Source organism: Pseudomonadota bacterium, from assembly GCA_027624955.1.
Lineage (GTDB): Bacteria > Pseudomonadota > Alphaproteobacteria > UBA828 > UBA828 > PTKB01.
Map to the genome: position 1 here is coordinate 57,672 of JAQBTG010000007.1, position 44,870 is coordinate 102,541.

Here is a 44,870-nt window from a genome sequence, read left to right on the forward strand (position 1 = left end):
GTTCACTTTTTCCGCCGGTGAAAACCGCGAGCTGCCGTTGATCGTCGGCCAGCTCCCGATTCTGCCAAAGAACTATTTCGACAGTCATGATTTCGAAAAAACTACGCTGGAGCCGATTCTCGGCAGTGGCCCCTACCGCGTCGATCTGGTGGAGGCGGGCCGCGCCATCTCTTACCGGCGCGTTGATGATTATTGGGGCGCCCACCTGCCGGTCAACCGTGGCCGAAATAATTTCGACACGCTGCGCATCGATTATTACCGCGACGATACAGTGGCGCTGGAGGCATTCAAAGCGCATGAATTCGATTGGCGCATAGAGAGCACGGCCAAAGTGTGGGCCAAGTCCTATGACGGGCCGGCTGTCGAGAACGGCCTGATCAAGAAAGTTGAGATAGCGCATGAGCAGCCGACCGGCCTCAGCGCGTTCGTGTTCAATACCCGCCGCGCACTCTTTGCCGATCAGCGCGTGCGCGAAGCATTGGGGTTTGCGTTCGATTATGAATGGGCCAACAAGAATCTTTTTTTCGGCACCTACACGCGGACCAGAAGTTATTTCTCAAACTCCGAGCTGGCCTCGGTAGGGTTGCCGAGCGAAGCGGAATATGCGCTGTTGGAGCCCTATCGCGAGCGCGTTCCGGATGAAGTGTTCCGCGGTGAATTCGTGCCGCCGGTAAGCGATGGCTCGGGCAAAATTCGCGGCAATTTACGCGCCGCCAATAAGCTGCTGCGCGCAGCCGGCTGGGCGATAACCGATGGCAAGCTGGTCCATAGCGAGAGCGGTGCGCCGTTTGAATTCGAGTTTCTGTTGCAAAGCGGCGGTGCGTTTGAACGCATTGTTCAGGCCTTTGCGCGCAATCTCGAATTGCTCGGCATTACCGTAAACCTTCGCCTGGTGGACCCGGCGCAATATCAAAATCGCATCCAGGAATTTGATTTTGACATGATGTGGGGCGGCTTCGGCCAGTCGCTCTCACCGGGCAACGAACAGCGCGATTTCTGGGGCAGTGCCGCCGCCAATGTGCCGGGCAGCCGCAATTTGATCGGCATCAACGACCCGGTGGTCGATGAGCTGATCGAGGCGGTCATCGCCGCACCGGATCGCGAAGGATTGATCGCGGCATCGCGGGCGCTCGACCGGGTCTTGCTGTGGAGCCATTATGTTGTGCCGTTGTGGCACCTGCGCTCTTATCGCCTGGCCTATTGGGACATCTTCGGCCGGCCCGAGGTAACGGCGCGTTACGATCATGGCTTTCCAAGCACGTGGTGGATCGATGCCGCGCGCCTGCAAGCCATTGAGCGCGGTGAGCAGAGCCTGGATCAATAGGGCCAAAAGGGCGGGTTCAACAGCCGATGTTCGCCTATTTCATTCGCCGTATATTGCTCATCATTCCGACGTTGTTCGGAATCATGGTGATCAACTTTTTCATCATCCAGGTTGCGCCGGGCGGGCCGGTCGAGCAGGTCATTGCCGAACTTAGCGGCACCGCTGTCGATGCCACCGCCCGCATATCAGGTTCACAACTGGGTGAGACCGGTGCAGTGGGCCAAACCGCCGGCGCCGCGCAAGGCGATATCTCCAGCAAATATCGCGGCGCGCGCGGTCTCGATCCACAGCTCATCAAAGATTTGGAAAAGCAGTTCGGCTTCGACAAACCGATTGGTGAGCGCTTTCTGTTGATGATGGAGCGCTATGTCCAATTCGATTTTGGCGACAGTTTCTTTCAGGACCGCAGCGTCATTTCGCTGGTCATGGACAAGCTGCCGGTATCGATTTCGCTTGGTCTTTGGACCACGCTGCTCGCCTATCTGATTTCGATTCCGCTCGGCATCGCCAAGGCGGTGCGCGACGGCTCGCGCTTTGACGTGTGGACCAGCGGCGCCATTTTCGTCGGCTATGCGATTCCGAGTTTTCTCTTTGCCGTGTTGCTGGTGGTGCTGTTTTCGGGCGGCAATTATTTCAGTTGGTTTCCTCTGCGCGGTCTTGTTTCCAACGATTGGGAAACCTACTCGCTCGGCGGCAAAATTCTCGATTATCTCTGGCACTTGGTCCTGCCGATTGTTGCTTTGATGATCGGTGGCTTTGCCACGCTGACCATGTTGACCAAGAATTCGTTTCTCGAGGAGATCAATAAACAATATGTCATCACTGCGCGCGCCAAGGGCCTGGGCCAGCGCCGGGTGCTGTATGGCCATGTTTTTCGCAACGCCATGTTGATCGTCGTGGCCGGTTTCCCCGCTGCCTTTGTCGGCATCCTCTTTACCGGCGCGCTGTTGATTGAGATTATTTTCTCACTCGATGGGCTCGGTCTGCTCGGCTATGAGGCGCTGGTCGGGCGGGATTATCCGATCATCTTCGGCACCCTGTTCGTTTTCACCCTGCTCGGGCTGGTGGTCAATTTGATCGGCGACATGATGTATGTGGTGATCGACCCGCGCATCGATTTCGAACGGCGCGAGGTTTAAGCGGTGGCGCTCCGCCTTTCACCTATGTCGCGGCGACGGCTGCGCAATTTCAAGGCCAACCGGCGGGGCTATATCTCGCTGTGGATTTTTCTCGCATTATTCATCGTGACTGCGCCAGCCGAGTTTATTGCCAACGACAGCCCGCTGATCGTCAAGTTTGACGGCGCGTATTATTTCCCAGTCGTTGCCAGCTATCCCGAAACCGAGTTTGGCGGTGAATTCGAAACTGAAGCCGATTACCGCGACCCCTTCGTGCGCGATCTGATCGCGGAGAAAGGCTGGATGCTGTGGCCGGCGGTGCCGTATGACCATCAAACGATCAATTACGACCTGCCGACGCCGGCACCCTCGCCGCCGTCTTCGGCCAATCCGCTCGGCACCGATGATCAAGGGCGCGATGTCCTGGCGCGGGTGATTTACGGCTTTCGCATATCGGTTCTGTTCGGCCTGATCCTCACCGTGGCGAGTTCCATCGTCGGCATCGCCTCTGGCGCTGTGCAGGGATATTTCGGCGGGTGGCTGGATCTAATATTTCAGCGCTTCATCGAGATTTGGTCCGGCTTGCCGACTCTGTTCATCCTGATCATCGTCGCCAGCATCATTGTGCCGAGTTTTTGGAGTCTGTTGGCGGTGCTGTTCATCTTTAGCTGGATGAGTCTGGTGGGAGTCGTGCGCGCGGAATTCCTGCGTGTGCGCAATTTTGAATATATCCGCGCGGCGCGTGCCCTCGGCGTCAACGACCGCACCATTATGTGGCGCCATGCGTTGCCCAATGCCATGGTCTCGGCGCTGACCTTCCTGCCGTTCATCCTGACGGGTTCGATCACCACCCTGACGGCGCTCGATTTTCTTGGCTATGGCTTGCCGCCGGGCTCGGCCTCGCTCGGTGAGCTATTGCAGCAAGGCAAGGCCAACCTGCATGCGCCGTGGCTCGGCTTCTCCGGCTTCGTCGTTATCGCGCTCATGCTGAGCCTGTTGATATTTGTCTTCGAAGCGGTGCGCGATGCGTTCGATCCGCGCAAGCTGGTGGCGTGATGGCGGGCGGGACTCTCCTTAAGGTGCGCGGCCTCGACGTCACGTTTAACTCAAGCGCCGGCGTGACTCATGCGGTCAAGGGCGCGTCCTTCGATATTCAGCGCGGCAAAACCCTGGCGCTGGTCGGCGAAAGCGGCTCGGGCAAATCGGTCACCGCGCTCTCTATTCTCCAACTGTTGCCCTATCCGGTGGCGTCGCATCCGAACGGCTCGATCCTGTTCGATGGTGAGGAAATGCTCGGCGCCTCCGATCGCCATTTGCGCAGCGTTCGCGGCAACCGCATCTCGATGATCTTTCAAGAGCCCGTCACCTCGCTCAATCCGCTCCATTCAATTGGCCGGCAGGTCGCCGAAGTGATCATGCTGCACCGCGCCCTGCCCAAGGCCCACGCCTATCGCCGCGCTGAGGAGCTGTTCGAATTGGTCGCGCTGGGCGAGACCGCCAAGCGGCTCAATGCCTATCCGCATGAATTTTCCGGCGGCCAGCGCCAGCGTGTGATGATCGCCATGGCGCTTGCCTGTGAGCCTGATCTGCTGATTGCTGATGAGCCGACCACGGCGCTCGACGTCACCGTGCAGGCTGAAATATTGCGGCTGCTCGACGATCTGCAAACCCGCCTCGGCATGGCGATGCTGATGATCACTCATGATTTGAACATCGTGCGCCATATGGCCGATGACGTCTGCGTCATGAATTCCGGTGAGATCGTTGAAGCCGGCGCGACCACGCAAATCTTTGAATCGCCGCAGCATCCCTATACCCAACATTTGCTCGCCGCCGAGCCCAAGGGCGATCCGTTGGAAATCGACACGGCGGCGGCTGAGGTTTTGGCCTGCGATGATCTAAAAGTGCATTTTCCGATCAAGTCCGGGGTGTTCCGTAGCACGCGCGGCTATGTCAAAGCGGTGGATGGGGTGAGCATCTCGGTGCGTGAAGGCCAGACCGTGGGTGTCGTCGGCGAAAGTGGCTCAGGCAAGACGACGCTCGGCATGGCGCTTCTCCGGCTTGAGCGCAGCGAGGGGTCGATCCGCTTTCAGGGTGCCGACATTCAAGGCCGGAACTTCAAACAGATGCTGCCGCTCCGCCAGAGCATGCAGGTGGTTTTTCAGGACCCGTACGGTTCGCTCAGCCCGCGGCTTTCGATCGGTCAGATCGTTGAAGAAGGGTTAAAAGTGCATGCACGGGAAAAAGGCCGCGCCGAACGGCGGGTTCTGATTGGCCAGGTGCTCGAAGAAGTCGGCCTCGATCCCGAGAGCCAAGATCGCTATCCGCATGAGTTTTCCGGCGGCCAACGCCAGCGCGTGTCGATCGCCCGGGCGCTGGTTCTCAAACCCCGCCTGATCGTGCTCGACGAGCCGACCTCGGCGCTCGATATGTCGGTGCAGGCGCAGATCATCGATCTGCTGCGCGATCTCCAGCGCCGGCACGGCCTGGCCTATCTATTCATCAGCCATGATCTCAAAGTGATCCGCGCCATCAGCCATGAAGTGGTGGTGCTGCGCGGCGGCAAGGTGATGGAGCAGGGCCCGGCGAAACAGATCTTCGATGCGCCGCGCCACGAATACACCCGCACCCTGATGGCCGCCGCCTTCGAACTTCGCACCGGTGCCGCGCATTAATTTTATTTAATACACGCTATGCGTGCAATCGCGTCGCCGTCTAAATCACACCTACTTTAGCAAAGTAGCGCCGCAAAATTATCTCATAAATTTCGGTCAACTCATCCAACGCCGCCACTTCAACATGCTCATCCGTCTGATGCATGGTACGCCCGATCAAGCCAAATTCGGCCACCGCGCAATAGTCCTTAATGAAGCGCGCATCGGACGTGCCGCCGGTCGTGCTGAGTTCTGGCACCCGTCCCGTCGCCGTCTCAACCGCGCCCGATATCAGCGCGCTCAACTCGCCGGGCGGCGTCAGAAAGGCTTCGCCGGTGACATGGATATCAAGCGAATAATCGCCACCCACCGCGTCGAACTGTTCGCGCAACCAGGCGATCAGGCTGTCGGAATTATGGCTGTCGTTGAAGCGGATGTTGAACGCCGCCTCGGCCTTCGCCGGGATAATGTTGCTCGCCGCATTGCCGACATCGATGCTGGTGATCTCGATATTACTCGGCTGGAAGTGGCCACTGCCTTGATCAAGGCGCGCTGCAGTCAGGCGCCCAAGCATGGCAATCATGCGCGGAAGGGGATTGTCAGCCAAATGCGGATAGGCCGCATGGCCTTGCGTGCCCAACACGGAGAGCCGCGCATTCAGGCTGCCGCGCCGGCCGATCTTGATCATATCGCCGAGGCGCTCCGGGTTGGTCGGCTCGCCGACCAGGCAGAGATCCATGCGCTCGTCGCGCGCATCCATCCACTCCAGTACCTTGCGCGTCCCGTTGATCGCCGGCCCTTCTTCATCACCGGTGATCAGCAAGCTGATCGAGCCGTCCCAGCCGTCTTGCGGGTCAGCCAGAAAGCAAGCTACGGCCGCAACGAAGGCGGCAATCGCGCCTTTCATGTCGCTGGCGCCGCGACCGTATAATTTCCCGTCCCGCACGTCGGCGGCGAATGGGTCTCCGTGCCAGCCAGCTCTGTCACCGACCGGCACGACGTCGCTGTGCCCGGCAAAGCAGAAATTGGGGGCCGCTGTGCCGAGGCGGGCATAAAGATTATCGATCGGCGCGCTTTCTGGCGCATCGCCGATCACGCGGTGGCAGGTAAAGCCAAGCTCTTCCAGTGCCGCCTGCAACACATCCAGCGCCCCGGCGTCGTCCGGCGTCACCGACGGGCAGCGGATCAGGGCGCGGGCCAACTCCAGTGGCTGATCAAGCCCCGGCATCGCGGATCAGCTGCGCAATAATTCGTTGATCGACGTCTTGCTGCGGGTCTGTGCGTCGACCCGTTTGACGATCACGGCGCAATAGAGGCTCGGCCCGGCCGAGCCGTCGGCGAGCGCCTGTCCCGCCATGCTGCCCGGAACCACCACCGAATAGGCTGGCACGCGGCCGTAATAAACCTCGCCACTATGACGGTCGATGATGCGCGTTGAAGCGCCGAGATAAACCCCCATGCTGAGCACCGAGCCCTGCTCGAGGATGACGCCTTCGGCGACTTCGCTACGCGCACCGACAAAACAATCATCCTCGATAATCACCGGATTGGCCTGCAACGGCTCCAACACGCCGCCGATGCCGGCGCCGCCCGAAATATGGCAATTTTTGCCGATCTGGGCGCAACTGCCGATCGTCGCCCAGGTATCGACCATCGTGCCCTCGCCGACATAAGCGCCGAGATTGACAAAACTCGGCATCAGAACCACGCCCGGCGCAATGTAAGCGGAACTGCGCACGATCGCCCCGGGCACGGCGCGGAAACCGGCCGCGCGAAAATGTTCTTCGCTCCAACCGGCAAATTTCGACGGCACTTTGTCGAACCACGGGGTTTCCTGGCCCGGCCCGCCGGCGATGGCCATCATGTCGTTGAGGCGAAAGGACAACAGCACCGCTTTCTTGAGCCATTGGTTGACCGTCCACACGCCGTCGTTCTTTTCACACACCCGAAGCATGCCGGAATCCAGCGCTTTTAGAGCAGCTTCCACCGCCTCGCGTTGCTCGCCGCCGGTCGCTGGCGACAGCGAGTCGCGCGCTTCCCAAGCCTGTTCGATGAGGTCCTTCATATGTTCCGTTTGCACGGCCTCGCCTCCAATTATTTTGCGCCTGACCTAGCGCTGCCTGTCATTGTTATCACTGCGATATCACTGCGATATCACCGCTGCCCGAGAGGCGTTCACGACGCGCCCAGGGCCGCTTCCAGCCACGCCACCAAGTCTGTGGTTTCATAGTCCGGTTTGGCGTCCTCGTTGCCTGGTAACACCCAATTGTCGTCACCGCGCACCCAAACGGTCGTCATGCCGAGGGCCGCCGCCGGCACGAGGTTGCGCGCAATATCCTCAAAAAATATCGCCGACGCCGGTTTGATCTCATGGCGTTCGATCAGGGTGTCATAGGCCGGTAGAAACGGTTTGGGCACGTAATTCGCGGCGGCGATATCGTACACATGCTCGAAATGATGGGCCACACCGAGGCAGGCTAATACTTTCCGAGAATAAGGCACATCGGCGTTGGTAAAGATCAGTTTGCGCCCCGGCAACGCAGCGAGTGCAGATTCCAGGTCGGCGTTCTGCTCGAGCGGCGAAAAATCGATATCATGCACATAATCGAGGAATTCCTCGGGCGCCATATCATGTTCGGTCATCAACCCGTTCAACGTGGTGCCATGCTCGCGAAAATAGGATTTCTGAATTCTGCGCGCTTCTTGGCTATCGACATTGAAGCGCTGCGCGATGAACTCCCCAATGCGCACATCAATCTGGTCGAACAGCCTGCTGGTGGACGGATAGAGCGTATTGTCCAGATCGAATATCCAAGTATCGACATGGGACAAATCGGCGCGGATCGGGCGGGCGGAATTGTTCATAGGAAGGGTTTATATTTCAGCACTCGCCTGGCCGCAAACTGTGCCTCCGGAAGAAAGAATTTATTAAACGTCCGGGGTATAGAATCAGCGCTTATTGAAAACCAGGAATTCGCACTGCAGGAGCCCATCCATGGTGACAAATAGTGACGTCACAAACGCCGCGCGCTTCACCGCCGGTCTGCCAGGCGTGCTCGATTTCGTCGGCGCAGATCTCGCGGCGCATTATCCAGGTGCGTTGATCCTGATAAATCCGCACGGCCACGCTGAGGCAATTAACAAGCAGGCCGAGGAGCTGTCCGAGGAGCTGAACGGCGCCCAGCAAAAATATCTCATCGCCTTGATCACGCGCGCGGCCGAGGCTCAGGCGACGCAAACCGATTTTCTCGTCATCGGCGATTCCAGAGCCAGTGTCACCATTGAGTTGACCGTCATTCCCTTGTTGGAGGTCGATAGCTTTCTACTATTAGGCAAGGACATCACACTCGAGAAAAATCTTCGTGGCGCCTTGGTCGAATCGCGTAGGCGCTACAAAGAGTTGATAGAGTGCTCTAGCGATTTCGTCTGGGAAACTGATGGCCATGGCCGATTCGTTTTCGTTACCGCGTTGGGCGCGCTAGGATATTCGGCCAATATGTTGGTCGGGCGGAGCGCCCGCTCGATGGTTGATCGGCGCAAACCCGTGCCGGAGCCGTTTCCGTTTGAATCGCGCCAGCCGGCCGACCGGGCGGAAGTTTGGATGCGCGATTCTTCCGGCGAGCCGGCATGTCTTCTGGTTTCTTCCGTTCCCATGACGTCCGAGGGTCGATTCCATGTGGGCGCACGTGGCGTGTGCCGAGATGTTACTGAGGCGCGCAAGCGGGACGATGCGCTGGCGAAGATACGCCTGCGCGAGGCGATGTTTGCGACAATGGTGCGCACCATCCGCGATGAGGTCGACCCCGATCGGATGCTGAATACTGCAGCGCGCGTGCTGGCCGAGGGCTTCGCCGCAGCGGCCTGCATGATCTTTCGCGTTGACGCCAAGCGTCACATTCGTGAATCCGCCAGCTTCGGAACCGCGCCGGAAGGGCCAGTAAAAGAACTCATGCGCGAGGTCGAAAACGGCGTTTCCGATCTCGAATTTACGCTCGGGTCGGATGAGGTCAGGGCATTGACCTGCCCGACGCGCTATCAGGGACGGCGCAACGGCGTGATTTTTATTTCGCGCTCTGACCGCCGCCGCTGGGCACCGGATGAACGCGCGCTCCTGGCCGACGTGGCGGAGCGCATCGGCATAGCCATTCAGCAGATCGATGCCAAGGACGAGCTGCTCCTGCTGTCGCGCATCGACGGCCTCACCGACCTCTTTAACCGGCGGGCCTTCGTGCTGGCCGTTGAACAAAGCATGGCCGCGCACGCAAGATCCGGTGATCGCGCGGCGCTCTTTTACGTAGATCTCAATAACTTCAAGGGCGTCAACGATCACTACGGCCATCACCAAGGCGATGCAGCGCTAAAAATGGCGGCGAAGATCATGACCTCCAGTGCTGAGCGCGATGACGTGGTGGCGCGCATCGGCGGCGACGAATTTGCTCTGTGGTTGAATGCCTGTGACGAAGCGGGAGCACTGGAGCGTGCCGCAAGTTTGGCGCAATCGGCAAAATGCCTGGCCGATTTTTCAGAAAACCTGCCGGCGCCGCTTGGAGTTTCGATTGGCATCGCTGTGTTCGACCCGGCCTCGAATGAAGCGGTCGATGACCTGTTGGTGCGCGCCGATCACGCAATGTACATGGCCAAGCGTGATCCAGGTCGGGAATTTTCCCTGGCGCTTGCGGCCGAAACGGTGCCGCCTCACGCGGCGCAACAGTTGAATGCGGAGCAGAACGATGACGCAATTCGGTGAACCTGCGGCTGGCGCCGACGAGTTGGCGCCGGAGTCCTCTAAGTCCGGTATCGATCCGCGTATGGAATATCGCGAGGCGAGGCGTGCCGCCGCTTCCGAAGATCGCGCGGTGCGGCTTGATCTCGCCAAGCGCACCGACCTGCAACCCGAGGTGCTTTACTATCTGGCCGAAGATGAGGAAGCAGGCGTGCGCCAGGCGGTGGCCGAGAACCAGTCGACGCCGCGCCAGGCTGACGCCATGCTGGTCGACGATGTCGATGACGATGTGCGGATATCCCTAGCCCGTAAGATTTCACGTCTCGCCCCCGGTTTGAACACCGAAGCGCAAAGCTGGTTGCACGAGTTGACGCTGAAAATCCTTGACGACCTGTCGCGCGATGAACTGCCGCGCGTGCGCCGCATTATCGCCGAGGAAATCCGCCATCTCGATAATCTGCCGCATGAACTAATCCGGCGGCTGGCCGAGGATGCCGAGCTCACCGTTTGCGCGCCGATCTTGGAGTACTCATCCCTTCTCAGCGATGACGATTTACTGGAAATCATGGCGCTTGATCCGGTAAAGGGAGCGTTGTCGGCAATTTCGGCGCGTGAAAATTTGGGCTTCCGACCGTCTGACGCAATCTCGCACAGCGACGACAATGACGCTGTTGCCCGTCTCCTCGCCAACCCGAGCGCGCAAATCCGCGAGGAAACCCTCGATCACATCGTTGCCCGCGCCCCCGAGCAACGGAGCTGGCACGATCCGCTGGTCCGCCGCGACGATTTATCGCATCGTGCGATCAAGCATATCTCGCGTTTCGTCACGTCATCTTTGTTGTCGGTGCTTGCGCAGCGCTATGACCTTGAAGACGACACCACCATAGAAATCGCTGAGGCGGTCGACGAAAGACAGAGCGCAAACGGCTTGAACGAAGACGGGTTGCCGGCGCATCGCGCTGCTGATCTATACGAGAAAGGCATGCTCAACGATGACTCGGTGCTGGCTGCCATCGGGCGCGGCGATCGGCAGTTTCTCAACGAGGCGCTGGCGCTGAAAACCGGTTTTTCGCCTGAGACAGTGGGCCAAGTCCTGTCCTCCCAGAGTCCGAGAATTCTTGTTGCGCTGTGCTGGAAAGCCGGGCTGTCGATGCGGACTGCGTTTCAGGCGCAATTGAAGATCGCTCTCATTCCCTCTGGCGAACTCATCAGCGCCAAAGACGGACTGCATTATCCCTTTGGCGGCGCAGAAATGCGCGAAATCCTACGATTTATATCGGACTGACCCGGATCGGAAAATTCGCCGATGTCGTAGTGAATGGCTCGTATATCCACAAGATGTTGTGATATAAACCGGCCATGAGCGCGCCCATCACCGGCCAAAATATACTCCCCGTCTCGTTTTCCGATGCGTTGGGAGAGCGCTATCTGGCGTATGCGCTGTCGACTATCACCTCGCGCTCACTACCGGATGTGCGCGATGGTTTGAAGCCGGTTCAGCGCCGCCTGTTGTTCGCCATGCAGCAACTGAAGCTCGACCCGGCTTCTGGCTATAAAAAATGTGCACGAGTGGTCGGCGACGTAATTGGCAAATATCACCCACATGGCGATGTTGCCGTCTATGACGCCATGGTCCGCCTGGCGCAGAGTTTTGCGGTGCGCTGGCCGTTGGTCGAGGGGCACGGCAATTTCGGGAATATCGACGGCGATAATGCCGCCGCCATGCGCTACACCGAAGCGCGCCTGACGGAAGTTGCCGTCGCCCTGTTGGAAGGACTCGGCGAGGACGCGGTCGACTTCCGCGATACGTATGACGGCGAAGAGCAGGAACCAGTCGTCCTGCCGGCTGCGTTCCCCAATCTTTTAGCGAACGGCGCCAATGGCATCGCCGTCGGCCTCGCCACGAGCATCCCGCCGCACAATGCGGGCGAACTCTGCGCCGCGCTGGAGGTTCTGCTCGGCAACTCACGATGCGGCATCGACGAACTCATCGCCTGCGTGCCGGCCCCGGATTTTCCCACTGGCGGTGTTTTAGTAGAGCATCCGGCGGCGATCGCTGAAGCCTATGCGACGGGACGCGGCAGCTTCCGGGTGCGCGCCCGCTGGCAAGTGGAGAACATCGGGCACGGGCAATACCAGATCATCGTCACCGAGATCCCCTATCAGGTGCAGAAGGCACGTCTCGTCGAAAAGATTGCCGAATTGCTGCAGGCACGGAAGCTGGCCTTGCTAGCAGATGTGCGCGACGAATCAGCGGATGATATGCGTTTGGTTTTGGAACCGCGCAGCCGCTCCGTCGACCCTGCCATGCTGATGGAGACGATGTTTCGACAGACCGAGTTGGAATCGCGTATCTCCTTGAACATGAACGTGCTCGATGCCAACGGCGTGCCCGGGGTGATGAATCTGAAGCAGGTCCTGCGCGCGTTTCTCGATCACCGCCTCGACGTTCTGCTGCGGCGCACCGCGAATCGCTTGAAAAATATTGCCCATCGCCTCGAAGTGCTGGGCGGATATCTCGTCGCTTATCTCAATCTCGACGAGGTGATTCGCATCATTCGCGAGGAAGACGAGCCGCGGCCAAAATTGATGAAGCGGTTCAAGATTACTGAGGTGCAGGCGGAAGCAATCCTCAACATGCGCCTGCGCGCCCTGCGCAAGCTCGAGGAAACGGAAATCCGCAGCCAGTTCGAGGCGCTGAGAAAAGAGCAGGAGGGATTGAAAAAACTCCAAGCCAGCAAGGACCGCCAGCGCACGGTGCTCAGCAAGGAGATTGAAGTGATGAAGCGGCGCTTTGGCGCTGAGACCGAACTCGGCCGCCGGCGGACCGAAATTGGTGTGCCACCCGAGCCGATGGAGATGCCGAGCGACGCATTGGTGGAGCGTGAGCCGATTACCGTATTCTGCTCAGCCAAGGGCTGGATTCGCGCCGCACGCGGCCATCTCGATGAAGCCGCGCCGGTCAAATACAAGGAAGGCGACCGCGAACGCTTCCGCTTTCATGCCGAGACCACCGATAAACTTGTCATGTTCGCGACCAATGGCCGCTTTTACACCATGTCTTGTGACAAGCTGCCGGGGAGCCGCGGCCTTGGTGAGCCTGTGCGCCTGATGATCGAGCTAGCTAACGACCAGGACGTGGTTACGTTGTTTGTGCATCGGCCGGGCCGGCGCCTGCTCGTCGTGTCCAGCGATGGACGCGGCTTTGTGGTCGAGGAAGACGGCGTGCTAGCCGAAAAACGCACCGGCAAACAGGTGCTCAACACGGCCGCCGAGGCTGAAGCCTGTATCTGCGTTCCTGCCGAAGGCGATAGCGTGGCGGTAGTCGGCGACAATCGCCGTATGCTTCTGTTCCCGGCGGCGGAGGTGCCAATTTTGGCGCGTGGCCGGGGCGTGATCCTGCAGCGCTTCCGCGACGGCGGTTTGAGCGATGCTAAAATGTTCAACAAGGCGGACGGTTTGAGCTGGAAAACCGGCGCGGGTGTGCGCAATGAAGGCGCGGCAGCGGAATGGCACGGTAAGCGCAGCCAGGCCGGCCGCGTAGCGCCGCGAGGCTTTCCCAAAGGCAATAAATTCGGCTAGGTTGGGGACCGACGACCATCCGATTAATGAGGCCTCCACATGCGCGCTGAAGAATCACGAAGCCAAACCGAGCCGACCGACGCCAACGTTGTTCGCCATGACTGGAGCGCGGAAGACGTACGCGCTCTCTACGATTTGCCCTTCAGTGATTTGATCTATCGAGCGCAAACCCTGCACCGAGGAAATTTTGCTGCCAACCAAGTGCAGATGTCTACCCTGTTGAGCATCAAGACTGGCGGCTGCCCCGAGGATTGCGCCTATTGTCCGCAAAGCGCCCGCTATGAAGCGGGGGTTCAAGCAGAACGCCTCATGCAGGTCGACGCGGTGTTGGCGGAGGCACGCCAGGCCAAAGCAGCAGGTGCAACGCGGTATTGCATGGGCGCGGCATGGCGGAGCCCGAAGGACCGCGATCTTGAATCCGTTTGCCGCATGGTCGAGGGTGTGCGCGAGCTCGGCATGGAGACCTGTGTAACGCTTGGCATGTTGAGCGCTGGCCAGGCCGAGCGCCTGGCCGAGGCCGGACTCGATTACTACAACCACAACCTCGATACCTCAGCCGAGTTTTATGGTGAAATCATCACCACGCGGAATTATCAGGATCGGCTGGATACGCTGGGCCATGTCCGGAGTGCCGGCATCAATGTGTGCTGCGGCGGCATCGTCGGTATGGGAGAGGGGCGCGTGGATCGCGCCGAGTTGCTGCGCACATTGGCCAATTTACCGCAGCATCCGGAAAGCGTGCCGATCAATAATCTCGTCCAGGTCGAGGGCACGCCGCTGCACGGCGCCGAGCCCCTCGATGCGCTCGAATTCGTCCGCGTCATCGCCGTTGCCCGCATCCTGATGCCGCGCTCCATGGTCCGGCTGTCGGCCGGCCGGGAGCAGATGAGCGATGAAACCCAAGCGCTATGCTTTATTGCCGGCGCCAATTCGATTTTTCTTGGGGACAAGCTGCTTACCACAGCCAATCCCTTGCCAGATACCGACACGGCCCTGTTCGATAAACTCGGGGTTGAGGCGATGCCGGTTTAGTCTGGCTGTTTCAATTTAACCATACACCATCTTCGGCAGCCAGGTGACCAAGCCTGGGACCAAGCCGATGACGGCGAGCGCAATTAGCTGGATCACGACGAACGGTATGACGCCGCGATAGATTTGCCCGGTGGTTATTTCCGGCGGCGCCACGCCGCGCAGGTAAAAGAGCGCGAAGCCGAACGGCGGGGTGAGGAACGAGGTCTGCAGGTTGACGGCCATCATGACGCCAAGCCAGATCGGATCGATGTCCATTTGCAGCAGCACCGGGGCGATGATCGGTACCACCACAAAGGTGATCTCGATAAAGTCGAGAAAGAAGCCGAGTAGGAACATCGCCAGCATGACCACGAGCATGGCGCCGATCACGCCGCCCGGGATGTCGGATAGGAACGCGTGCACCATGTCGTCGCCGCCGAGGCCCCGGAATACCAAAGAGAACATCGCCGCACCGATCAAAATGACAAACACCAATGCGCTGATTTGCATGGTGGAGCGGCCGACCTCCTGCAGCACGCCGCTGCGGTAAGTGCGCACCACGCTGGCGATGACCCCCCAAGCCAAAAAAGCGCACAGCACGAACGCCGCGTAGATGGCGGCCTGATCGGCGGTGCCGATTTCGTCGCGCGCGATGCGCAGGTCAAACTGGCTCGCCAGCACCAGCAGCCCGACCAAAGATAAGCCGGCGGCGTAAATCGGGAGCGGGCGTCGCTCGTCCAGCCGCAGGCCGGCCAGGAGCAAGGCGCCGACAGCGCCGACTGCCGCCGCTTCGGTGGGCGTCGCGACGCCGGCCAGGATCGAACCCAGAACCGCAATGATGAGCACGAAGGGAGGTATCAACGCATGGCTGATACGGCGCCACAGTTCCAATCCATGTTCCTCCTTGAACTCGGACGGATCCATCGCCGGCGAGGAATTGGGCCGCAACCAGGCGATTATAATCTGATACAGCATGTACATGCCGACCAGTAACAGACCGGGTATGAGCGCGCCGGCGAACAGATCGCCCACCGAAACTGGGTCGGGCGACCAGTTTCCGATTGCGCGTTGGGCGTCGACATAGGCGTTGGAGATTTGCTCACCTAATATGACCAAAACGATAGATGGCGGGATGATTTGGCCGAGCGTACCGGAGGCACAAATCATGCCGCTCGCCAATTTTGGGTCATACCCCCGGCGCAGCATGGTGGGCAGCGACAACAGGCCCATGGTCACCACTGTGGCGCCGACGATCCCGGTCGAGGCGGCAAGCAGCGCGCCCACCACGAGCACCGAAATGCCGAGCCCGCCGCGCAGACGGCCGAACAGGCGGCCCATCGATTCGAGCAATTCCTCCGCTACTTTGGAACGCTCCAGCATCACTCCCATAAAAATGAACAGCGGCACCGCTAGCAGCACTTCATTCCATACCGCATTGCCGAAAACCCGCTGCGGCATGGCGCGCACGAAGGAGATGTCGAAGCCGCCGAAAGCATAGGTGAACAGCCCAAAGAGGAGCGCCACGCCCGACAGCGTGAAGGCGACGGGAAAACCCGCGAGCAAGCAGCCAAACGTGGCGACGAACATCAACAGGACGAGGATTTCGCTGATCGCCATGTTACTCCGCCCCCGGCTTTTCAGGCTCGGGCTCCCCGGCGCCGGTGAGGATTAGTATGGAATGGAGCAACATCGAAACGCCTTGCAGCGCAATCAGTACGACGAATAGCAGGATAAACGATTTCAGCACGAACACGGCGGGGATACCGCTGGTCTCCCGCGAGCCCTCCAAATTGACCCAAGATTGCGCCACATAGGGGACGCTCGCCCAGCCGATCACCACGCACACTGGCAGCAGGAACAGCAGCGTACCCAACAGATCAACCAGCGCTTTGCGCCGTGGTCGCGCGTCCCGGTAGAAGATGTCGACGCGCACATGGCCGCCGTGGAGGAGCGTGTATCCAGCGCCGACCAGAAATAGCGCGGCGTGTAAATAGATCACGCCTTCCTGCATGAAGATTGAGCCGATGCCGAACACATAGCGCAGCAGAACAACCGTAAATTGGAGCAGCACCATGGCCAGCGCGAGCCACGCCGCAGCGCGCCCGATCTGTTCGTTTGCGATGTCGATGGCGCGCGCTACCGCACCTAATGTCTTCACCCGTTGAGGGCCTCCACCCTTTGCGCGCCTACTAACCCGGGAAACTCGGCGCGCGCGACGCAAGAGAAACGGCCCGCACTGTCTGGCGGCACGGGCCGTAGCGCGTCATTGGCACAATCGCCTCACCCGTATTTGAACGGCAGCTGGCGTGCTTCCCAGTAAGCCTGGTCGGACAGCTTAGAGTAGGCGATCGCCTTTTTGCGGAAGTTGATGAAGCTCTGGTACACCTTCATGGTCATCGGATCTTCACTGGCGGCCTCCGCCACCACTTCGCCCGATTTTTCGCCGATCGCGTTGAGTATGTCGTTCGGTATGCGCCGCACTTGCACGTTGTGTTCGTTGACAAGCGTCGCCAGCGCATCGCTGTTTTTAGCGTTGAATTCGGCGAGCACCATGTCGTTGACCGCCGCTGCACAGGACTCGATCAGGATTCGTTGGCCGGGGGTCAAGCTTTCCCACACGTCCTTATTGATGCCTAACGACAAGGCCGAGCCGGGTTCGTGGAAGCCTGGCCAGTAATAGTATTTGGTCACTTTGTAGAAGCCGAAGGCAAGATCGTTCCACGGGCCGACCCACTCTGTGGCGTCGATCGTACCGGCCTGAAGTGCCGGGAAGATCTCACCGCCGGGCAGCGATACGGCCGCGGCACCCAGACGACGCAGAACTTCACCGCCGAGCCCGGGCATGCGCATCTTGAGGCCCTTAAAGTCATCGAGCCCATTCAACTCCTTGTTGAACCAGCCGCCCCACTGGACACCAGTGTTGCCCGCCATGAGCGGCTTGATGTTGAAGCCGCTGCCGAGCTCATCCCACAGTTGCTGACCGCCGGAGTGGTAGATCCAGGCGTTCATTTCGGATGCTGTAAGGCCGAACGGCACGGAGGTGAAGAAGTTGTAGGCCTTGGACTTGCCCTGAAAATAATAGTCCGCCCCGTGATACATGTCGGCGGTGCCTTGGCTCACGGCATCGAAAGATTCGAAGGGCGGCACGAGCTCGCCAGCAGCGTAGACCTTGACCGTGAGGGCGCCGTCGCTGGCGGCGCCGATGCGTGCCGCCAAATTCTCCGCGGCGGTGCCGAGACCGGGAAAATTCTTGGGCCAGGTCGTGACCATTTTCAGTTCTCGCTTGCCCTGCGCGATGGCGGGAGCGGCCAGACTGGAAGCCGCAACCGCGGCAACGCCGGCGCCGGCAACGGCCGCGCCTTTCAGAAATGAACGACGCTTAATCAATTTACTCATGGCGTGTACCTCCTGTTGAAAGAGAGGCGCGTTTGGCGCGCCTTCGTCATTGCGGCAAGAATATCGCCGCCTGTGCTTGATAATCAATGTTACAGCATGCGCCGCCACACGCCTCGGTCAAGCATCTCCAAGGGGCGAAAGCGTGCTTTGTAAGCCATTTTGGCGCATTCCCCGATCCAATATCCGAGATAAAGGTCGCTTTTGCCGTTCTCCTGGCCGTGCTTAACAAGCCAAAGTATCATAAAGCTTCCGAGGCTCCGTTTGTTCATGCAAGGCTCGAAAAATGTGTAAACGGCGGACAGCGAATCCGCCAATTCGTCGAATAGGCAGGCCGCGAGCAATACACCACGGGAGTCACGAAATTCCGCGATACGCGTGGTGACTGGGCTGTCCTCAATAAGCCCGAGATATTCGGCATAATCCATGTCCGCCATTTCACCGCCGCCATGACGCCCATCCTGATAGCGCGTGAACAGATCAAAATGATCGGCCCTTGCTTCGGGCGGAAGAATTCGGACATCGAGGTCGTTGTTGGCGCGGGCCACCCGGCGTAAGGATTTGCTCGGCGTGAAGTCGGCAATCGGCAGGCGCACCGGTACGCAGGCGCGGCAGGTTGGGCAGGCGTGGCGATAGGCGATAGAGCCGCTGCGGCGATACCCGGCGCTGATTAGGCGCTTATAATCTTTGCCGGCGCGGTCGTCGGCCAGTGCGACGACAATTTTGCGCTCAATTTTCTCCGGCAAATAGGGGCAGGGCAGCGGCCTCGTGGTGAACAGAAAGTCGAGCCGGTCCGCCGTCAAGCTTTGACGCTTAACTTCCTCGCCACTGTCGCGGTGGATTGCCCCCGGATAGGTCATGGCGCCAATTATAACCCGCCGTGTCTCACCAAAGCCCGTAATACCACGGCGCGAACAGGGAAAACCCGATCCACAACAGCAGAACGAGCGGGCTTCCGGCGCGCACGAAATCGCTGAAATGGTAGCGTCCAGGTGTCATGACCAAAAGATTGGTGACATAGCCAATCGGCGACGCAAAGGAACAATTGGCGGCGAGGATCACGGCGACAACAAAAATCACCGGGTCGATGCCCAATCCATTGGCAATGTTGATTCCGATCGGGGTAAACAGCACGGCACACGCATTGTTGCTCAGCAGGTTGGTAAAAACTGCCACCAGAAGGAAAAATCCCGACAGCATGACCGCCGCGCCGGCGCCGTCGAGTGCGTCGATCAGGCCACCGGCGATATACGCGCCGCCGCCGGTGGCGCTCAAGGCCGCGTTTAGAGCCAGCGCGGCGCCGCCCACCAAAACGATCTGGCGGTCGATGGCGCGCGCCGCCTGGCGCACGTTTAGGGAGCCGGATAAGATCATCAGCGCCGCGCCTGCCACGGCCGCCGCGACGATCGGCAAGACGCCCGTCGCCGCAACACCGACAACGGCAAGAAAGATCAGGCTGGCGCGGCCGGCATGATTGTAAGACGGCAGCTCGCTTTCCGACCATTGCATGAGCACCACGTCGCGGTTGGCGCGCAAGCCGCGGATGTCTCGGCTGCGCCCAGACACCAGCAACACATCGCCGGCTTGGAGGCGCACCTCATGCATATGCGCCCGCGTCATGCGTGAGCGCCGTTGCACGCCGACAACGCGCACACCATCCGCCGCCGGAAAAGCAGATTGTTCAATCGGTAAGCCCAGGAGGCGCGATCCCGGTGAGACCATGGCCTCGGCCACCACCTGTTCTGACCGGGCGCCGCCCGAGGGTTCCGATTCGCCGGCGGACTCGCCACCGGGCGTGGTATTATCTTCCGCGGCGGCGGAGAGGCGTATTTGCAGGCCGCTGCCGCGCGCCACGGCGCCGATCAGCGCTTTGCGCGTTGCCGCGACGATCACCACATCGTCGGGTTCAAGTGCGAGATCCTCGAATGGCGCCCGGTTGTGTACAGCGCCGCGCTGCACCATGAGCACCGTCATCTCACGGAACGCCGGAAACATGCCGCCGACGGCCGCGAGGCCAACCAACGGTGAGCGCGGCTCGACGATAAACTGGGCGATGAACTGTTTGCCGCTGGCGGTGACGGGCTCGTCGTCCTCGGCCTGGCGTTTGGGCATCAAACGCGGCGCAATGAACAACACATAAATAAATCCGAGCGCTGCAAGCACGGCGCCGGGAACGGCGAAATCGAAGAAACCCAGCGGTTTCATGCCGAGCTCCGCCGCCGTGCCGGCGACCAGCAGGTTCGTGCTCGAGCCGATGAGCGTCATCATGCCGCCTAAGACGGTGCAATAGCTGAGCGGCATCATCACGCGGCTTGCGGTGTGCCCCAGGCGATCGGCAAGCGAAGCTAGAACCGGGATGAACATGACCACCACCGGCGTGTTGTTGAGCGCCGCGCTGGTGGTAAGTGCTACAAACAGGCTGAGCGCGATGGCCGGCGCCGGGCGGCCACGCGCGGTGCGGTAGATCGTTTGACTGATCATTTCCAAGGCGCCGGCGCGCACCATGCCCTGGCCGACGATCAGCAAGGCGACAACGCTAATAATCGCTGGGTTGCCGAATCCCTTCAGCAGGCTCACCGCATCGGCCGCGTTGGCGCCGTCGGCATCTTTCAGTGGGGCAACGTGAAATAGGATGAGCAACGCCGCGACAAGACCGACAGACGTCAGTTCGAGCGGTATACGCGGATGCGCATAGGCAATGATAGCCAGTCCAGCGAGCGCCAGAGTGAGCCACATCAGGAGAAACGGATCGGCGGCGATCATAGCGCACATCATGAGAGAAGGCCGCGCCCTTGCCAAGCGCAAGCGTTGTCTGGTGTCAGTCGCCAGCGAAGTTGATTAGAGGCGCTGCCAGAGGTCGCTGTCGATAAGTTCTTCTTCTTGGGGTGGCGTGATCTCCTCCGCCGGGAACGCCTCGGCTTCCGCCTTAGATTCTTTTGCCTTGGCGCTTTCGGTTGGCGTCTGCGCCGGCGCCGGCACTACTTCATCTGCATCGTTGTCTGCGTCGCTTTCGGGCGAGGTCGACTCGAAGGGATCGAGGTCGCGGTCTTCAAACGCCGAACCGCCCGCCTGTTCCACTCGTGGCGGTACGACCGGGACGGTTTGGCTTGGTGAAATCGGCGCCTGGTAGTTTCCGAAGGGACTGCTCTGCGTATCGGAGAAACCTCGGCGCAAGGGCTTCGGCGGCATAGTCTCACGCAGCAATAGGATGCTGATCCGCCGATTGGAAGGTGCTTCCGGGTCCGCTTTGTTAAGCGGATCGGTGGCGGCCTTGCCGGTCACCGTGACCAGCCGTTCTTCCGGCACTCCGGCGGCGATGAGGGCGCGCCGGGTGGCATGGGCGCGGTCCGTGGAAAGTTCCCAATTGCTGTATCCAGACCCAGCGCGATAGGGCGTCGCGTCGGTATGGCCAACGATGGCAATTTTGTTGGGGAGCTTTTTGATGGATTCGGCGATTTTGGCCATCATCTCGTTTGTTTCCGTCATCATTTCAGCGCTGCCGAGCGGAAACATTGCGGTCTTTTGATCGTCGAGAAGTTGAATTCTGAGGCCTGCACCAATTTGCTCAACCCTGAGATTGTCTTTGTAGGGGCGCAAATTCAGGTCTTGGCTAAACAACGCCTGGAGTGCCGCCGCCGTTTTTTCAAAGCGCCGCTGTTCGCGCTGGGCAAATCGTCGTTCAGCACTACCGGCACCGTTTTCGCGCCGCTGCGCCGAGTCTCCGGTCACGCCCTGTTCGGGTCCGGCAATATTAGAAACACCAAGCTCCGCATCTGGGCCGTTCTTTTTATCGGCATGGGCGAGGAATTTTCCCTTGGCATCCTTGGCGTCGTTTTTATCCACGTTGCCCAAATGGGTGCCACCGCCCTGCTCTTGGTCATGCGCGTCGAGCGTGCCCATATGGCTGCCTGTCGTGCCTTCAATATCATGCGCCTCGACCGGCCCGCGCTGGACGAACGCACCTTCTTCTTCACTCCATTCTTCTTCGCTATTGCCGTCGCCATTTTCGAAGTTCGGCACACGCATGCCGAGTATGAGGCCGGGCTGTGACGAATTCGAGGCCATCGCACCCTCGCTGTCGAGCGTGCGGCCGCCCAGGACGCCACCCGCGCCGCTCGTCGATACGCTGACGCTGGCAGGAGCGAAATAGTTGGAAATGGCCGTCCGCTGGTCTTCGGTCGTTGCGTTCAACAGCCACATGAGCAGGAAAAACGCCATCATGGCTGTCACGAAATCCGCGTAGGCTATTTTCCAGGCGCCGCCATGAGCGGGCACATGGGCCGTCTTCTTGACCCTCTTAATAAAGATCAGTTCATTGACATTGGTGGCCATGGCGTCGGCCTATGTCGCGGGCAGTTCGGCGACCGCCTCTTCGACATCGTAGAATGAAGGCCGCTCATGGGAGTAAAGCGTCTTGCGTGCAAATTCCACGCTGACGGCCGGTGCGTAGCCCTGCATATAGGCAAGCAGGCCGGCCTTCATGCAGACAAAATATTTGGTGTCCGTGTTGGAGCGGCCCTTAATTGCCGTCGCAATCGGGCCGACGAATCCGTAGGACAACAAAACGCCGAGGAAGGTGCCGGCCAGCGCCGCACCGATGAGGTGGCCGAGAACCTCCGGCGGCTCGGTGATAGAGCCCATAGTATGAATCACACCTAGCACCGCGGCGATAATGCCGAGCGCTGGCATGGCTTCAGCGACCTTGTTGATGGCCTCAGATATTTCGAGCAGATCGTTGTGGTGTGTCTCGATCTCCTCGTCCATCAAAGTTTCCATTTCATGCGCCTTGTCCGATCCCAGGGTCATGAGACGGATATAGTCGCAGAGAAAGGTGACGGCGGTTTCGTCATTGTAAAATTTAGGAAATTGTTGAAACAGGTCGCTTTCCGAAGGGTTCTCGACATGCTGTTCAAGCGCCAGCATGCCTTTCATCTGCACCAGTTTGAACACCGCGTACAGCAGCGTGAGCAATTCGAGAAAGCTGGCCTTGTTGTGACGCGGAGCTTTCAGTAAGCCCAACGTGGTTTTGAAGCAGGATATGATGACGGTCTTGGGATTGGCGATGATGAAGGCGCCTACCGACGCGCCGACAATTATGATGAATTCGACCGGTTGAATCAGAATCTCAATATGGCCGCCCATCATGACGAAGCCGCCAATGACGCAAATGATAACCGTCAAGCTGCCAACGATTAACAGCATCCAAACTCACCCCGCTTCAATCAATCCTCTGCGCCCACCGCCTTGTGGTGCGCGCCGAGATCGTTTGACGGCTCAACTTACCGCCGACAGGGTGAAAAAACGGTTAACCACGATATCCCGGAATTTGATGCCTCCCCGGAGGGGTCGTGACCAGATGAGTTGCGCGCGCCTGCGGCGCTCTGGCGGATTGCGCCGGCCAGCTGCGCGACGGTTCGTTTTATTGGCGCGGCGTGAGGCGGAGGGTTCCGATGTTGGTGGATTCAATTTCCGCCCGATTCATCAGCAGCGGGACATATTCGCCGTCGCGCCACATCTCAGCGAAATCGCGGTAGTGCGACGAAAGCGGATTGCCGGACTGGCCGGTATTTTGAATAAATCGCGATTGCCCGAGCGGGTCCAAATCATAAATGGCGCGGTATGCCGGACCGTGATTTTGCACAAACGGTTCTTCTTCGTCGCGCACCGTGAACCCGGCGGCGTTGACCGTATTGCGCGCGCCACCATTGGCCAACTGGACTTCAAACAATTTACCAATCAGCGGGACACGGCCCAGAACCTCATGGTCGCTGTGTGCGTAATGCGCCTCGCCCCACGCCCAGCCGTCCATATTCTCACCGTAGCGGCTAGCCAGGTAATCGAGCGCCTGGTCAAGCGCGGTACCGACGGCGGCGGCGCAATCCTCTTTCGAGGCGGTTGCCGTATCGTCACACCAGGCGCCGCCGGGCTTCAGTGCGTCAAAAATAGCACTCTCGCGGATCGTGAAATAATCGCGAAATGTGGCGCCTAATTCGTCGGCGAAGAGAACACGCATCAATTCGCGTAGCCAGGCCATGTAGATCAGTGGCTCGGCCCTCTCAGCCGCCATGACATGATCCCACGCCGCCAAACGGATCAATGCGTCTTGCGCCGCTTCGCTGCCGGGCGGCACCAAGGTCAGCAGCCGTGGCAATAAAAATTTTGCCGCCAGGGACACGGTGTCCGCCTGGATCGCGGCGAAGCTCTCTTTATCGTGCGAATCCGATCCGCCGAGCAGTGCTTCGATTCGCACTGCGCGGTGTGGTGGCGACCAGTCGCGCGTGATGAAATAAGGATAATGCAGTCCGACAACTTTGTTGTTGGCCGTGACGATCTGACCAGAGCGTGGGTTGAATAGGCGCGGCAGACCCGCATAGGGGATGAACCCCTCCCAGTCTTGCTCGCCGGTCCAGCCCTTCGCCGGCATCCAGCCATTGCCCGAGCGCCGAATCGGCACCCGGCCGGGCGCGATATAGCCGATGTTGCCGTGAATATCGGCAAACACGATATTCTGCTGCGGCGCGTGAAAATCGCGCAAGACGGCGGTGAAGCTGCCCCAATCTTCAGCCAGTCCGATGCGCGTCGCGGCTTGCGCGCTGAGATCGTCGTCGCGGAGCGCCGTCCAGGCGAACGCCACGGCGTGCCCGGTTGGGAGAAATTCACTGCTGCCGCGGATGGTGTCGGAAACGATCGGGCCATGGCGCGTCTCACGCACGCTGAGTTCCACATTCTTGCCGTCTTTAACCCAGATGGTTTCCTGGCGCGTCTCGAATGGCGCGCTGCCGCCCGGAACAAGATATCTATGGGGATCGTCCGGATGGAGGCGCTCAATGAAGAGGTCCTGCACATCTGGATTGGTGTTGGTAAAGCCCCAGGCGAAATTCGGCGTACGTCCAAGCACCGGCATCGGCAAGCCGGGTAGGGTGGCGCCCGCAACATCCATGCCCGGCGCGCTCATATGGGCAAGATACCAGAGGCTCGGGATTTGCAGGCCCAAATGAGGATCATTAGCTAGGAGCGTGCTGCCGCTCTTGGTATGCTCGCCCGAGAGCACCCAGTTGTTGGAGCCCAGGCCTTCGGGCGGGCGCGGCGGCAGGAGGGCGGCGAGAGCTTCCCAAGGCAGATCGGGCAGCGCTTGGCTCTCTAACACCGCCGGGCCGTCCCCCGGATACCCCGGCCAGAGCGCGGCGATCTGGTCTGCGTTGAGTATTTTCGCCATGCGGGCGCGGAGCGCTTCATCCAGGGCATTGCCGGCTAAATCCCACGCCATCATCTTCATCCAGACGATGCTGTCGGCCGGTCGCCAAGGCTCAGGCTCGTGCGAAATCAGCAAAAATTCGAGCGGCAGCGGCCCCTCGCGCGAGGCCAGGAAGCTGTTCACACCGGCCGCATACGCCTTAAAAATATCCTGTGTTTCGGCATCGAGGTTTTCGAACGTCCGCTCTGCCGCGCGGTAGACGCCAAGCGTGCGCAAAAAACGGTCGTAGCCAAGCGATTCTGCGCCGAACAATTCAGATAGCCGCCCGGCGCCGATGCGGCGTTGAAATTCCATCTGCCACAGGCGGTCTTGGGCATGAACGAAGCCCATCGCGAACGCCGCGTCTTCGACCGACTCGGCATAGATATGCGGGATCGCATGGGCGTCGCGGATCACCTCCACCTCGCCCTTGAGGCCGGCGAGCTGCACCTCGCCGTCGATCTCGGGGAGAGAACCGCGCAACCAAATATAGCCTCCCGCCAAAACAATGATAACGAGCAGGACAAGGGCGCCTAATCCGCCGAACGGCCACCACCAACGAAATCCCCGGCGCCGGCTTTGCAGGCCAAACTGGCCTTTGCGTTTACGCTTTCTAGCCATGGCGCGGTGTCACTCCTTGAGGCCGTCCAAGATGCTGGCGCGGTGTTGATCAAGGCCGGGCGCGGGCTGGCGGCTGGTCGGGTCATCGAAAGCCGATAGCTTGATCGGGTTGCCTGCCATACGGAGCGGCCCGGCTTGCGGGTCGTTGGTCTCGATCACCATGTTGCGGGCGGCGATTTGCGGATCATTCAGCACTTGCTCGACATTATTAATTGGTGCGGCCGGGACGCCGGCTTTGGTGAGTATGTCGAGCCAATGCTCCGTCGGCTGCTGTTTCAACTGCGCTTCCAGCGCCACGCGCAATTCTTCCACATGTTCGCCGCGCGCCGCATTGTCCTTAAAGCGCGCTTCGCTGGCCAGCTCGGGGCGGGCCAGGGCCTTGCACAATGTTGCGAACAGCGCGTCATTGCCGGCGGTGATGATGACATGACCGTTCGCCGTCTCATAGCTTTGGAAGGGGACGATGGTGGGGTGGCGCGCACCCAGCGGGCCCGGCACCTCGCCGGTGGCAAAATAGCGCGCTAAGGCGTTCTCTAGGATCGCCAATTGGCAATCGAGCATCGCGACATCAATTTTCATGCCTTCGCCGCTGGTTGTGCGATGATGCAGCGCGCTCGAAATGCCGATGGCGGTAAACAGGCCCGCAGTGATATCGCCGATCGACGTGCCGACCCGGGTTGGCGGCCCGCCAGGATGGCCGGTCAGGCTCATCACGCCGCCTAAGCCCTGGACCACCATGTCGTAGGCCGGGCGCTCGGCATAGGGGCCAGTGTGGCCGAATCCTGAACAGGCGGCATAGATCAGCCGTGGGAAGCGTGGATGTAGGCTTTCCCAGCCATAGCCGAGGCGCTCCATGGTGCCGCCGCGGTAATTCTCAACCAGTATGTCTGCATCTTCTAACAGGGCCTCGAAGATCGTGCGGTCGGCATCGTCTTTGAGGTTCAGGGCCAGGCTCTCCTTACCCCGGTTGACCGACATGAAATAGGCCGATTTATCATTAATGAACGGGCCGAAGGCGCGCGCATCATCGCCTTTTTCGGGCACCTCCACCTTGATCACTCGGGCCCCGAGATCGGCCAGCACCATGGTGCAATAAGGCCCCGCGAGGACCCGTGTCAGATCGATAATCGTAATGCCGTTGAGGGGCCCAGGAACCGCCATATCAAATCTGCATCCTTGTTGCTTTAGATTTTCTGGCCGGGATGATACACGCTATTCGCCGATCTGGCGCGTCTCTGCATATCGGACTGGCGCACCTATGGATTTAGGAATTTTAACATCATGCAAAAGAATGTTTTTCAAATCTCAGACCGCCATGCGGACCGGCTCGGCGCCTTTCGCTGTTTGGCCTACACCGAGTGGGGCGAGGCGGAGAATCCACGCGTCGCGGTATGTGTGCATGGCATGACGCGAAATGCGCGCGATTTCGACGCCTTTGCCGAGGCGCTCGGCGATAGTCACCGGGTGCTCTGCATCGATCTTGCAGGGCGCGGCGAAAGCGATTGGCTGCGCGAGGCGGGCGGATATTCGCCGGCGACGTATATCTCGGATATTCGTGGCTTGTTGGCCTCGCTAGAGCTGGTGGAGGTGGATTGGATTGGCACCTCTCTCGGCGGCTCGCTCGGCATGTTGATCGCCGGCGATGAAGATCTCGTGGCGCGCAGCTTGGTGCGGCGTCTGGTTCTCAACGATATCGGCCCCTTCCTGCCGGCGAGCGGTATGGAACCGATTGCCGAGCGCGTCGGCCGGGCGCCCAAATTCGAGGATCTCGAGGCAGCGGAAGAATATCAAAGGCAGGTGTGCGCCGAATGGGGCGAATTGAGCGATGAGACCTGGATGCATCTCACGTTGCATAGCCTGCGCCGGTGCGACGACGGCGGTTTTTCCTATCATCACGATCCGGCAATCGGCGACGCGCTGCGCGCCCATGGTCCGATGCGTGACATCGAGCTATGGCCGTGGTGGCGGCGCATCGAATGCCCGGTGCTGGCCCTGCGCGGCGGCGAATCGAAGATTCTGCCGGCCGAAACGGCGGCGGAGATGCGCCAGGACGGTACGGAAGTTATCGAATATCCCGGCATCGGCCACACCCCGTCACTGATGGTGGCCGAACAAATCGCCGCCGTCACCGATTGGTTGCGCGCCTAGCCGTTTAGCACCTGTGCCGCGCGGATGGCAGCGTATGTGAGAATGCCGTCGGCGCCGGCGCGCTTGAAGCCGAGCAGTGATTCCATGATCGCGCCTTCGCCGTCGAGCCAGCCCCTTTCGGCCGCGGCCATCAGCATCGCGTACTCGCCCGAGACTTGATAGACGTAGGTTGGCATGGCGAACGTCTCCTTCACCCGGCGCACGATATCGAGATAGGGCATGCCCGGCTTGATCATCACCATGTCGGCGCCTTCTTCGATATCGAGAGCAACCTCGCGCATCGCCTCGTCCGTGTTGGCCGGGTCCATCTGATAGGTGCGCTTGTCGCCTTCGCCGAGGGATGTAGACGAGCCCATCGCGTCGCGGAACGGGCCATAGAACACGCTGGCATATTTGGCGGCGTAGGAGAGCAGCAGTACTTTTTCATGGCCGGCGCCGTCGAGCGCTTTGCGGAGCGCGCCGATGCGCCCATCCATCATGTCCGACGGCGCGATCACGTCGCAGCCCGCCGCGACTTGATTGAGCGCCTGGCGGCACAACACCTCGACCGATTCGTCATTGACCACATAGCCGTTCCGAACCAGGCCATCCTGGCCATGGCTGGTGTAAGGATCGAGCGCCACGTCGCACACCACGCCCATCTCCGGCACCGCGTCTTTCACCGCGCGCACCGCCTGGCACACTAGATTGTCCGGATTGAGCGCTTCGTCGCCGTCCGGTGTTTTGCGCTCCGGCTGGGTTTGTGGAAAAACGGCGAGTGCCGGGATGCCGAGCGAATAGGCTTCACGCGCTCGCTCCGCCAATACGTCCGGCGACACCCGCTCGACGCCGGGCATGGAGGGCACAGGTTCTACTTCGCCCTGGCCTGGGCGCACGAACACGGTCCAGATCAGATCGGCCGGAGTTAGCACGTTCTCCGCCATCAGGCGGCGTGACCATTCGTAGCGCCGGTTGCGCCGCAAACGTGTCGCCGGATATCGGCCATATGTTCCGGGAAAATTGGCCATGAAGGCTCCTTTAGATTTCGTATGCGCTTTGTCCGCGCCATCAGTATCCGCCTCAGAATCGTCGGCGTGAGGACGGGGCAGAGTCAACATCTTTTAACCAATCACCGCCAGGCTCTTTCGCACGCCTCGGCGGGCCAGTAAAGTGCCTGCCATGGATTTCCAATTGAACCCCGAGCAGACAGCGTTTCAGGAAATGGCACGTGATTTTGCTGCGAGCGAATTCGCGCCGCATGCCGCTGCGTGGGACCGCGACAAAATATTTCCCGTGGCCGCCTTACGAAAAGCCGCGGCGCTCGGATTCGGCGGCATCTATGTGGCCGAGGACGTCGGTGGTTCCGGCCTCACGCGCCTCGACGCGGCGTTGATTTTCGAGGCTCTGGCCGGCGCTTGCGCCTCCACCGCGGCTTATATCTCGATTCACAATATGGCCACTTGGATGGTCGATGCCTTTGCCGACGACGCACTGCGCCGGCGCCTGCTGCCAGGCCTTAGCTCGATGGAATTGCTCGCCAGCTATTGCCTCACCGAGCCAGACTCGGGCTCGGACGCCGCCGCCCTTAAGACTCGGGCGGTGCAAGACGGCGATGACTATGTGCTGAACGGTTCCAAAGCGTTTATTTCGGGCGCAGGATCGACCGATGTTTACGTCACCATGGTGCGCACCGGCGGCGCCGGGGCCGAAGGTATCACTTGTCTCGCCATCGAGAAGAACTCACCCGGTCTTAGCTTTGGGGCGCAGGAAAACAAGCTCGGCTGGCATAGTCAGCCGACGGCGATGGTCAATTTTGAGGATTGCCGTGTGCCGGTGGCCAGCCGCATCGGCGCGGAAGGCCAGGGCTTCCGCATCGCCATGGCCGGACTTGATGGCGGACGCATCAATATCGCCGCCTGTTCGCTCGGCGCGGCGGCAGCCAGCCTGGAGATCGCGCGTCAGCATCTTTTGGTGCGTGAACAATTCGGGCGAAAGCTCGCTGATTTCCAAGCGCTGCAATTCAAACTCGCTGATATGGCGACCGAGCTGGAAGCGGCGCGGCTGATGATTTATAACGCCGCCAGCAAGCTCGACAACAGTGCGCCGGATAAAACCCAAGCCTGCGCGATGGCCAAGCGCTTCGCCACCGATGCCGGGTTTAGTATCTGCAACGATGCCTTGCAGCTTCTTGGCGGATACGGCTATTTGATGGATCACCCGGTTGAGCGCCATTTGCGCGATCTCCGTGTGCATCAGATTCTCGAGGGCACCAACGAAATTATGCGCGTCATCATCGCGCGCAAACTATTGCAAGAATAGAAAGGATTACGTGACGCAAGAGGATTCAAACGCGGCGGACGGCGATATCGTCTTTTCCCGGGACGGCGGCTTGGCGGGTGTGACCCTAAACCGGCCGCAAGCGCTCAACGCGCTGACCCAACCGATGGCGATCGCCCTCGACGCACAGTTGCGGGAATGGCAGGGGGATCCGGCGGTCCGTGCCGTGGCAATCAGGGGCGCGGCGCGCGAAGATGGCCGCGTGCCGTTCTGCTCAGGCGGCGACATCCGTTTTTTGCACCAGCAGCAGAACGATCCAACGCGCCAGTTTGCAATTACGTTTTATGAGCAAGAGTATCGCCTGAATACGCTGGTCTATCGCTTTACTAAGCCCTATGTGGCGTTGATCGACGGCGTCGTCATGGGCGGTGGCGTTGGTATCTCATTTCATGGGTCACACCGGGTGATGAGCGAGCACGCCCTGTTCGCCATGCCGGAAACCGGTATCGGCCTCTTTCCCGATGTCGGCGCGACGTATTTTCTGCCGCGGTGTCCGGGCCGGATGGGCCTCTATATGGGCCTCTCAGGTGCACGCGTCGGCGTCGCCGACGCGCTCTATCTTGGCCTCGCCACGCATCATGTGCCGAGTGCCCGCATGGCCGAGTTCGAAGCCGCGCTGGCCGCCGCTGATCTCTCGGGCAATGCCAAAAGCGCCATCGATGCGGTGCTTGGAGATTTCAGCGCCGATCCAGGAGACGCGCCGCTGGCAGACCGTCAAGCTGACGTAGATCGCTGCTTTGCCGCCGATTCGGTAGAGGCAATCCTTGTCAATTTGGCCGCCGAAGGCTCGCCCTGGGCCGAGGAAACTCGCACCACCTTGCTGGAGAAATCGCCGACCAGCCTGAAAATCACTTTCCGCCAATTGACGCAATATAGCGATCTCGATTTTGAGGCGGCGATGAAGGTCGAATACCGCATGGCCATCCGCTGCAATTTTTCGCATGAATTCTATGAAGGTATCCGCGCCCAGATCATCGACAAGGACCGCCAGCCCAAATGGCTCCCGGCGCGTCTCGAAGATGTTGGCGAGGAGCTGATAGAAAGCTATTTCCAGCCGCCGGCAAGCGGCGACATGACGTTTGAATAGGAGAGAAACAAATGGCTGACATCGGCTTTATCGGAGCAGGCAATATGGGTGGGCCGATGCTCGCCAATCTGGTCAAAGCGGGCCATGCGGTGACAGCTTTCGACCTTGCGCAAGCGGCGCTCGATGCTGCGCAAGGCGCCGGCGCAGCGCTGGCGACGACCCCCGGCGACGCGGCCGCGGGCCGCGACACGGTGATCACCATGCTGCCGGCCGGCACGCATGTGCACGAAGTTTATACCTCTGCGGGCGGCGTGCTGGAACGTGCCGCCGAAGGCACGTTGTTGATCGATTGTTCGACCATCGATGTGACCACGGCGCGCGCAGTTTGCCAGGCGGCGGCGGCGCGCGGTCTCGAGATGCTCGATGCGCCTGTGTCTGGCGGCGTCGCCGGTGCGGCGGCGGGCGCGCTTACTTTTATGGTTGGTGGCACCGATAGCGCCTTCGCCCGCGCTGAGCCGGTATTAGAGCCGATGGCCAAGACGGTGGTGCATGCCGGTCCCTCAGGCAACGGTCAAACCGCCAAGATCTGCAATAATATGATGCTTGCCGCCGGCATGATCGTCACCTCCGAGGCGTTCGCCCTTGCCGATCGCCTGGGGCTGGAGCGCCAGACCATGTTCGACATCGTTTCCAGCGCCACCGGCCAATGTTGGGCGCTGACCAGCTATTGCCCGGTGCCGGGGCCGGTGCCGACGTCGCCGGCCAACCGCGATTATCAGCCCGGCTTCACGGCGGCGATGATGAACAAGGATCTCAAGCTGGCCCAGCAGGCGGCGGAAAGCGCCGGCGCCGCCACGCCGATCGGTGCTGAGGCGGCCCGCCTGTATGCCAAATTCTGTGACGCCGGAAACGAATCCCTCGACTTCTCCGCTATCTTCAAACTGATCGATCAGGGCCGTTAGTCGTCCGCGAATAGGGAGAATTGCGCCGTAGAGGCGGCATTCAGCGCAGCGTCCGATACAAGTCGACCGTCGCCGCGGATATGGACAATCTCGACACCGAGCTCGGTGAGCGGCCTGCCTAATAATTGTTTGCGGTGGCAGCGCGATGGGTCTTCCTCGGCGCACATCATCGCGATCTGCTCGCGCTCCGCTAATTCCGCCAGTTCGCCGATGCGGGTGCGAAACGCCGGTGCGGCGGTGTCGCCATCGTTCTTGCCGCCCAGCTCCTTGCCGAACCAAAGATAGCCGAGGCCCGCTGCCGTCGCCGATTCCTGCAATTCAGCGCGGTTGAAATGTGGCAAGCGGCGCGACGATGGCCAGGAGCGCACATCAATCAGTATCGAGATTTCATGGGCGGCCAGCAGGCTAAGGAACTTGTCGAGCGAATGATTGGAATGGCCGATTGTGTGGAGAATTCGCTCACCGCTCATCGTCCTATTCTAACACTGGTTCGCTAACCTTCCCAGGAGGCCCTTAGAGCGCTAGATTGCGACCTTCAGCTTGGAGGAAGCGAAATGGCCGTGAACAAGGAAATTCTCAAAACCACCTGCCCCCGTGATTGCTATGATGCCTGTGGCATCGAGGTGCTGCGCGAGGCGGGAAAAATCGTTTCGGTGCGCGGCGACAAGGACCATTTCGTCAGCCGCGGCAAGCTGTGCGGCAAATGCCAGATATATTACAACGGTGTGCTTCTCGACGAGGGCGAACGGTTGAAACAGCCGCTCCGGCGCGTCGGCGCCAAGGGCGAGGGACGCTTCGAGCCGGTTTCCTGGGATACCGCGATATCGGAAATCGCGGCCCGCTTCGGCCATATTGTCGAGGCCAATGGCGCCGAGAATATCCTGCACGCCCATTACACCGGCACTTGCTCGCTGATCGCCAACAATTTCCCGATGCGCTTTCTCGGCCGGCTCGGCGCGCGCGAGGTCGAGCCCGATACGGTGTGCAACATGGCCGGCCATGTGGCGCTCGGCTATATGCTCGGCACCTCTCTGCATGGCTTCGATCCGCGCACCGTCAAAGACAGCAAATGCATCATCGTGTGGGGCGCCAATCCGTCCGCCAGCGCGCCACACGCGCATAGCCATTGGTTGCCCGAGGCGCCGTGCCCGGTGATTGTCATCGATCCGGTGCGCCACCCCACTGCGGCGGCGGCGGATTTACACCTGCAGCTTCGCCCCGGCAGCGACGCCGCACTCGCCTTCACCATGATGCATGTGCTCAAGCGCGAAGGCATGATCGACCGCGATTTCCTCGCCGCCAATAGTGTCGGCTGGGACGAATTGGAGCCGATGCTCGATAGCTGCACGCCCGAATGGGGCGCGGCCGAGACCGGCGTGCCGGCGGCCGATATCGAGCGCGCAGCCAAACTATACGGCGCCGGGCCGGCGCTGTTGTGGCTCGGCCAAGGCCTGCAGCGCCAGCCCATGGGCGGCAATATCATCCGCGCCTGTTCGCTGTTGCCGGCGCTCACCGGCAATTACGCTAAGCCGGGCGCGGGCCTCTTGTATCTCAACGGCGGCGGCCAAAAGGGCGTAGACGGCAGTTATTTGGCGGCGCCTCATCTCAGCAACAGCCCCGAAACGCTCAGCCAAATGGACATGGCGGCATATTTGGAGAGTGCGGAAAATGCTCGCGCGTTTATCTGTTGGAACATTAATCCGGCTGCCTCCAGCCCTGAGCAAGCGCGCCTGATGCAGGCGCTTAAGCGCGACGATTTGTTTACGGTGGTGCTCGACATCTTCGCGACCGACACCACGGATTTCGCCGATTACGTTCTGCCCGCCGCCGCTTTTCTGGAATTCGACGATCTGGTGTCCGGCTATTTCAATATGTCGTTCTCGGCCCAAACCAAAGTGGCGGAGCCGATGGGCGAAGCGCTGCCCAACCAGGAGATTTTCCGTCGCCTGGCCAGCGCTATGGGTTTTACCGAACCCGAATTGCAAGAGAGCGACGCAGATATCATCGCTCATGTGGTGAAGGACGTCGGCATCGAAGGCGGCTTCGAAGCGCTGAAAGCCAATGGCACGATGTTTCCAAGCCCCAAGCCGCAATTGCAGTTCGCCGATCTCAAGTTCCCGACCGCCAGCGGCAAGATCGAAATCGCCAGCGCCGCCGCCGAGGCGGATGGCCACCCGCGTTTGCCGCAGCCCGGCAGTGACGCACAGCCGAGCGACGGACGCTTGAGGCTCATCACCCCGGCCTCGGAATGGCTGATGAACGATTCCTATGCCAATGACGGCAAGATTCAAAAACAGCTCGGCCCGGCCATCGTGACGATCAATCCGGCCGATGCCGAAGCGCGCGGTCTGACTGCGGGAAGGCGGGTTCGCCTGTCCAACGGCACCGGCAGCCTGGAACTCGAAGTGGCGATTTCCGACATGGTGGCGCCCGGCGTCGCGCACAGCGTGAAAGGCCGCTGGCCGCGCAGCGCCGGTCCGGAACGGGCCAATGTGAACACGCTCAATCCGGGTGTAAAATCGGACATGGGCGAAAGCAGCGCGGTGCACGGCATCGAAGTAGAGATATCGGCGGTTTAGTTCAGGATGGAAAAGTTTCGCGCAATTCAGCGACCTGTTCGGCGGTTAGCAGGCGCACGTCGCAGCCGCGTAGAAGGAGATGGAGCTTGGCGGCCTCTTCCAATTCTTCTGCCGCATAAACGGCGCTATCCAAATCCTTGCCGGCGACCACAGGGCCGTGATTGGCAAGGAGAACAGCGTGGTGCGCTTTGGCGAGTTTTGCCACGGCTTCAGCGAGCGCCATGTCGCCTGGGCGAAAATACGGCACCAACGGAAGCTTGCCGACGCGCATCACCGCGTAGGCGGTAATCGGTGGCAGCATATCGGTGGGGTCGATATCGGCGAGACAAGACAGCGCGACTGAATAGGTCGAATGCAAATGCACGATGGCCTTGGCGTTCGGCCTTTCGCGGTACATGGCGAGATGAAGAAACGCCTCCTTGGAGGGCTTGTCTCCGGCCAATAATTCGCCGTCAGGTGATATCTTAGAAATACGCGCCGGGTCGAGGCGTCCCATGCAGGAATTGGTCGGCGTGACCAATAGACCATCTTCAACAAGATGGCTGATATTGCCGGAAGCGCCACAGCCATAGCCGCGCTCAAACAGCGATTTACCGTGCAGCGCGATCTGCTCGCGCAGCGTTGATTCGTTCACTCCAGGACCGTGAACGCTTTGGTGAAGAAATCAGGAGCGCCGAAATTACCGGATTTCAAAGCCAGGTGAAGCGGCCTATCGCCAAGGCTCATGGTCCACGGCACACCAGGGTCAATTTGCTTGCCGATCATCAGCCCGCGCACGCCGAGCGCCTTGACGGCGGCGCCAGAAGTTTCACCCCCGGCCAACACCATCCTGCCGACGCCTTGCTTGACTAGGCCCCGGGCGATTTTGGCGAGGGCGCGCTCAACCAGAATCCCGGCTTTGTCGCGGCCATGTTTGCGCTGCGCCTTGGCGATCTCGGCGGGCGGCGCGCTGGCATATATCAAAACCGGTTGTTGCCCCAATTGCGGCTTTGCCCAGGCAAGAGCTTCCGCCACGATGTCGCGTTTGCCGCCAAGCTGGGCGGCGTCGATGTAGAACGCCGGGGCCTTGGCCTTCATGCGCGCCACTTGGCCCAAGGTCGCCTCCGAGCAGCTCCCAGCAAGGACCGCGGCGTGACCGCCTGCGGCCGGCAGCCGGGCGGCGCTTGCCTTGCCGCCGAGCGCACCGGATGCACGAAAATTGGCCGGCAGTCCCATGGCAATACCGGAGCCGCCGGTGATCAGTTTGAAATCCGCTACCGCGCGCCCGATATCGATCAGGTTCTTGTCGCTGAGCGCATCGACAATGGCGTGGCGCACGCCCTCACGGCGCAATTGCGCCAGCGCCTCGCGAATGGCTTGCGGACCTTTGGCGACCGTTTCCCAGCGCACCAGACCGACGCCATAGGGTGTCTGTTCTGCCAGCACTTCCACCAGATTGGCGTTCCGCATTGGCGTAAGTGGGTGGTTGCGCATACCCGAGGCCGACAGCAGCACATCGCCGACAAAGAGATGGCCGTGAAAGACGGTGCGTCCGTTGGTCGGAAAGGCCGGGCAGGCGATGGTGATGTCGCCCTTTGCGCGCTCCAGCATGCCGTCCGCCACCGGGCCGATATTACCGCGCGGCGTTGAATCGAAGGTCGAGCAATATTTAAAGAAAAACTGCTTGGCGCCGGCGGATTTGAGCCAATCCTGCGCTTCGAGTGAAGCGCGCACGGCCCTGACAGGTTGGGTATTGCGTGATTTTAATGCCACTACCACCGCATCCGCGTTCGGCACATGATCACCGGCCTTTGGCACGCCGATCATCTGCACCGTGCGCATGCCGCCGGCGACCAGTGTATTGCAGAGGTCGGTGGCGCCGGTCATGTCGTCGGCCACGGCGCCCAACAGAATGTTTTTGCTCGTCATTTTAAGAGGCGAAATGCCCGCGTAAAGAAATCCGCTTCACCAAAATCACCGGCCTTGAGCGCCAAATGGATCAGCGGATCGTCGAATGTCGTGGTCCAGGGCACGCCGGGATTAATCTCGTGGCCGATACGAAGTGACTGGACCTTGAGAGCCTTCAATGATTCGGAAGCCGTGATGCCGCCAGCGACAATCAATCGCCCGACGCCGGCCCGGACCAAATCTCGGGATATTCTTGCCAAGCACTTCTCAATTAATGCAGTGGATTTCACAACGCCATGTTTGCGCTGCACCTTCTTGATCACGTCCGCTTCAGCGCTTGAGTATATCAGTACCGGTCCGTCCGCCAACTTCGGCTTGGCCCAGTCCAACGCTTCCTTTGCGATATCCTGTTTGCCGCCAAGCTTCATGCCGTCGACGTAGAACGAGGGGTGGTGATTTTTCATATATTTTACTTGCGCCAGCGTCGCCTGCGAGCAGCTGCCCGCCACCACCGCCGAATACCCCTTTGACGAAGGCAGTATATCGGCCCCCGAATCGGGGCCCAACAGCCCGGCCCGGCGGAAGTTTTTTGGCAAAGCAAGCGCCGATCCAGAGCTGCCGGTGACCAGTTTCATGTCGCGGCAAGCGATGCCGGTATCCACTAGGTTACGGTCGGACACTGCGTCCACGATCGCATAGCGGTGGCCCGCGTCACGCAGCAGTTTCAAGTGATTTCTAATCGCTTCCTGGCCAACGGTTACCACCTCGTGAGGTACGAGGCCGACTTTATATTCGGTTTGCCGGCTCAACACTTTGATCAAATTTGACTGCTTCATGGGCGTTATCGGATGGGTGCGCATGAAGGATTCGGATAGCAACAAATTTCCGACAAAGAGATGGCCCTGGAAGAGAGTGCGTCCGGCGGTGGGAAATGCCGGGCAAACCACAGTGAAGTCCTCGCCCATGGCGTCCAGAAGTGCATCCGCAACGGGTCCGATATTGCCGCGGTTGGTGGACGAGAAAGTTGAACGGTATTTGAAAAAAATCTGTTTTGCGCCGCGTCCTTGCAGCCAGCGCAGTGCGGCGAGAGATTGCCGCACCGCAGATTCTGCCGGTCCCGTACGTGTGGCCAAGGCAATAACCACCGCGTCCGCATCGTGCGCCGAATGATTTTTACCAGGCACGCCCATTTCCTAAACCGTGCGCATACCTTGGCCGACCAAAATTTGGCAAAGATCGGTTGCGCCAGCGATATCGTCAGCGATAGCGCCGAGGAGAATGGTATTTTTCTTCCTCTTGGTCGTCGTTTTCACCTGGCTATTTTTTGCCATGCCCCCTCCGCTAGAAAAATGCCTGCAAGCCCGTCTGCGCCCGGCCCAGGATCAAGGCATGCACATCATGTGTGCCCTCGTAGGTATTGACCGCTTCCAAATTCATGACGTGGCGAATGACGTGATACTCGTCGGAGACACCGTTGCCGCCGTGCATGTCGCGCGCTATGCGGGCGATCTCAATCGCTTTGCCGCAGGAATTGCGTTTGATCAGAGAGATTGTTTCCGGCGCAAGACGTCCCTGATCGAACAATTGTCCGGCTCTCAGGCAGGATTGCAGCCCGATGGATATCTCCGTCTGCATGTCAGCGAGTTTTTTCTGAATGAGCTGGTTGGCGGCCAATGGACGGCCGAACTGCTTGCGGTCGAGCGTGTATTGCCGCGCCGCGTGCCAGCAGAATTCGGCCGCACCAAGCGCGCCCCAGGCGATGCCGTAGCGCGCCCGGTTGAGGCAGCCGAACGGGCCACCTAGGCCTGAACCTCCGGGTAACTCGTTTTCCGCCGGGACGAAGACCTGATCCATCTGGATCATCCCGGTGATCGAGGCGCGCAGCGAAAATTTGCCTTCTATCTTGGGCGCGGCCAGCCCCTTCATGCCTTTGTCGAGGATGTAGCCGCGTATGACCCCGTCATCGTTCTTGGCCCAGACGACAAAAACATCGGCAATCGGCGAATTGGTGATCCAGTTTTTCGCGCCTGATAAGAGAAAACCACCGTCGCAGCTTTTAGCGCGTGTGCTCATCGAACCCGGATCGGAGCCGTGATCTGGCTCGGTCAGTCCGAAACAGCCAACCCACTCGCCGGTCGCCAGGCGGGGCAGGTATTTTTGTTTTTGCTCTTCGCTGCCATAGGCGTTGATCGGATGCATCACGAGGCTCGACTGTACGCTCATGGCTGAGCGGTAGCCGGAATCCACGCGTTCGACTTCGCGCGCCATCAGGCCGTAGCACACATAAGACACGCCGGCGCAGCCATAGCCCTCGATGGTCGCGCCTAGCATGCCAAGCGCGCCCATCTCATTCATGATCTCACGGTCGAAATGTTCATGCCGATTCGCTTCGAGAATGCGCGGCATGAGCTGTTCCTGGGCGTAGGCGTGGGCCGTGTCGCGCACCAGGCGTTCTTCTTCGCTAAATTGCTCCTCCAGCAGGAAGGGGTCTTCCCACCGGAAAATCGGGCGTGAAGATTTGTGGGGTTTGCTCGCGTCCCTCACGTCCGCCGCGTTGGCGGCTGGCTCGCTCATGGATTGTTCTCCGTATCGACAATTGCAGCGTCCCCTTTCTAGCACTGCTGGGGATTTGCTCCAAGCCCGGCGCCGACAATTGGCGGGCTATCAATATTCGTGTGGAGGCGCGACAATGGCAGTCGTGCGGCGGCGCCTTCGCCGCTATTTCGGATCAAGATGTGAACAGTTCTAAGCCAGTGCCGATTTCCGCCGCGCGCCCTGTACGCTCCGGCGCCCTGCCGATGATCTATCTGTTTATCCTCGGCTTTTGCTTTGGCGTGAGCTTTATCTTGAATCGGCTCGCCACGACCAACGGTGTCCCTTTTATCCCGTATGTGTTTTGGCAGTCGGCCGGCGCGGCGGTGATTCTCTGCATCGGGGCGGCGGGCTTGCGCCAATTGCCTGCCGTGACGGGCGCGCATTTGCGCATCTATGTGGTGATGGCGCTCCTCAATGTGGCGATACCTTATCTGGTGCTGTCTTACGTAGCGCCCAAGCTGCCCGCCAGCCTGTTGCCCATCGGCCTTGCCCTGGTGCCAGGCGCGATTTATTTGATGGCGCTCGCCTTCCGGCTAGAGCGCTTCGGCTTGATGCGCTTCGGCGGTATCTGTATCGGCCTTGTCGGCGTTTTGTTGATTCTCGTGCCCAAGGCCAGCCTGCCAGAGCCCGGCATGGCGGGATGGTTGGCGCTTAGCCTGGTGGCGACGCTCAGTTTTGCGCTCCGTGCGGTTCTTGTGCCGCTGATGCGCCCGCCGGCGACGCCATCGCTTTCTCTCGCCAGCGGTCTGCTCATCGCAGCGACCGTCATCATGCTGGTGATCATGGCGGCGAGCGGCCAATGGTGGGCGTTTGGCGGCGAATTCGGCATAGGTCACTGGATGGTACTTGCGGCCATGGTCAACAATGCGGTGATTCTGGTGTTGATCTTCGAAGTGATCCGTTTGGCTGGCCCGGTGTTTTTTGGCGGCGTCAATTATATCTCAATGCTGATCGGCGTGGCGCTTGGCATTGTCGTTTTCGGTGAGCGCCATACCATGTGGGTATGGTTGGCGATCGCCTTTGTGCTGGCCGGCCTGTATCTGGTGAACCGGGGTAAGACACGGTGATTATGGATCGCACACCGCACCACTTTTCGGCCCAACATACAGGGCAGAATATTCTTCATGGCTGATAGCAAGTCCGATGCGGCACGGGCCGCCTGGCGTAGCCCGGGTGCCATCCCAATATTGATGCTGTTCATCCTTGGGCTGTCGCTGGCCCTGGTGCTGGTGTTAAACCGTGTCGCCACGGACAATGGCGTGCCGTTTATTCCTTATGTGTTTTGGCAATCGCTTGGCGGCTGCGCCATCCTCTTGATTTTGGCGCTTACGACGAGCGGTTTGCCGCCCATGAGTTGGCCGCATTGGCGTGTCTATATCGTCGCCAGTACGCTCAACCTGACCATTCCCTATCTAATTTTCGCCTTCGTCGCGTCCAAGGTGCCGAGTGGAATTCTCAGCCTCGGTCTGTCACTTGTTCCGGTGTCGATTTATGCGCTTGCTCTGGTATTTCGCCTCGATAGTTTCCGGCTCATTCGGTTTTTCGGCATCCTCCTGGGCTTGGCCGGCGTTCTCTTCGTTCTTCTGCCGGCGACGAGCTTGCCTTCGAGGGAGATGGTCGGGTGGGTGGTGCTCGGCTTTGCCGCGCCGCTCTGTTATGCGCTGAACGCCATCTCTGTCGCGTTGCTGCGCCCGCCCGACGGCGATTCAGTACAGTTCGCCGGCGGTTTGATGTTTGTGGCGTCGGTCTCGATGCTGGCCGTGATGGCGGTAACCGGAGAATGGTGGGCGTTTGAAGGTGATTTTGGTGACGGACATTGGGCAACCGTTGCGGCGATGGCCAACAATGCGCTTTCCTTCTATCTGATCTTTGAATTGATCAAGCGCGCCGGCCCGGTGTTCTTCTCGATGGTGAACTATGTTGCCACCTTGACCGGCATGGGCCTCGGCATCTGGCTATTTAGCGACGCGCACAGCGTGTGGATCTGGGCGGCGCTGGTGTTGATCGGCGCTAGCTTGGTGTTGGTGAATTTTATGTCGTTGCGCGGCCGCTAGCCGCTGTCGGTTGTGCCGCCTGCTTTGGCCATATAAGCCCGCCAGTCACCAAACTCTGATATGTCGCGGTGATGGCCTTCGGCCAACGCTTGCGGAAAGAGAATGCCCAACGGTCGCCGGCCGTCGGCGAGTTTGATCTCGCCACGATAGAGATTGGGCGGCTCGCCGGCCTCGATCGCGGCCCACACATCGTCCGGCACCAAATAAACTTCGCCCTTTACGGCAACGCCGCCCTCAGCAACTTCGAACATGCCGGGATGCACATCGCCGATCGAATACATGCGGTAGACGGGCTCTGTGACCGCTTCCCCAAGAAACTCCGCGCCGGCGAGGTTGTCATGCAGCTTGAGGCCGCGCATCAAAGTGCCGTTGACGAACAGTTCAAATGACATGGAGCGTTTCCCTGATTCAGACATGGATAATGGCGGCAACCGGGTTGCCATCGGGTGGGCCGGAATGGGAATCGACCTCGCCACCCGAAACATAATTCATGGTGTCGCCGATAACCGAAGCAATCACAGCATTGCCGACGGCGCGGGCCGGCTTGGTACTGATATCAGAATCATCATGCATGGCGAAGCGCCGTCCGCGCAGTTGCCCGTGGCTGGGCACGACGGCTTTGGCGAGCACGTTCACCACTTTCTTGAGATCCGAATCCGAAGGACAGCACGCGAAATCGAGCCCGGCGCTGCGCAACGCCTCTTTGACGCCGTTCGCATCAATGAGGTCTTTCATGATGCTGTGTCCGATTCTGAACGGGCTGGCCGATTTGGTCGAGTTGCCCATAACGACGACTTCGGCGCGGGTTTTTTCACCGCCCGACGATGTTGACGAGACATTCGAATAGAGCGAGAAATCTTTCCGCACCATGTCGTCATTGAGTTTGTCGCGCGCAATTTCGCCGGTTCCAAGCCCAACGCCGAGGGCCGATGCGTCGTTCGCGTAACACATCGAGCCGTGATAGGTGACACCGGTTTCCTCCGTCACCACCGTTTGCCCGCGCGCCTTGGCGTCGGCGATCCGGGGTTTGGTCAGCAGCGGGTTCTTCACCTGGACGAAATGTATATCGGCCGGATCGGTAATACCGGCGCTCTTGGTCGCGTCCCGAACGGCTTTGGCGACTTCTTCGATCTGGCCCATCCGGCCGATCTCTTCCGGCAACAGCTCACGTGTATAGGCGACGCCGACAACCAGCCGCTTGTCGAGATGTTCCTCGCCGTCTCCCCATTCGCTAGTAAAAATCGTGTAGTGCGGGCTCATCAGGCCCGGGCAGCCGCCAGACATCACCATCGAAATCTGGTCGGCGACGTCGTCTCTGGATATACCCATGCGCTCCGACAACATGATCTTGAGCGAGAGCTCCGTGAGGCCCCGGCTGAAATCATTGACCAATCCGTTGCCCTCAGTCTTGGCCACGATGGCGACGATGTTTTCCGGCTTGATTTCTCCACTGTCGATCAATGCATCGACGCCCGAGACATCGCTCGGCGATGACATCGGGATCTTGTGTACGCCAACAGTCTGAACTTTCGCCATGTTCTTCTCCCCTCGGTTGGTGCCTTGGTTAGCTACTCCAACTCCGCCTTTTCTTCACTTGAAGGTCTTTGTTTTTACGCTGGTAGCCCCCGGGGATCGGCATTTTTTCTGCCAATCCTTTGAGCACCATTTCGGTGATACTCGCCTCGAACGCGTCCAGCATTATCCTGCCGTCTTCAGCCGTCGCACCTGTCGCGTTTCCGCCGATAATGCCGTTCGGCGACACCTGATCAAAACGATAGTCGAACAGAGTAAAAAAATCCGGCACGTCCTCTGCACGGTCCATCTTTACAAGATCGGGGCGGATTGCCAGCATCTGCGCTGTCTCGCCAAAGTTTCCGTGGATATGTTTGTTCTCAGGACAGTCTTCGGCGAAGCGGGTTTCGGCGGTGAGCCAATAGTTGACCGTCGTGATCTGAACATCGTCATAGTCACAGCGGAAGTGATCGCGGAGGCTCTTGATTCCCCAGTCGTTGTACATGTGCCCACTGATGAAAAAGAACTTCCGGATTCCGGTCTCGTAGAGCGCCGTGGACAAGTCGTAGAGAACCCGAATCATCGTATCGGCGCGCAGCCACAGGGTGCCTGGAAAATTGCCGTGACTCTGAGAAATTCCGACTGAGATGGGCGGGATCATAGGAACGCCCGTATTGGCGGATACGCGCTTTGAAATCTCCATGGCCTGTGCCGTATCTGTCGACAGGGGAAGATGAGGACCATGCTGTTCGATCGCGCCAACTGGTATAATCACCATGTTGCAGCGCTCGACATATTCTTCGACTTCTTCCCAGGTAAACTCCTCCCACAGGACCGGAGTCCCTTTTTTCCATTCGAACTTCATCGGCTTGTTCCTCCAAAGTCGCGCGCGGTGTATTTCGTTTGGTCAGTTGCCCAATGTTTGGTCAGTTGCTCAAGTCAGGCGGCTAATCTCCAACTGCTATCCGAATTCGCCAAAACCGTATCATCGGCCGATGGGCAGCGTGAAGCTTATTCGATGGGCGGCGATGCCGGGGAGGGCTTCCGATTGCCGGCCCGTACCCATCTGTGGGCACAAAAAAACGGGGCCGGCACTAGGCCGACCCCGTTCATTTCGTTCGTCGCGTTCCCGGCTATTCGAGGAATATTTCGACGCGGCGGTTTCTGCCTTCCTTGACGCCATCGACGGTTTTGGCCGCCGGCTGGTTCTCGCCAAAGTTCTTGATATTGATGTTCAGATTGACACCGCCGAACCGCCGCATTGTGTCGATGGCGGCAAGTGCCCGCTCCTGCGCGAGGTCCTGATTGTACCCCATGTCGCCGGCACGGTCGGTATGCGCCATGACGGTAACATTATTGTACTTCATTTGCCGGGTCGCCGCGACCGCGTCGCCGAGGGTGCCGGTCGCGTCCTTGCTAATCTCTGCGCTATCGAAATCGAAGTAGATTACGTAGTGCGTGGACGGCATCTCGACCTCAGGCGCCGGCATCGGCTCGGGCATCGGTTCTTCAGCCGCCATCGGCTCTGGGGCTACGCGCAGCGCGCCCTCAACCGCCACGATGGCGCCATAATAACCGTTGCGGCAAGCTGCGATATCCTCGGGCTGAATATTTTCATGCTGTTCTTCCACCCAGCAATCGAACATGACCTGAGCATGTGCGGCACTGCCCGGCGCCTTTGTGCGGCCGGATGCGTCGAGGGCTGACACGAGGCGATCACGCGCCTTGCTCAGCTCGTCCATGTTGGCTTCAGGAATATCCCAGTTATCCAATGTGAGGGGGTCCGGGGCATTGCCGCTAGCCGATGCAACAGCACGCTCGGCGAAAATGTCCGAACGTTCATAGTCGAATTCTGAATATTCGCCCTCGGCCTGCACCATGTACTCGCTATGAAGCGCGGTTTCGAAAGCACCGCCGGTGGGCTGTACACTGCGCGCGTTCTGTAGGCCGAAGCCCGAACAGGCGCCCAGTACCAACAGCCCGGCAATCAGCACAGCGCTGTTGGCAAGCGTCATTCTCTTAATTTTGGTCGGCAGCTTAAGTTCCATGATCATTCTCTCCTTAGCCCGGATTATTCACGGCGTGTCGTGATAGGGTCGGTGAGCGTAGATTAAGCTGTTGAAATGCCGT

General features: G+C 59.9%; 36 protein-coding genes and 2 pseudogenes (1 of these 38 only partly in view). 15 read left to right on the plus strand and 23 right to left on the minus strand.

Annotation, left to right across the window (positions count from 1 at the left end; genetic code table 11):
- The 4 genes in view from O3A94_04375 to O3A94_04390 are tightly spaced (at most 26 nt apart) and all read left to right on the plus strand, a layout consistent with a single transcriptional unit that may run on beyond the window.
- On the plus strand, positions 1 to 1,324 hold the 3' portion of the coding sequence (locus O3A94_04375; protein ID MDA1355489.1) for an extracellular solute-binding protein. 566 nt of this gene lie to the left of the window's left edge; only the last 1,324 of its 1,890 coding nucleotides appear in the window; its start codon lies off the left edge, out of view; the stop codon is at positions 1,322 to 1,324.
- 26 nt (positions 1,325 to 1,350) lie between these two features.
- Positions 1,351 to 2,463 (plus strand): microcin C ABC transporter permease YejB, encoded by a 1,113-nt coding sequence (locus tag O3A94_04380; GenBank protein MDA1355490.1) that lies wholly within the window; start codon positions 1,351 to 1,353, stop codon positions 2,461 to 2,463.
- A 24-nt stretch (positions 2,464 to 2,487) separates the two neighbouring features.
- A complete protein-coding gene (locus O3A94_04385; GenBank protein ID MDA1355491.1) occupies positions 2,488 to 3,498 on the plus strand; it encodes an ABC transporter permease in 1,011 nt (336 codons plus the stop codon).
- Positions 3,498 to 5,117, plus strand: coding sequence for an ABC transporter ATP-binding protein (locus tag O3A94_04390; GenBank protein MDA1355492.1), 1,620 nt, complete (start codon positions 3,498 to 3,500; stop codon positions 5,115 to 5,117). Before O3A94_04385 ends, O3A94_04390 begins: the two co-directional genes overlap by 1 nt.
- A gap of 40 nt (positions 5,118 to 5,157) precedes the next feature.
- Here the strand turns inward: O3A94_04390 and dapE are convergent, their stop codons facing one another.
- From dapE to O3A94_04405, 3 genes are all read right to left on the minus strand, one after another.
- The gene (gene dapE, locus O3A94_04395) at positions 5,158 to 6,324 is read right to left on the minus strand and encodes a succinyl-diaminopimelate desuccinylase (protein ID MDA1355493.1); all 1,167 of its coding nucleotides are present in this window, start codon (positions 6,322 to 6,324) and stop codon (positions 5,158 to 5,160) included.
- A gap of 6 nt (positions 6,325 to 6,330) precedes the next feature.
- A complete protein-coding gene (gene dapD, locus O3A94_04400; GenBank protein MDA1355494.1) occupies positions 6,331 to 7,161 on the minus strand; it encodes a 2,3,4,5-tetrahydropyridine-2,6-dicarboxylate N-succinyltransferase in 831 nt (276 codons plus the stop codon).
- Between the two features lie 110 nt (positions 7,162 to 7,271).
- A complete protein-coding gene (locus tag O3A94_04405) occupies positions 7,272 to 7,961 on the minus strand; it encodes a pyrimidine 5'-nucleotidase (GenBank protein ID MDA1355495.1) in 690 nt (229 codons plus the stop codon).
- Between the two features lie 130 nt (positions 7,962 to 8,091).
- Here O3A94_04405 and O3A94_04410 point away from each other — a divergent pair, with 130 nt between their 5' ends.
- The 4 genes from O3A94_04410 (at position 8,092) to bioB (ending at position 14,433) form a co-directional block, all read left to right on the plus strand.
- Positions 8,092 to 9,843 (plus strand): diguanylate cyclase, encoded by a 1,752-nt coding sequence (locus tag O3A94_04410; protein MDA1355496.1) that lies wholly within the window; start codon positions 8,092 to 8,094, stop codon positions 9,841 to 9,843.
- Positions 9,827 to 11,104 carry a DUF2336 domain-containing protein gene (locus O3A94_04415; protein MDA1355497.1) on the plus strand — a complete coding sequence of 426 codons (1,278 nt, stop codon included), beginning with the start codon at positions 9,827 to 9,829 and terminating at the stop codon, positions 11,102 to 11,104. The genes O3A94_04410 and O3A94_04415 overlap by 17 nt, the downstream gene beginning before the upstream one ends.
- 74 nt (positions 11,105 to 11,178) lie before the next feature.
- The gene (parC, locus tag O3A94_04420) at positions 11,179 to 13,401 is read left to right on the plus strand and encodes a DNA topoisomerase IV subunit A (GenBank protein MDA1355498.1); all 2,223 of its coding nucleotides are present in this window, start codon (positions 11,179 to 11,181) and stop codon (positions 13,399 to 13,401) included.
- Positions 13,402 to 13,440: 39 nt separating this feature from the next.
- The gene (gene bioB, locus O3A94_04425; GenBank protein MDA1355499.1) at positions 13,441 to 14,433 is read left to right on the plus strand and encodes a biotin synthase BioB; all 993 of its coding nucleotides are present in this window, start codon (positions 13,441 to 13,443) and stop codon (positions 14,431 to 14,433) included.
- Between the two features lie 15 nt (positions 14,434 to 14,448).
- Here bioB and O3A94_04430 read toward each other — a convergent pair whose 3' ends face one another.
- The 10 genes and pseudogenes from O3A94_04430 to O3A94_04475 all read right to left on the minus strand — a co-directional run bounded on the left by O3A94_04430 (position 14,449) and on the right by O3A94_04475 (position 26,821).
- Positions 14,449 to 16,029, minus strand: coding sequence for a TRAP transporter large permease subunit (locus tag O3A94_04430; GenBank protein MDA1355500.1), 1,581 nt, complete (start codon positions 16,027 to 16,029; stop codon positions 14,449 to 14,451).
- Between the two features lies 1 nt (position 16,030).
- On the minus strand, positions 16,031 to 16,570 hold the full coding sequence (locus O3A94_04435; protein ID MDA1355501.1) for a TRAP transporter small permease subunit: 540 nt from the start codon (positions 16,568 to 16,570) through the stop codon (positions 16,031 to 16,033).
- A gap of 122 nt (positions 16,571 to 16,692) precedes the next feature.
- Positions 16,693 to 17,796 (minus strand): TRAP transporter substrate-binding protein, encoded by a 1,104-nt coding sequence (locus O3A94_04440; protein MDA1355502.1) that lies wholly within the window; start codon positions 17,794 to 17,796, stop codon positions 16,693 to 16,695.
- Positions 17,797 to 17,897: 101 nt separating this feature from the next.
- The gene (locus O3A94_04445) at positions 17,898 to 18,665 is read right to left on the minus strand and encodes an arginyltransferase (GenBank protein MDA1355503.1); all 768 of its coding nucleotides are present in this window, start codon (positions 18,663 to 18,665) and stop codon (positions 17,898 to 17,900) included.
- A gap of 25 nt (positions 18,666 to 18,690) precedes the next feature.
- Positions 18,691 to 20,580 (minus strand): SLC13 family permease, encoded by a 1,890-nt coding sequence (locus tag O3A94_04450; protein ID MDA1355504.1) that lies wholly within the window; start codon positions 20,578 to 20,580, stop codon positions 18,691 to 18,693.
- 63 nt (positions 20,581 to 20,643) lie between these two features.
- Positions 20,644 to 21,318: an OmpA family protein gene (locus O3A94_04455; protein MDA1355505.1), complete on the minus strand. Its 675-nt coding sequence runs from the start codon at positions 21,316 to 21,318 to the stop codon at positions 20,644 to 20,646.
- A gap of 519 nt (positions 21,319 to 21,837) precedes the next feature.
- Positions 21,838 to 22,137 (minus strand): annotated as a pseudogene (locus O3A94_04460) (hypothetical protein).
- Positions 22,138 to 22,146: 9 nt separating this feature from the next.
- Positions 22,147 to 23,007 (minus strand): flagellar motor stator protein MotA, encoded by an 861-nt coding sequence (gene motA / locus O3A94_04465; protein ID MDA1355506.1) that lies wholly within the window; start codon positions 23,005 to 23,007, stop codon positions 22,147 to 22,149.
- A 217-nt stretch (positions 23,008 to 23,224) separates the two neighbouring features.
- On the minus strand, positions 23,225 to 25,660 hold the full coding sequence (locus O3A94_04470; GenBank protein MDA1355507.1) for a penicillin acylase family protein: 2,436 nt from the start codon (positions 25,658 to 25,660) through the stop codon (positions 23,225 to 23,227).
- 9 nt (positions 25,661 to 25,669) lie between these two features.
- Positions 25,670 to 26,821 carry a CoA transferase gene (locus O3A94_04475; protein ID MDA1355508.1) on the minus strand — a complete coding sequence of 384 codons (1,152 nt, stop codon included), beginning with the start codon at positions 26,819 to 26,821 and terminating at the stop codon, positions 25,670 to 25,672.
- Between the two features lie 120 nt (positions 26,822 to 26,941).
- Here O3A94_04475 and O3A94_04480 point away from each other — a divergent pair, with 120 nt between their 5' ends.
- A complete protein-coding gene (locus O3A94_04480) occupies positions 26,942 to 27,808 on the plus strand; it encodes an alpha/beta hydrolase (GenBank protein ID MDA1355509.1) in 867 nt (288 codons plus the stop codon).
- Here the strand turns inward: O3A94_04480 and hemB are convergent.
- The gene (gene hemB / locus O3A94_04485; GenBank protein MDA1355510.1) at positions 27,805 to 28,815 is read right to left on the minus strand and encodes a porphobilinogen synthase; all 1,011 of its coding nucleotides are present in this window, start codon (positions 28,813 to 28,815) and stop codon (positions 27,805 to 27,807) included. The genes O3A94_04480 and hemB overlap by 4 nt on opposite strands.
- Before the next feature lie 151 nt (positions 28,816 to 28,966).
- Here hemB and O3A94_04490 point away from each other — a divergent pair, with 151 nt between their 5' ends.
- The 3 genes from O3A94_04490 to mmsB are packed head-to-tail and all read left to right on the plus strand — an operon-like array spanning position 28,967 to position 32,113.
- Positions 28,967 to 30,106 (plus strand): acyl-CoA dehydrogenase family protein, encoded by a 1,140-nt coding sequence (locus O3A94_04490; protein ID MDA1355511.1) that lies wholly within the window; start codon positions 28,967 to 28,969, stop codon positions 30,104 to 30,106.
- A 10-nt stretch (positions 30,107 to 30,116) separates the two neighbouring features.
- Positions 30,117 to 31,211 carry an enoyl-CoA hydratase/isomerase family protein gene (locus O3A94_04495; protein MDA1355512.1) on the plus strand — a complete coding sequence of 365 codons (1,095 nt, stop codon included), beginning with the start codon at positions 30,117 to 30,119 and terminating at the stop codon, positions 31,209 to 31,211.
- An 11-nt stretch (positions 31,212 to 31,222) separates the two neighbouring features.
- Entirely contained in the window at positions 31,223 to 32,113 is an 891-nt protein-coding gene (mmsB, locus tag O3A94_04500) for a 3-hydroxyisobutyrate dehydrogenase (protein ID MDA1355513.1), read from the plus strand.
- Here mmsB and O3A94_04505 read toward each other — a convergent pair.
- The gene (locus O3A94_04505; protein ID MDA1355514.1) at positions 32,110 to 32,583 is read right to left on the minus strand and encodes a DUF488 domain-containing protein; all 474 of its coding nucleotides are present in this window, start codon (positions 32,581 to 32,583) and stop codon (positions 32,110 to 32,112) included. The genes mmsB and O3A94_04505 overlap by 4 nt on opposite strands.
- An 84-nt stretch (positions 32,584 to 32,667) precedes the next feature.
- On the opposite strand from O3A94_04505, the gene O3A94_04510 reads away from it, so the two are divergent.
- Positions 32,668 to 34,692: a molybdopterin-dependent oxidoreductase gene (locus tag O3A94_04510; protein ID MDA1355515.1), complete on the plus strand. Its 2,025-nt coding sequence runs from the start codon at positions 32,668 to 32,670 to the stop codon at positions 34,690 to 34,692.
- A gap of 1 nt (position 34,693) precedes the next feature.
- Here O3A94_04510 and O3A94_04515 read toward each other — a convergent pair whose 3' ends face one another.
- The 4 genes and pseudogenes from O3A94_04515 to O3A94_04530 form a co-directional block, all read right to left on the minus strand.
- Positions 34,694 to 35,326 (minus strand): aldolase, encoded by a 633-nt coding sequence (locus O3A94_04515; protein ID MDA1355516.1) that lies wholly within the window; start codon positions 35,324 to 35,326, stop codon positions 34,694 to 34,696.
- Complete coding sequence (locus O3A94_04520; protein MDA1355517.1) at positions 35,323 to 36,600, minus strand: four-carbon acid sugar kinase family protein; 1,278 nt, start codon at positions 36,598 to 36,600, stop codon at positions 35,323 to 35,325. The genes O3A94_04515 and O3A94_04520 overlap by 4 nt, the downstream gene beginning before the upstream one ends.
- Positions 36,597 to 37,910 (minus strand): annotated as a pseudogene (locus O3A94_04525) (four-carbon acid sugar kinase family protein). Before O3A94_04525 ends, O3A94_04520 begins: the two are co-directional and overlap by 4 nt.
- 10 nt (positions 37,911 to 37,920) lie before the next feature.
- Complete coding sequence (locus O3A94_04530) at positions 37,921 to 39,153, minus strand: acyl-CoA dehydrogenase (protein ID MDA1355518.1); 1,233 nt, start codon at positions 39,151 to 39,153, stop codon at positions 37,921 to 37,923.
- A gap of 161 nt (positions 39,154 to 39,314) precedes the next feature.
- On the opposite strand from O3A94_04530, the gene O3A94_04535 reads away from it, so the two are divergent.
- Complete coding sequence (locus O3A94_04535) at positions 39,315 to 40,241, plus strand: DMT family transporter (GenBank protein ID MDA1355519.1); 927 nt, start codon at positions 39,315 to 39,317, stop codon at positions 40,239 to 40,241.
- Between the two features lie 57 nt (positions 40,242 to 40,298).
- The gene (locus tag O3A94_04540; GenBank protein ID MDA1355520.1) at positions 40,299 to 41,228 is read left to right on the plus strand and encodes a DMT family transporter; all 930 of its coding nucleotides are present in this window, start codon (positions 40,299 to 40,301) and stop codon (positions 41,226 to 41,228) included.
- Here O3A94_04540 and O3A94_04545 read toward each other — a convergent pair.
- The 4 genes from O3A94_04545 to O3A94_04560 form a co-directional block, all read right to left on the minus strand.
- Positions 41,225 to 41,620: a gamma-glutamylcyclotransferase gene (locus O3A94_04545; protein MDA1355521.1), complete on the minus strand. Its 396-nt coding sequence runs from the start codon at positions 41,618 to 41,620 to the stop codon at positions 41,225 to 41,227. The two genes, O3A94_04540 and O3A94_04545, sit on opposite strands and share 4 nt — an antisense overlap.
- A 16-nt stretch (positions 41,621 to 41,636) precedes the next feature.
- Complete coding sequence (locus O3A94_04550) at positions 41,637 to 42,764, minus strand: ring-opening amidohydrolase (GenBank protein MDA1355522.1); 1,128 nt, start codon at positions 42,762 to 42,764, stop codon at positions 41,637 to 41,639.
- Positions 42,765 to 42,792: 28 nt separating this feature from the next.
- Positions 42,793 to 43,605, minus strand: coding sequence for a creatininase family protein (locus O3A94_04555; protein ID MDA1355523.1), 813 nt, complete (start codon positions 43,603 to 43,605; stop codon positions 42,793 to 42,795).
- Positions 43,606 to 43,873: 268 nt separating this feature from the next.
- Entirely contained in the window at positions 43,874 to 44,788 is a 915-nt protein-coding gene (locus O3A94_04560) for an OmpA family protein (protein ID MDA1355524.1), read from the minus strand.
- Positions 44,789 to 44,870 lie beyond the last annotated feature (82 nt).

Bases quoted from the DNA above. Each gene is read 5' to 3' on its own strand.
- O3A94_04540 (MDA1355520.1), top strand. From the start codon at position 40,299: ATGGCTGATAGCAAGTCCGATGCGGCACGGGCCGCCTGGCGTAGCCCG.
- O3A94_04480 (MDA1355509.1), top strand. From the start codon at position 26,942: ATGCAAAAGAATGTTTTTCAAATCTCAGACCGCCATGCGGACCGGCTC.
- O3A94_04455 (MDA1355505.1), bottom strand. From the start codon at position 21,318: ATGTTTCCGCTCGGCAGCGCTGAAATGATGACGGAAACAAACGAGATG.
- dapD (MDA1355494.1), bottom strand. From the start codon at position 7,161: ATGAAGGACCTCATCGAACAGGCTTGGGAAGCGCGCGACTCGCTGTCG.
- O3A94_04545 (MDA1355521.1), bottom strand. From the start codon at position 41,620: ATGTCATTTGAACTGTTCGTCAACGGCACTTTGATGCGCGGCCTCAAG.
- O3A94_04415 (MDA1355497.1), top strand. From the start codon at position 9,827: ATGACGCAATTCGGTGAACCTGCGGCTGGCGCCGACGAGTTGGCGCCG.
- O3A94_04390 (MDA1355492.1), top strand. From the start codon at position 3,498: ATGGCGGGCGGGACTCTCCTTAAGGTGCGCGGCCTCGACGTCACGTTT.
- dapE (MDA1355493.1), bottom strand. From the start codon at position 6,324: ATGCCGGGGCTTGATCAGCCACTGGAGTTGGCCCGCGCCCTGATCCGC.
- O3A94_04385 (MDA1355491.1), top strand. From the start codon at position 2,488: ATGTCGCGGCGACGGCTGCGCAATTTCAAGGCCAACCGGCGGGGCTAT.
- motA (MDA1355506.1), bottom strand. From the start codon at position 23,007: ATGCTGTTAATCGTTGGCAGCTTGACGGTTATCATTTGCGTCATTGGC.
- O3A94_04450 (MDA1355504.1), bottom strand. From the start codon at position 20,580: ATGATGTGCGCTATGATCGCCGCCGATCCGTTTCTCCTGATGTGGCTC.
- O3A94_04430 (MDA1355500.1), bottom strand. From the start codon at position 16,029: ATGGCGATCAGCGAAATCCTCGTCCTGTTGATGTTCGTCGCCACGTTT.
- O3A94_04560 (MDA1355524.1), bottom strand. From the start codon at position 44,788: ATGGAACTTAAGCTGCCGACCAAAATTAAGAGAATGACGCTTGCCAAC.
- O3A94_04555 (MDA1355523.1), bottom strand. From the start codon at position 43,605: ATGAAGTTCGAATGGAAAAAAGGGACTCCGGTCCTGTGGGAGGAGTTT.
- O3A94_04470 (MDA1355507.1), bottom strand. From the start codon at position 25,660: ATGGCTAGAAAGCGTAAACGCAAAGGCCAGTTTGGCCTGCAAAGCCGG.
- parC (MDA1355498.1), top strand. From the start codon at position 11,179: ATGAGCGCGCCCATCACCGGCCAAAATATACTCCCCGTCTCGTTTTCC.
- O3A94_04530 (MDA1355518.1), bottom strand. From the start codon at position 39,153: ATGAGCGAGCCAGCCGCCAACGCGGCGGACGTGAGGGACGCGAGCAAA.
- O3A94_04490 (MDA1355511.1), top strand. From the start codon at position 28,967: ATGGATTTCCAATTGAACCCCGAGCAGACAGCGTTTCAGGAAATGGCA.
- O3A94_04510 (MDA1355515.1), top strand. From the start codon at position 32,668: ATGGCCGTGAACAAGGAAATTCTCAAAACCACCTGCCCCCGTGATTGC.
- O3A94_04380 (MDA1355490.1), top strand. From the start codon at position 1,351: ATGTTCGCCTATTTCATTCGCCGTATATTGCTCATCATTCCGACGTTG.
- O3A94_04475 (MDA1355508.1), bottom strand. From the start codon at position 26,821: ATGGCGGTTCCTGGGCCCCTCAACGGCATTACGATTATCGATCTGACA.
- O3A94_04520 (MDA1355517.1), bottom strand. From the start codon at position 36,600: ATGACGAGCAAAAACATTCTGTTGGGCGCCGTGGCCGACGACATGACC.
- mmsB (MDA1355513.1), top strand. From the start codon at position 31,223: ATGGCTGACATCGGCTTTATCGGAGCAGGCAATATGGGTGGGCCGATG.
- O3A94_04410 (MDA1355496.1), top strand. From the start codon at position 8,092: ATGGTGACAAATAGTGACGTCACAAACGCCGCGCGCTTCACCGCCGGT.
- O3A94_04405 (MDA1355495.1), bottom strand. From the start codon at position 7,961: ATGAACAATTCCGCCCGCCCGATCCGCGCCGATTTGTCCCATGTCGAT.
- hemB (MDA1355510.1), bottom strand. From the start codon at position 28,815: ATGGCCAATTTTCCCGGAACATATGGCCGATATCCGGCGACACGTTTG.
- O3A94_04550 (MDA1355522.1), bottom strand. From the start codon at position 42,764: ATGGCGAAAGTTCAGACTGTTGGCGTACACAAGATCCCGATGTCATCG.
- O3A94_04505 (MDA1355514.1), bottom strand. From the start codon at position 32,583: ATGAGCGGTGAGCGAATTCTCCACACAATCGGCCATTCCAATCATTCG.
- O3A94_04445 (MDA1355503.1), bottom strand. From the start codon at position 18,665: ATGACCTATCCGGGGGCAATCCACCGCGACAGTGGCGAGGAAGTTAAG.
- bioB (MDA1355499.1), top strand. From the start codon at position 13,441: ATGCGCGCTGAAGAATCACGAAGCCAAACCGAGCCGACCGACGCCAAC.